Source organism: Pseudobacillus wudalianchiensis, from assembly GCF_001685015.1.
In the GTDB taxonomy this organism is placed as follows: domain Bacteria; phylum Bacillota; class Bacilli; order Bacillales; family Domibacillaceae; genus Pseudobacillus; species Pseudobacillus wudalianchiensis.
Genome location: NZ_MAYT01000032.1, coordinates 115,343 through 173,013, shown reverse-complemented (window position 1 = coordinate 173,013; position 57,671 = coordinate 115,343). Strand labels below are relative to the sequence as shown.

Genomic DNA, 57,671 nt, shown 5'->3' with positions numbered 1-57,671 from the left:
CTTGCATGGGTTGTTTCATAGCCTTGTTTTGTTTGAGAGCCATGTATAAAAGCATGCTTTGTTCAAAAGATTGGGTATCGATAGAGAGAATTTCGTTTAATTGGTTCAGGCGGTATAAGAGAGTATTGCGATGAACAAATAACTTTCTGGCTGCTCTGCTAACATTCAAGCCTTGTTCACAGTAGACAAGAAAACTTTCAACAAGTACTGGTGCATTCGAATGAGACAGGAGCTTTTCAACATAATCAGCAAGTGTTTCAGCAAAGGCCGGTTTGATTTCCTGGATGAGTGCATTTAATAAAATAGTCCAATCGTCAAAAGCGTAAACTCCGGATGCACTTTTTTTATTTTGCTTGCCCGTTGATAATGTTTGTAACGCTTGCTGATACGATCGACTAACCCCTGCAAAGCCTTCATAGCTTTTTCCGTAAGCGATCGAGACATAACTAGGAGCATTCTGGTTTTGAAGAAACTTCTTCAGAGCTCGCAGCGCTTGTTCACATTGACGTCTAGCTTTCGACAGATCATAGTGATCGATATACTTTAGCACAATCCACTGCCCTGGGTTAATCGGACTAATAATATCCTGAGCGTGATCCTCGAGATAGTTGCTAATAATCTGAAACAAATCATATTGTGAAATCCTTACTGCTTTTTTCTCTCTTTTTGCTGTTTGCAGTGCTTCTATATCAATCAAAATGCACATGCGGGGCCGGTCAAAATGAAAGCCTGACATCTCACAATAATTTTGAAGTGTTCCTTCATTGTCCCATTCCTTAAAGTGAATGAGATGCTGGATAAACAGCTCTGTTGTTTTCATTTGAAGGTAGAACGTTTCTGTCCGAAAAGACTCTTGGAGCAGCATCTCTACATGAGTCCTGACAAACTCTACATACTTCCCCACTTCATCAGGTTCCCCAATGATTCCTAGTACGCCAATAATTTGCTGCTGAAAGCGTATGGGTGTAGCCACACCAGGCAATACATTTTCCCTGCCTGCTACATTTTCTTTCGTAAAAATAACAGATCGCCCAGCTTTGGTTACTTCTTCTGTCACAACATGATAAGAACCTAACCTGTCCACATTGTTACAGCCAATGATCGTCCCTTTTGCATCCGTAATACTCATCGAAACATCTAAGGCAGCTGATGCTTTTTCTACAATTGATTGGGCAATTTGTTCAAAAAATTTCATTGCTTCACCTCGGTCGTCACTTCACTTCAACATATTATTCTCAATATTCAGACTAATTCACCTAGTTATTTTACCATATTTTTGTATAATTTGCACATTGTATGAAAGCGCTTACTGAATATAATGAGAAATAATTCAAAAAGTGCTGGTTTGGCACAAAGGAGGTTCTTATATGAATCAAGCAGATATTATTATTGTAGGCGGCGGAGTGATGGGTTCGAGTACCGCTTACTCTTTGCGTAACATTGGTTTTGAAGGCGACATCAAAGTGTTTGAAAAAGACCCTATTTATGAGTTTTCCTCTACCCCCCGCAGTGCAGGCGGTATCCGGCAGCTATTTACGACAGCCATTAACATCAAATTAAGCCGTTTTAGCCTGCAGAAGTACCAGACTTTTCCGAAAGACATGGCGATAGATGGCGAACCAGCAAAAATTGATTTCCAGCAAAGAGGCTACTTATTTCTAGCCAAAAAAGAAATGCTTCCAGCCATTGAAAGTCAAAGACGGCTTCAAAACGAGCTTGGTGTACCTTCTCAATTGCTTTCTGCCAGCGAACTTCATTCGATTATACCGGAATTGCAAATAAAGGATCTGGCAGGCGGGCTTTATTGCGCTGAAGATGGTTATCTGGATGCTTACTCCGTCATGCAGACCTATAAGAAAAATGCGCAAAAGCTTGGTGTTGATTATGTTTCCAAAGAAGTGGATACCTTTTTAACAGAAAACGGCCGAATCGCAGGGGTTCGCTTACTCGATGGAGAAGAATGCAAAGCACCGATCGTCATTAATTGTGCCGGAGCCTGGGGAGCGATACTGAGTGAGAAAATCGGACTTTCCTTGCCAGTCATCCCTTTAAAAAGACAGATATTCCAATTTGATCCGGCCGTTCCACTAAAAAAACCCCTGCCGTTGACGATTGATCCAACCGGCGTATACTTCCGCCATGAAGGAGACCGTGTCATTACAGGCTATTCGGAAGATGTAAAACCAGGAATTGACTTTTCCTGGAAACGATCTTATTTTGAAGAACTTTGGCCTGTTCTTGCCCACCGTGTTCCAAACTTCGAAAGCGTCAAACTCGAAACCGGCTGGGCAGGCTTATATGACTTTAACACTGAGGATCAAAATGCCATTATCGGGGAGCATCCTGATATGAAAGGTTATTATGTAGCTCTTGGATTTAGCGGGCATGGTATGCAGCAGGCCCCCGGCGTTGGACTCGGATTGGCAGAACTTATTTACAAAGGGGCATATGAAACGCTTGATTTAGCTCCGCTTCGTGTAGAAAGATTTGCGGAAAATGATTTAGTGTTAGAGCACGCTATTGTGTAATTGACCATCTGGATAAAGGAGTGAATCTCTTGCTACTACTAAACGAAAAACACATGCAGCAAGCTGCCAGCATGGCAGACATCATGGAGGCAGTGAAAACAGCTTATGAGATTTATGACAAGGAGCAGTTTCAAATGGATGCCAGAACACACCTGTCTCATAACGAAAATACACTTTTGCTCATGCCTTGCTATGCCAATCAATCATTCGGCACTAAAATCGTCAGTGTATTTCCGCATAATCGCTCCTCCCCTGTTACACAAGGAATGATGATCCTAACTGACGGGAATAACGGTACAACAAAAGCTTTACTAAACGGCACCTATTTAACTGGTCTCCGCACAGGAGCCCTAGGAGGGTTGGCTGCCCGTTATTTAGCCCCAGACGATGCCCGCTCTATCGGATTAATCGGTACCGGTGTACAAGGCTTTTACCAGTTAGCAGCCATATGCCTGGAATACCCTATTCAAGACATCTATTTGTTTAATCGGACACCCGAAAAGGCCATAGCCTTTTCGGAAAAGATAAAATCTCACATTTCACCCCATGTCAACATTCATATTAAACATCAACCTCATGAAATCATTAGCCGGGCTGACGTGATCGTCACTGCTACTACCGCTCATACACCCGTTCTGCCAAATGATCCAGATTTATATAATGGCAAGCTAGTGATCGGTGTTGGTTCGTTTCAGTCAAACATGCGTGAGCTTCCTGAAGAACTTTTCAAAAAAGCGGATCATCTTTTTATTGATACGCTTGATGCTATCCAAGAGTCGGGAGACGTAATTGATCCATTGAAAAGCCGCTGGCTAACAGAGTCACAAGTGATTCCATTCTCGAGTGTCGTCACAGGCAAAGTAACTCCTCCATTAAGCACCGAGAAACCAATCATCTTTAAATCAACTGGCATGGCTTTGTTTGATGTAATTGCCGCTTCCGTCATCTATGAAAAAGCTGTCGAGCAAGGAATCGGTCTAAAAGTAGAGCTATAAAAAACCATTAAAAACTCTGAAAGGACTGAAGAGATATGCATACGATCATAATGGTTGAATTCATTCTTTATTGCTTGCTTATGCTTGGTGCCGGCTACTTATTTAGCCGCAAGGAAATGGACCATGCTTCCTTTCTTCTTGGCGGCAAAAAGCTGCCAGGCTGGGCGCTCGCTTTCTCAGAAAGAGCGACTGGAGAGTCAGCCTGGCTCCTCCTCGGCTATACCGGCTTTGTATTTGCTACTGGCCTTTCCGGTATATGGGTAGCTGTCGGAATCTCCTTAGGAATCGTGTTCTCCTGGCTATTTCTAGCCGAACGATTTATGAAGGAAGCGGAAGAACATCAGGTCATGACCTTGCCCGGTTATTTAGCCAAACGTTTCGGAAGCCACGGAAAAATCATTCTCTGGATGTCTACCATTTTGATCGTCAGCTTTATGATGTTTTATTTCGGTGCACAAATTGCCGGTGCCGGTAAAACTCTATTTACTGTTTTTCATATCAATCCTACTGTAGGTGCTCTTCTTAGTCTGGCGATCGTTATTCTCCTCTCTTATCTCGGTGGATTCACAGCCGTTGTATGGACGGATATGATTCAAAGCCTTATGATGCTTGTCACTCTCGTTGTGCTGCCAATCGTCGCCCTTTTCCATATTCACGCAAACGATTTGTCTATCAGTGCAGCCTTAACCGCTGCCGGACCAACGATGGACTCGTGGACAGGCGGAGCCATCGGATTTGCTCTCGGTCTTCTGCTCTTTAATAATTTCGCCTGGTTCTTTGGTTTTCTCGGCGGCCAGCCCCAGCTTAGCGCCCGCTTTATGGCTTTGAAAAATAAAAAAGAAGCTAAGACAGCCAGCCGAGTTGCTATCATTTGGACCATTCTTGCGTATAGCGGTGCTTTTATGATCGGCTTGACCGCTCTCACTTTATATCAAGGACAGAATTTTGCCGATGTAGAAACGATTTTACCCTTTATGGTGTTAGACCTATTCCCACCATGGATAGCTGGCATTTTACTCTCAGGAATCCTAGCAGCGATTATCTCCACCGCTGACTCTCAGCTCCTTGTTATTACAAGTTCCGTCAGTGAAGATATCGTAAACAACGCACTTGGCAAGAAAATGACAGAGAAGCAGCTCGTCATGGTGTCAAGACTAGCGATTATCGGAGCCGGGCTACTTGGACTGCTCATTGCGTTAACATCTAAATCTCTTGTCTATCTCGTTGTCAGCTGGGCATGGGCAGGAGTCGGCTGTACGCTATCGCCCGCTATTATTCTCACTTTCTTCTGGAAGCGTTATTCCGGAATCGGCGTTATCGCCACGATCCTTGCTGGATTTATCAGCACGATTGTTTGGATTTCGACGCCGCTCGAAGCGATCATTTCTTCCCGCTTTACGACCTTCTTTATCGCCGCTTTCTTTGGAGTTATTTTCAGCTTGCTTTTCCCTGCCAAGGAAAGTACCGCTGATGTAAAAAAATTAAAAGAAGACGACGTGTCAACCAAGAGCATTAGCTAATCATGGATAAAAAAACGGATTGAAAGTCGATCGTCCTAGACTTTCAATCCGTTTTTTCTTTACATCCCATTAAGGGACCCATACAGCAATATGTTTTCGCAGCACTTGGAGAGTAAGCGGCACTTCCCCTCCAATGTCACCGTCTATATTAGCTTTTAAAGGCTCTTTGGAGGATATTGTTACCGGATTGGCACGAAAATAAAGGACATCCGGATCTTCTTTTAAATCGCCTTTTATTAGATTAGCAGCAATCCGCACAAGCCGCGGCAAAGAAGTGTCTTTTATAATGAAACAGTGGAGCTTCCCATCATCTACTTCTGCGTTAGGCGCCATACGTTCAAAACCGCCGACAGAGTTCGTTAAAGCAGCAAGAAACAACAAGGCTCTCCCTGTCCACTCTCGTTCCGCACCCCTGACTGTTAGATCGATCGGATGTTTATGGACAAGTGTTTTAGCTCCTTCTAAAAAATAAGCAAACGAGCCAAGAGCTGTTTTTTGTTTAGCTGATACTTCTGCTGTCGATTCAGCCATATCTCCGAGTGCTGTGATATTTAAAAAGTAACGATCATTGACCTTGCCGATATCTGCTTTTTGAAGCCTTCCCTGTCCAATAATCGTAATGGCTTCTTCGGGCTCGAGCGGGACATTCAAGGCTCTGGCAAAATCATTCACTGTGCCAAGCGGGACAATGCCGAGTGATGGCCTTTGCTCTTTTTCTGCCAGGCCGTTAACCACTTCATTAACAGTCCCATCTCCCCCTATGGAAATAACCGTTTCATATCCACGGGCACAAGCTGCTGCTGCCCATGCTGCTGCGTCTCCTTCTTTAGCCGTTAACTTCGCTTCAGTTTGATAGCCGCTGTACGTAAGCTGCTGCTCGACCCTTTTCACATATATTTCTGCCTCTTCCTTGCCTGAAGAGGGATTAGCGATAATCATTGCTTTTTTCACTCGGCTTTTCCTCCATTCGCTCCGTCTTCCTTATCTGCGACTTTCGCTGGTGATAAAAGAACGCAGTTCCCATCTCCTCATTTAACAACTGTTCCATTTGTTCTAAATCCGCTCTCGTTACGACCGGATCTTTCTCTGACCAGTTAACGATGTAAACAAAATAAAACTGATTAATTGTACGAAAAATAACGTTAGAATGAGGAAATTTATCAAAAATAGCTTTAATGTTGTACCGCCGGGAATACGTCCATTTCTTCAGCCTCATAAGCAGTCCACCCACTATTAGATTAATACCCTTTATATATACCCTTTTCCTTACTTTTTCAACAGAGAAGATCAGCAAATTCTTTTAAGCTCTTCTCGACAAAACTACTGATCAATCAACAAAACTAGTGAAAGGAATTCAGAAGTCTATATGGAAAGAGTTAATAACAGTCTATTGTCCCGGAAACAGCCGCTTGAGGAAGGTCACACCACTATTTAACGGAGGGATGGAAATGGAACAGGCTTATTTCAGCTCAGAAGTAGCCAAAAGCCTTGGGGTCGGCGCGAGTACGCTGCGAAAATATTCATCAGCATTAGAAGCTGCCGGTTATCGCTTCGACAGAGGGTTAAATAACTCCCGCGTCTTTTATCAAAAGGATATTATTGCCGTCCAGCGTCTGCTGAAACTTATACAAGAACAAAATATGACACTTGAAGCAGCGATTGAGCTGGCAATGAAAATGGAACCTGAAAAGAAGGAAGAACCGGTGAAACCCATACAGGCACCAGTTGAAAACCATGAATTATATGAACGGATCGCCCGCCTCGAGCAACAGCAGGAGACGTTAATTGCAGTAAATAAGGAGCTCGTCAAAGAACTTGCCCAGCACCAGAGATGGATGCAGGAAAAATTAGAGCATCAAGAAATAGCCATTCGTGATCGCCTGCTGCTAAACAGCCTGCAGCCTCCAGCAATCAAAAGAGAACCGCCTAAATATCGAATTCCCTCTTTGTTTTCATTTTTTAGAGGGAAAAAGAATGAAGCCACTTTTAATTAGGTGGCTTTAGGCCGTTGGCAAACGTTCACTTTCTTCATTGCTCGCCTGCCTGCGGTGCTCATGACCCTGATGATCACTCCGCTTCGCGCCTCAAAAGGCAAATGCTTTCAATCAGCCTAATCGTATATAGAGTAGAATTTCTCTATAATCTTCAGCCGCCTTTCCATTAGGCGTCTTTAATTTTGTTTTGCAGGAGTTTTGACATTTGTGTAGAATTAGGTTCAACATTATGTTTGAAAGGGAGCCTTTATAGAATGAAAAAAGCAGTCTTTTTTGATTTAGATGACACACTTTTAAATGATCGCAAAAGCATTCAGACCGCCTTTGATGTAACGTGCGGTGACTTGGAACAGAAATACGGAGTGAATAAGGATACGATTGAATCTTCTGTTAGACAAGCGGCAAGAGATCAATATCAAACATATTCTTTTTACCCAGTCACGCTTCACCTTGGCATTAATCCGTTTGAGGGGCTTTGGGGAGATTTCGGGGACGTACATCACTGGCAGCTGCGCCAGATGGGAAAAGATATTAGCGATTATCAATTAAACACATGGAAAAATGGCTTAGAGTCCGTCGGCATTCAGGGAGCAGAAGAATGGGCAAGAGAGCGGTTCCGGGAAGTGCGCCGCTATTCCCCCTTCTTATATGATGATACAATCGAAGTCCTTGATAAACTGAAAGAAAATGATTTCCGTCTTTTGCTTTTAACGAATGGCGCTCCATCGCTCCAATTGGAAAAGTTAACGATGACCCCAGAACTTGTGCCTTATTTTGAGCATATCGTTATTTCTGGAAACTTTGGATTCGGAAAACCCGATCCTTCTATTTTTGTCCATGCGCTTAAGCTAATGGATGTGTCACCTGAAGACGCGATCATGATCGGTGATAACTTAGGAACAGATATTCTTGGCGCCACTCGCGTTGGCATGGATTCAATCCTCATTGACCATGGCGATGATAGAAAAGTAGAAGGCGCCAAGCCGACTTATACAGTCCGTACACTTAGTGAAGTGGCCGACACTCTCCAAAAATTAGCAAGTGTCTAATAGGTTTTCTTCTTCTCAAAAAGGGAATAGTATAGCAGATCCCTTTTATACATATCAGGGGGAGAAGGAAAAGGAGAGAGAAACATGACCAGCCATTTAAAACAAAATGCGCAGGAAAACCAAATGCCTCAGGCTTCTAAATTAGAGATAAAAGTATTCGATGAACAAGGAAACTTTCCATTTAAAGAAAAAGATTTGTCATCTAAACGTGTATATGAAATTCATGATGAAACATTGCGAACACCGCTTGAGAAAGCAGAAGTATTTGAACAGCTGCTCAAGGTGCCTAATCAATGTGAACTTTGGATTGTACCAGTTACAACCGAAACTTCCGCTTTAACGAAGTCTCTTAAAGAAGAAAGAACGAGTGCTTTGTTCGATTTACTCGCTTCCATTAAAGATAAAATGCAATTCGACCAAACATTTCTGATCGTCGATGACTCGGTTGCTCCAACGATATGTGACCAGTTAAAAGAACTCGGCTATACCTTTACAGAAAAGACAGAGGAAGAATTGCAGCAAGTACAAGTAGAATTTTAAGAAGGCTATTCTCAATAACCTAGGCTAGTTAAAAACATTTGTCTTTCGAGGCGCGATACCCGACGAGGGGCGGAGTGACCACCACGGTCATGAGCAACGAAGGAAGCAAGCGTTTGCTAACAGCCTAAAGTGCCGGGCTTTTGCCCGGCACTTTCTATTTCTCTTGTAATATATACGCTAAAGAAGGCGCAAACGAAAAAGGCCAATCACGTTGAAAGGAGTTCATTATTTGAGAGTGCTGCGGCTTCATGCCTACTACCTCAACTTGGGCTCCGTTCATATATTTAAGCATCTTAAACAGCTCAAGCAGCTTGTTTACCCCTTCTTTTTCTATTTTTCCAACAGCCGTAAAATCTACGGCAATGCGGCTATATTCGCCTTCATAAGCCGACCGCAATGCCTGGCCCATGATCGCTTCAATTTTATCCTTTGTAATATCACCGAAGAGGGGAATAAAAGCCAATCCTGCAGACAAGGTAATAAAGGGACCAGAAAGCTCTCGTAAACGGACTAACGTTTTTTCTAGTTCATCTTTTTTCTCAAGTAATTCAAAGTTCGTTGAAGACAGCCGCTCTTGCAGAGCTAAAAGGCGATCCTCCAGCTGTCCATTCCTCTGTTCTTTTGAAAGCAGCACGATATGCCCTGTAGCTTGTTCATCCCATGACAAATGAAGATCAAATAGCTGTATGGGATTTATTTTTGTTTTTAAATTGGCTTCGACTGTAAGAGACTCGTCCTGCTCAAACATAAACTTTCTTACCTTCTCCTTGCTCGCCTCATCCACTAAAGCTAAAACATTGCCTTCCTGCATGCTAAAAAGCTCAGCGGCTGTTTCTGAATAAGCTAAAATGCTGCCTGTTTTGTCGATTTGAATATAAGGGACTGGGAATGGCTGATTACAAGGCAGCATTAGACTCCCCCTCTACCTTCACATTCTCCAGCCACAGATGAGCAGCATGCAAATCATCAAAAATGATCGTACTTTCTGAACAATATGGCTTTAAATCGTACATTCCTGCCAGCCTTCCACCAAGCATAATTGACGGGCGGGCAGATAAATTAGCAAATTGCTGAACATACTCTCGCAAAAGCGGAAGATGATAGACAATGGCAATCGATAAGCCAACGACGTGCGGCTGCCATTTCTCAGCCGCTTTCAAAGCTGAATCCAACGGCAAGTCAGGCCCAAAAAAACGCACGCTCCAGCCTGACTCAACAAACAAGCTGCTGACCATTTTCAATCCAAGATAATGACGCTCCCCTTCCGGACACAAAAACATCGCTTTCTTAGCCGCTGAAGACCGTTCTTCTTGCCAAGGGAATAATCTCGATAAGACAAAATCACAGGTGCCGGTAGCCAAATGTTCATCAGCAACGGTAATTTCATTGTTCTCCCACAACTTCCCTATATACTTCATAGCCGGCGTGAAAAACTGGTCAAATATCTCTAACGTAGTCATCTGTTGCTTATATTTAATAAAGTCTATGGATGCCAGTGCATTGCCTTCTAGTAAATAATCGGCAAACTCTCGTACTTCCTCGTTCATTCCCCACCTACCTCTCTAGCAGTTAACAACCTAATTCATTGCTGCAACGCTAACACAGCTTCATCTAAATAAAGAAGACCTCTTCCGTTTTCTTCTCCTCCATTTTCCATTAACAGCTGCTGAATAATCGTAAAATTATCAATCAAATGCTGGCTATTCATGCCATGCTTCGTTAAGATGCCGTTCAGCCAAATGGCATAATCAATAAAGAATTGTTTGTTGTCTAACAGCAAAGCTGTTTCCAATTGTTTAATATGATGCTCGTTATCTTCTAAACATTTCGCCTTCCCCTTCTCTCCAAAACGAGAAAGAAGAGCAGGTTCACGCTTATAAATTTCAGCCGTTGCTTTTTCAGCTAATGACACTTTCCAATCCTGCTTCATGTTGCCACCACTTGAAACTGGCGAACTGTTGGAATAACGGCTGATAATTCTTTATCCGGATAATTTTTTTCTAGCTCATGAATTTTTTTAAATTCTTCACTTCGGACCCATGCTAAATAAGAGGATTTTGATTCAAAAGCCAATTGAACCGTTAACTCACCAGGCTTTTTATCATTTTGCAATAACAAAAAATGTTGAAACCCCTCTGCTTTATCTACTAAACGTGAACGATTTTGATAAATTGAAATCACTTCTTCTGCCTGGTTATCCCTCACAGAGAATGTGGAGTGAACTACATACACAGCAAATCCCCCTTTTTCCATATATACTACTCTATCATTACCACTTCCTGTTAATCTATCATCTTGTTCTAGAAAGCAAAAAAAGCGGTACTTGTCTCCAGTACCGCCTACCCATGTTATTAATTTATCCTTTCTGCATTTGAATGAATCACTTTTGATTGGCTGGCGGACAAAATGGCTGGATTCGTCAACACTTCGATCACCGCTGGACGCCCGCTCGCTTTTGCCTTTTCTAAAGCTGGCAAAAAATCTTCATTCTTCGTTACTTGCTCTCCATAGCAGCCGAATAATTTGGCTAGTTCGGCGAAATTGGCATTGGACAGTTCTGTTGCCACGACTCGGCCCGGAAAATGCTTTTCCTGATGGGCCCGGATCGTTCCATACATATTATTGTTCACCACAATGGCTATTACAGGAACATTGAAACGAGCAGCTGTTTCGAGTTCTTGCATCGTCATCATGAAGCCGCCGTCTCCAGAAAAAGAAACGACCATTTTATCAGGCTGGGCTATTTTAGCCCCAATGGCAGCTGGCAACCCGTACCCCATTGCTCCCGATGTCGGGCCGATGTACGTATTTTGATGATCGAAGCGGTAATAACGGGAGAGCCAGCCGAAAAAATTGCCGGCATCACTCGTTAAAATAGCGTCTTGTGGAAATGCTTGCACAATGTCATAAAGCATACCGTCCATATCAACATATTGGTCTGCGTAATCTTTTGGCGCAGAGGAAAAAGAAAGATACGCTGCATGCAAATTCACAACTGCCCGCTCTCTTTCTTCATCTTTTACGGGAACAGCCCCCTCTATTGCCTTTTGTAAAAACTGTTTCACATCTGCCGTTATACCAAGAATAGGAGAATATACTTTACCAATGCTATCTGGTGAAATATCAACCTGAATAAGCTTTGTCTGCTCTCCAAGCAGCGTATAGTCCTGTGTCGTCACTTGCGAAAAGCGGGTGCCTAATGCAATGACGAGATCGGCCTGCTTAATGTAGTCAAGCAGCCCTTTATCTGAACCGAAACCTAACGAGCCAGCATAATGAGAGTGGCTATTCGGAAAAGCATCAAACCTCCGGAAAGCTGTCACAACGGGAACATTCATCGTTTCAGCGAAGCGGACGAGTAAATCAGCTGATTTCGTTCGTGTCACGCCTCCTCCAGCAATGATAATAGGCCGCTCCGCTGTTCGAATTTTTTCAAGTGCTGTGCGGACAGCTGCATCTGACGGCACAGGTACTGATTCCTGCTGCACATGCTGCTCGATATATTCAGCCGTATCCGCGAGCATATCATGAGGAAGCGATACAACGACTGGTCCTGGCCGGCCGGATCTCGCTATATAAAATGCCCGATGAAGCAACTCAGGAATACGTTCAACAGATTCGATTTCTACTGCCCATTTACATAAGTGGCTGAAAAAAGCAGTAAAGTCTACCTCTTGGAAAGCCTCCTTCCCTTTAAACGGCCGCTCTACTTGACCGATTAAAGCAACCAGCGGTGTGGAGTCCTGCATGGCGGTATGCAGGCCAATGGAAAGATTAGCCGCTCCCGGTCCTCGTGTCGCCATGCAAACCCCTGTCCCGCCTGATGCCTTTGCATAAGCTTCTGCCATGAAAGAAGCGCCTCCCTCATGACGGGTGGAAATCAGTTGAATAGAGGGATGCTCATAAAGAGCATCAATCACTCCTAGATAGCTTTCGCCTGGTACACAAAATGCTTTTCTTATTCCCTCCTTCTCCATTACTTTTACGATTGCCTGACCACCGGATAAATTCACCATTTTCATTCCCTGCCTTCTCTTTAAAATTCTAAATAGTTCGTCTATTCACAACAGAAAATATGATATAATCTGGTCAATATTCTATTTTTGATCACCAAGCATTTTTACCAATAAGGGGTGCTGTCAGTGAAAATTTTAGAGCATATCGCTCAAGACATCGCGGAAAAAACAAGTGCTGTTTTAGGTTATCCCATCAGCATCACAGACAATGAAGGGTATATTATCGGGTCCACTGATAAGGAAAGATTAGGACTCTTCCACCGTCCTTCCCTTGATGTTATTAGAAAAAAAGGATTAATTAATTGCCGCAATGAAGGAATTGGACCAATCCTTCCTGGCGTCTCTGTGCCTATTATGATTAACAACAAAGCGGTTGGCGTACTGGGCATTGTCGGAGAACCTGCAGAAGTTGAAAAATACGTTCACCTTGTGAAAAACCAGGTGGAAATGATGTGCCAGGATGCTTTCCATAAAGAAATGAAAGAGCTAGAGTCTAAAATGGTCGAAGTGTTTATTCAGCAAATTATCCATTATGAGACGGATGAGCAAGATGAACGGATGATTCAATATGCCAAAACTCTCGGTTATAATCAAAACCTCTGCCGGACCTGTATTTTAATAGATATTCATCGTCCTATACATACACAAGCGGTCTCCAACGAACTTCAGGATCCTTATTCACTCCCCTACTTTCAACGGGACCTCTTGGATTATCTTTATTTAATTTTTCGTGATTCCGAAGAAGATATTGTTTCCTTTATTAATATTGAGCAGCTGCTCATTGTAAAACCTACTGCTGCCGAACAAAGCTACAAGGCTCTCGTTTCCTCTTTAGAGCAGAAGCTTCTTAAGCTAAATAACTTTTTGGAGACAAAATATCATTTGTCTGCTTCCATCGCCATCGGTGACATTCAAAAGGGGATTAGCGGCATTGCGGACTCTTTTCGGAATGCTGAAAAAGCGATGATTCTCGGGAGAAAAAAGGCTGCCGAATCAGGCATTTTTATTTACAATGAAAAGCAGACAACTTTCCAGCTGTTGCCGAAAGACATTACACCTGACCTCCAAAGAAAACTCCTGAACATGATTCAGCCGCTCACTGAGCTGGATAATTACGATATACTAGCTGCAACTTTTTTAACATACTGCCAATACAATTTAAATTTAAGCGAAGCAGCCCGCAACATGTTTATTCACCGCAATACGATTATTTACCGATTAGAAAAAATCAGCGAAGCAACCGCAATCGATACAGGCAGCTTTCAAGATTGCATGCTGCTTTACATGGCTATTCGCTGTTACGAAGAAGTAAATGAACAGCCCGCTCGCACGACCTAGTCATGTCTTTGTGAAAAAACAAGCAGAAATGCAATCGCGCTTTTATGCGAGGCACTCCTGCTTGTTTTTTGTGTAGTCTAGGAAAAATTAATAGTTATCAATTTGGGCACGTTGAATCTTGCCGCTATAATCTACATAAACAGACTTCCATTCCGTATAAACATCTAATGAAGCAACACCTGAATCACGATGGCCGTTTCCAGTTCCTTTTGTTCCTCCGAATGGAAGATGGATTTCGGCCCCTGTTGTTCCGGCATTGATGTATACAATACCTGTATCCAAATCTCTCATCGCTTGGAACGCACGATTTATGTCACCCGTGAAAATGGAGCTTGATAAACCGAATTCTACGCTGTTATTCACTTCAATCGCTTCTTCTAAGCTTTCCACCGGGATAATGGAAACGACCGGACCGAAGATTTCTTCCTGGGCAATTCTCATATCAGATTTTACATCTGTAAATAAAGTTGGCGCATAGAAGTTTCCTTTATCCAAACCATTCTCAGTGAGGATCTCGCCGCCTTTTAACAATTTGGCTCCTTCGTCCTTGCCGATTTTCACATATTCATGAATTCTCTCAAGAGATGCACGGTTGATAACAGGCCCTACATCCACGGATTCATCAAGCCCGTCACCGACTTTCAATGTTTCCATGCGTTTCAGCAGCTTTTGCTCCAGCTCTGCTTTTACCGACTCATGAACAATAATACGGCTGCAGGCTGTACATCTTTGTCCGCTCGTTCCAAATGCACTCCAGATGATCCCATCTACCGCAAGATCAATATCCGCATCTTCAAGTACAGTGACAGCATTTTTTCCGCCCATCTCAAGGGATGTACGTTTTAAGAGCTCACCGGCACGGCCATTAATCTGCTTGCCGACTTCATTAGAGCCCGTAAATGAAACGATATCAATATCCGGATGCTCTACAATGGCATTTCCTACTTCGCTTCCAGAGCCATAGACAAGATTTAAGAGTCCTTTTGGCAGCCCAGCTTCCTCGTAAATTTTCACAAATTCCCCAGCTAAAAATGGCGTTTCAGACGCCGGCTTCCAGACAACAGCATTTCCAGTGACAAGCGCCGGCAGTGACTTCCAGGAAGCGATCGCGATTGGGAAGTTCCAAGGCGTAATTAATCCCGCAATTCCAACCGGAACGCGAACGCTCATCGCAAATTTATTACGAAGCTCAGACGGAACCGTGTCGCCAAACATACGGCGGCCTTCACCCGCCATATAGAATGCCATGTCAATCGCTTCCTGCACTTCTCCTCTTGCTTCCGCAATCACTTTGCCCATTTCCGTTGTTAACACTTGAGCTAAATCCTCTTTGCGCTCTTTTAATAAATCAGCCACTTTATATAATAGATCAGCACGCTCAGGAGCTGGAACAAGGCGCCATTTCTTTTGTGCTTCTTTTGCCGCTTGGACTGCTTTATCGACATCCGCTTTTGTAGAAGCGACGACTTCGCCCAGTACTTCGCCGTTTACTGGATTCGTGTTTTGTGTGTATTTTCCGGATTCAGACTCTACCCATTCACCGTTAATAAAGTTTAAATATCTTTTCACTGCTGTCTCTTTTTGAGCTGCGTCTTTTACTGTTTGATTACTCATAAAATGATCTCTCCCCTTAATTTGTGATAATGGTAAGCTCTTTTTTCATGCGATGAATCGCTTCTGTCAATCGGTCAGTCGGCACAGACAACGAAAGGCGGAAATAGCCTTCGCCATGTGTTCCAAACGCATCACCCGGCGTGATAATCACGCCTGTTTTTTCTAGGACACGGTTGGCAAATTCGGCTGATGTGTAGCCATCTGGCACGGGTGCCCAAATAAAGAACGTGCCGCGTGTTTCCTCTGTCTTGACGCCGATTGCTTTCAAAGCCGTCGTCATCGATTTCATCCGTTCAGCGTACACTTCATTGTTTGCCTTCACACACCCCTGGCTGCCCGTTAAAGCATAAGCGGCCGCTTTCTGGATCGGAGTAAATTGGCCAGTATCTGTATTGCTTTTATAGATAGACAACGCTTTAATGACTTCTTTATTGCCCACCACATAGCCAATCCGCCAGCCCGTCATGCTGTACGTTTTTGATAAGGAGCCAAACTCCACAGCGACTTTTTTTGCTCCGTCCACTTGTAAAATACTCGGTGCCCGATAATCGCCGAAGGTCACCATATTGTAAGCAGCATCATGAGCAATGACGATTTGGTGCTTTTCTGCAAACGCAACCGCTTGACGAAAAAAATTTGTGTCAACCGTCGCAGCGGTTGGATTACCCGGATAATTTAAAAACATCAGCTTAGCTTGATTAGCAATCGTTTCAGGAATATTCTGAAACTGAGGTTCAAAATTATATTCCTGCAGGAGCGGCATCGTATATAATTGCCCGCCTGCAAGAGAAATTGCCATACGATATGGCGGATAGCCGGGGTCCGGCGCAAGCACAACTTCTCCCGGATCAATCACTGTCGGCACTAAATGGGCGAGTCCCTCTTTTGAACCAATCAAAGCCAGCACTTCTGTTTCCGGGTCTACATCCACGTTAAATTCCCGCTTGTAAAATTCAGCTACTGCCTTTCTAAAATCGAGGCAGCCAATGAAACTGGGATACTTAAAGTTTTCCGGATAGGCAAGCTCTTCCGCCAACTTATCTGTAATATGCTGCGGAGTCGGCAGATCCGGATCTCCTATCCCTAAATCAATCACATCTACTCCCGCTTCTTGCATCATCCTTTTCTTTTTATTGAATTCAGCAAACATGTACGGCGGAATTTGGGCAATTCTTTGCGATTGATAGCGCATGAAAATGGATCACCATCCCTTCCATTCTTCTTGCTGTCTTAGCAAAGTTTTTTGTATCTTTACTCTATCTTCTTTTACATTTATAAACTATGGTCTTTTTGTACAAAAATGCCCAAAAAATAAAGGGGAAAATCCGTACACTTTCCACAAAAGAATGATGTACAGATTTTATAATCGAAAAATAGGTTTTTATTAGCCAAAACCGGGGATTTATTATCCAAATCTACCTGATTACGAGCGAAACTTTTTTTCCGATCAGCCGTATAGAGAGACAAACTATACAAAGGACTGAAAAACGATGTCTCAAACATCCCCTAAAAAGAAAAAAAGACGCATCCGTGAAGGAGCGTCTGAACTATTTGAGTTTTTATTTGAAGAGCTTCTATTTCAAATTATTTTATGGCCGTTTCGGATTTTGTGGATGTTTATCCGGTTCCTTTTTCGTTCCATTGGCGATTTAATTCCTTAACTCCTAATGGACAAGCCTGTTTTGGAAAGCATAAATGACAGCTTGTGTCCGATCGTTCACCTCAAGCTTCGATAAGATATTGCTCACATGGGTCTTCACTGTTTTTAAAGAGATGTACAGTTCATCGGCAATTTCCTGGTTCGATTTTCCTTGGGCGATCAGCAGCAGCACTTCCCGTTCCCTTTCCGTTAATTCTTCGTGAAGGGGAACCGTTTGGCCTTGGCGCATGCGCTTCATCATTTTACCAGTTACTTCTGGCTCTAGTACCGGTTCCCCTTCGTATGTTTTGCGGATGGCCTCTGCGATGGCACTGGCTTTTGAGGTTTTTAAAATGTAACTCACTGCTCCTGCTTCTAATGCCGGGTACACCTTCTCATCGTCAAGAAAGCTTGTCACAATAATAATTTTGGCTTCAGGCCACTTTTCAACAATTCGTTTAGTTGCTTCAATTCCGTCCATTTTTGGCATAACTAGATCCATCAAAATAATATCGGGCTTTAGTTCGAGGGCAGCCGACACTGCTTTTTCCCCATCCTCCGCTTCGGCTTCTACCTGAATATCCGGCTGGGCCATTAAATAGGCAGACACGCCAATGCGCACCATTTCATGATCATCTACAAGAAGAACTCTTATCATTCGTTCATTTCCACCTTTTCTTCTGATTTTTCGGTTTGTGTCTGATCTGGGTGCTGCTGTGAGAGCGGTACTTTGACTTCGAGCTTCGTTCCCTGAGCCGGTAATGAAACGATTTTTAATGTTCCGCCAATTTCAATGGCGCGCTCGTGCATATTTTGCAGGCCATAAGAGCCCATCTTTGTCTGTTCCGGATCAAAGCCGACTCCATCATCACTAATCCGTAAAATGACAAAACCATTTCTCCATACGTTCAGCACGTCTAGTCGGCTGGCCTTAGCATGGCGCAGCGTATTAGAAATCGATTCTTGCACAATTCGGAAAAGGTGGTCCTCCATTGCCCGGTCCATGCTAATGTCTTCTGTCGTCCAGTGAATAGCCAAGGGTACTTTTTGTGTCAATTCAACGAGAAGATCATCAATCCCCTCTTTTAGAGACTTTCCATTCAATGGAACCGGCCGCAAATGCAAAAGCAGCGCCCGCATTTCTAATTGGGACTGCTGGATCATTTCTTCTACCATGGCCAGCTGTTTCGTTTCCATTGATGGCGCGGAATCACGGTTCTCGTTAATAGCTGACATCATCATGGAGGCTGCGAATAGCTGTTGCGAAACCGAATCATGCAATTCTCTCGCAAGCCGCTGTCTTTCCTGCGAAACCATCTCCTGAATGAGCGTTTCCTGGCTTTCCGCCTTTTCTCTGGCAAGACGGCGGGCTGCTTGCTTCTGTTCGGCAACAACACGCTCAAGCTGCTGAAACTTTTGTTCAATATTTGAAAAATCAGCGGACAGCATATTGCGATCTTTCTCTTCCGCCTCTTTTCCAGAAATAAGCGAATCAAGCCGTTGATCGAGTGTTTTTAAAGACATCCATTGGCCCCATCCGTACAATGCACCAAACAAGAAAGCGGTGCCGACCGCCACCGCCGCTATAAACACCGCAAGCGGAAGGTCAAACAGCCTCTGCTCGAAGTAGTCCCTCCATGTCGGGTGTGGAAAGCTCATTTCAAAGGCGGCAATGAGAACGCCGCTTACAAAAAGAACAGCTAAAAAAACCTGCCGAATTTGCTTCGCAAAAATGTTCATACCCGATTCACCTCCACATCGCCGATCACAGTGGAAATGAGAAGAACAATTGTTGTTTCTGCACCTTCCTGCTCATTATAATGTTCATCTTCGAAATATAACGTATCATTCCAAAGAGGAACGGGGAAACGTTGAAACAAATGAGCGTTACCTACAATGGTCGAAAAGCGAATGCGCACGGGAATTTCATACGGAATGTCGACCTTTACTTTCCCAATCATCTGTCTAATGGAGATAATAGCGGTTCCTTTCGGCAAAACAGTATTGCTCACATCGACCGTAATATCGCCGAGCGCTCCTTGAATATGAATGTCTTTCCATTCATATGAATGCTCTGGGGTAGACTGAACAGAGAATAATTTATTTTTTAAAAAAGAATGCTTAATGGATTCACCCGGCTCCATCGGCATAGAATTAACCGTGTCTACTGATGCGGTGAAACGTGTCGGTTCTTTCTTTGATTGGAAAAAGCGATACAACATATAAATCAAAGCGGCTAAAACAAGCATTCGTAAACTCATCATGCTTAGAATCATCATGACGGATAAAAAGACTCCAAACCAAAATAACAGCTTGCCAAACCAGCTAGCATTCCATTTTCTTCCGAAATAAATCATAGCTACTCCGAAGAAGAGGGAAAACACAAAATCACTATGAAAAAATGTCGCCTCAATTAAAATAATGATGAGGGCAGCAAGTAAAAATACGGTAAACATATCGGTTCTTTTAAATGGTGACATTCTTTTTCCTCCTTCCTCGATCCAGCGATGCAGCAATGTAAAAACAAACCCGTCATGACGGGTTTGTTTCACTCTCTTCAATTGTTAATCATAGCATGTTTTAGGCCTGCTGTGTGTTCTTTTCTTCCCGGTAAAATTGGCGCTCCAGCTCAGCAAGACGAGCATCCATTAATGATGTTTCGTACTTCTTATTCACTTTTCCTTCCAATTCATCAATATACTGCTCCAGCTCTTCAAATCGGCCAAATGGATGATCATTTAAGTCTTCATTTAACACTTTGCTCATGCTGTAATGCGCTCGCGCTGCATTTTCACGGCCCATTAACTCAAGGCGGCGAACATTCATATCTTTCAGCTTATGTTTCATTTCTTCGGTCTTGCTTTCAAGCTTTATAATTTGCTCATCGACGATTGTGATGGAGTGCTGCAAACGAGCAGCTCGCTCTTTATACACCTCTGCTTCTCGCATAGCGAATTCCTCCAGCTGCTCTTCTCCCGCCTCAGCCGCAAGCTGAGCTTGCTTTAAACGCTTATCCCGCATGCGAACGGCATCCTGGCATTCACGTTCAAACTCCTTTTTCAATAATTGCTGCCGCTCTAGCAGCTTGATGGTTTTGTCTGTTTCCTTTTGAGCTTCCCGTAAATATTGATTCAACATCGCAATTGGATTTTTTTGCTCCTTCTGTTCTACTATATCGAACAGCTCTGCCTCGATCGTCCGTTTAATTTTTGTGAAAATTCCTGTCATCTCAATCTCTCCTCACCGATTTATTTTTTTAATTGGCTCCATTGTCTTTCAAAATTCATGAATGGATCTTCTTCTCTTGCGACGCCCACAAAGCTTTCATCATCTTCCTGCCATTTTTTATAAACCATATACAGAACTCCTAAAGCGGCAACGCCAAGCAGAGCTGGCACGTTGCCGACTGTTGCTAAAAATGCGATGATCCCTGCTGCCCCCCAAAAGAACTTGATTCCTTTCGTAGAAGCTTGTTTGTACTGCTTCCATGCTACATACATAATGGCTGCACATGCGACAAGGCCAAGTACCGGTCCTGCGCTGGCAACGGCTACGACAGCTGCAAGCCCTCCGATACAAAATAACATCACCTTTTTCATTTGTATTTCCTCCCTTCGATATCTTGATTTCATCTTACCTCGCTTTCACCTTTCCTATAACGAGCCTGAGATGGAACTTTCCCTCATCCTTAAGACCGAGGAAATAGAAAAGCGAAAGGTGCTTGCTCAGCACGATAGCGGATTGGAGCTCTCGACAAGAAGTCGCTTTTCAGACTTCGACAGAGAGAGCGAAATCAGCTTACGTGCTAGCGCCTGCAGCTAGACAGAGAAAGGCGGAGCCGACTGCTCTGGAGCGGCAGGCATATGACAAGACAGCAAAAAAGCGTCCGAGCTAGTACTTCGGACGCTTTAGAATTACTTTTTATGCATTTTAAATTGGAGATACAGCTCGTTATAGTAAGCCAACATATCGGCTCCCAAGTTTTCATATACCTCAAGATGCTCTGTTTGTTCAGGGCTTGGATAGAAACGTTTATCGTTCACCACATCTTTCGGCATATGCTCAAGCGCCTTTTGGTTCGGTGTTGAATAGCCTACATACTCTGCATTTCGCGCTGCTATTTTCGGATCAAGCATAAAGTTAATGAATTGATGGGCGGCTTTCAGGTTTTTAGCTGTTTTCGGAATGACCATATTATCAAACCAGAGATTCGATCCTTCCTCTGGTACTACGTATTCGAGGTTATCCTTTTCCCACATAATTTCTGACGCCGTTCCTGACCAGACAACCCCCACAGCTGCTTCATCATTTTCCATCAACAGACGGATTTCATCACCGATGATTGCTTTGATATTAGGAGTCAATTCGTCAAGCTTTCTCTTTGCTTCTAGTAAATGCTCCTTGTTCTTGTCGTTCAATGAGTAATGAAGGGAGTTTAAGCCCATTCCCATTACTTCACGGGCTCCATCAACAAGCAAAATATTGTTGCGCAGCTCTGGGCTCCAGAGATCATTCCACGCTTTAATTTCTTTGCCCTTCATTAGGTCTTTGTTATAAATAATACCGACTGTTCCCCAAAAATAAGGGATCGAGTATTTATTGTGCGGATCAAACGGAAGATCCATGAACCGTTTGTCGATATATTTCAAATTCGGCAGCTTTGAATGGTCAAGCGGCAAAAGCTGATTAGCTTTTTTCATCTTATCAATCGCATACTCAGAAGGCACAGCGATGTCATAAGCCGTACCGCCTTGCTCAATTTTTGTCATCATCGCTTCGTTCGAATCAAATGTTTCATAGATCACTTTTACGCCGGTCTCTTTCTCAAATTGACCGATCAGTTCAGGGTCAATATAATCTCCCCAGTTATAGATCGTTAATGTATTTCCCGCTGTTTTCCTGTCTGATCCATTCAATTCGGAAACTGCATACATGAGTAAAAAGGCGACCACAAATACAGCGATGAATGCACGGGTTAATTTATTCATTTCCGCACCCCCGCTTCAGCTGCCCGGCTGTTCCGCTGCATAATGAAGTAGTAGCCGGCCACCAGTATAATTGTAAATAGGAATAACAATGTAGATAACGCATTAATGTTTAAAGAAATACCACGGCGAGCCAATGAGTAAATCTCTACTGACAATGTACTAAAGCCGTTACCCGTTACAAAAAAGGTTACCGCAAAATCATCAAGTGAATACGTCAAGGCCATAAAAAAGCCGGCAAAAATCCCTGGTGAAATATAAGGAAGAATGACTTTCGATAACACATCCCATGGACTCGCCCCTAAATCACGGGCCGCATCGATCAAAGACATGCTCATCTCTTCTAACTTCGGGAGTACCATAATCACGACAATCGGAATGGAAAAAGCAATATGCGATAATAGCACGGATGTAAACCCTAATTTAATGCCAGCCATGGTAAACAAAATCAAAAATGAGGCACCGATAATAACGTCAGGGCTCACAATTAACACGTTATTTAACGATAAAAGCGCTTGTTTAGTTGTCTTTTTTCTCATGTATACAATGGATAAGGCACCGATCACACCAATCATCGTTGCAATAGCGGCCGATAAAAGGGCCACAATGATCGTATTTAATACGATAATCAATAATCTTTTATCACCAAACAGCTCCTTATACCAATCGAGCGTAAAGCCTTCGAAGTTATTCATCGTACCGCCGCTGTTAAAGGAATAAAACATTAAATAAAAAATGGGAGCGTATAAAACGATAAAGATAAAAGCCAAATAGACTTTTGGCCAAATGGACTTCTTTTTCATTTTATTGAATCCCCCGCTTTCTCGTTCCGGTCACAATCATAATGACAAACATCGTAATAATCAAAAACACAGCAATGGCTGATCCCATTCCCCAATCCTGTGTCACTAGAAAATGCTGTTCAATCGCTGTGCCGAGCGTGATTACCCGGTTACCGGCAATCAGGCGGGTAATCATAAATAGAGACAATGCTGGAATGAACACAGCCTGCACGCCTGACTTCACACCGCTTAACGTAAGCGGAAAGACCACCTTCCGAAATGTCGTCCACGCAGAAGCTCCCAAGTCGCGTGAAGCATCTATTAAAGCTGGGTTCAGTTTATCGAGTGCATTAAAAATAGGCAGCAGCATAAATGGAATGAAAATATAAACGGAAACAAACACAAAGCTAAAATCAGTAAACAAGATTTGCTGTGCCCCGATGCCGACCACTTCTAAGAAGTTATTCGCTGCTCCATACGTACTAAAAATGCCAAGAAAAGCATATGCCTTCAACAATAAATTAATCCATGAAGGCAAAATAACAAGCAACAGCAGCAGCTGCTTATATTTCGTTTTCGTAATAAAGTAAGCGGCAGGATAAGCAATCAACAGGCAGAAGACTGTGATTAAAAAGGCATACCAGAAAGAACTGGCGATCATTTTCATGTAAACAAACGTAAATAATTTCTCGTAATTGGCGAAAGTAAAGTTTCCATGTAAATCAAAGAAAGAATAATAGACAACAAGCAGAATAGGCGTAACGACGAAAAGACCAATCCAAAGTACGTACGGCAGCAAGTAAAACAGACGCGTCTTACTGTTCATGTCTGGCCTCTTGATAGGATTCCAACCGCTTGTCGAATTCTTCTTCTGTTTCACCGAGACGCATGACATGAATCGCTTCCGGTTCAAAATTAAGTCCAATTTCTTCGCCTACTATTGCTTTCTTCGTGGAGTGAACGAGCCACTCGTTCTTTGCCTCGTCATAACAGAGCATTTCATAGTGAACGCCACGGAAAAGCTGGGAATCTACTTTCACCTGAATCTTGCCCTTATCCCATGAAGTAATCTCCAAATCTTCCGGACGGATGACCACTTCCACCGATTCATTCGGATTCAGCCCCTGATCGACACACTCAAATACCTTCCCTGCAAATTCTACTTCAAAGTCTTTGATCATTTTACCGGGAACGATGTTGGATTCACCAATAAAATCCGCGACAAAGCGATTAATTGGCTCATCATAAATATCTGTTGGCGTACCGCTTTGCTCGATTCGGCCTTCATGGAGAACAAATATTTCGTCCGACATAGCGAGCGCCTCTTCCTGATCATGCGTAACGAAAATAAAGGTAATACCGAGACGCTTCTGCAAATCACGAAGCTCATATTGCATTTCAGTTCGCAGCTTTAAATCTAACGCAGACAATGGTTCATCCAGCAAAATCACTTCCGGCTCATTCACAATCGCCCGAGCAATCGCCACCCGCTGACGCTGCCCGCCGGACATTTCGGTAATTTCTCTATTTTCGTAGCCGCTTAAGTTTACGAAACGAAGGGCTTCTTTCACCCGGCGGTCCACTTCCGCTTGTTTCACTTTTTTAATCCGCAATCCAAAAGCGACATTCTCATACACATTTAAGTGTGGAAAAAGAGCATAATCCTGAAAGACTGTGTTCACCTGCCGCTTATTCGCAGGCACTTGATTGATTCTTTTTCCATTAAAGTAAATGTCTCCTTCTGATGCTTCTGTAAAGCCGGCAATCAGCCTCAGAATCGTTGTCTTGCCACAGCCCGAAGGCCCAAGCAGTGTATAAAACTTTCCTCGCTCAATTTCAAAGCTCACATGATCTAGTACCACCGTGTCGCTATCGTAGCGCTTCGTCACATTATCAAAGCGAATGATGACTTCCTTTTCCATAATGCCCTCCCTTTTCTCCTATAAATAGGATTTAGTCACTGTCAAAATGAGTTCAGACGGACCATCAAAATCATTCATAATTTGATGGTCTTCGGATGATTGAAAATAAATGGCTTCCCCTGCTTTAGCTATGTATTCCTGCTTGCCAAGCAGCACCTTAATCCGTCCGTGTAATACGTAACCGAATGTTTCAGCTAATGACGGCTCAAATCTTTTAAATTGACCGCCTTTTTGCAGACTAAGCTTAACTGGTTCCATTTCTTTCTCATTTGATTCCGGAACAAGCCACTGAATCTCGTATCCCTTTTCCTCATCGATGTAATCTGTTTGGTCTTCCTCTCCATAGACGACCTTCTGTTCTCGTTTCTCATCATCAAAAAAGTCTTTCGGAGAACAACCTAGCACTTCCAGCAAGTGAAAAAATGTCTCTATTGAAGGAGAGCTTAAATCCCGTTCCAGCTGGGAAATGTATCCTTTGCTTAAACCTGTCCTTTCGCCAAGCTCCTCTTGCGTTAACCCCTTTTTTAATCGCAGATTTTTAATTTTCTTTCCGATTTCCATCCTCTTAATCCTCGATTTGTTTATATTTAGTAAACTTCTAGTAAACAAAGTTTATTTTTATGAAACTATAAGTTTACAATCAGTTTATCATTATAATATATACTCGAGAAATCTCAAGTAGAAGTTTATCTTTTTAGTGAACTTGACAGCTAAAAGAAAATATTGTAAAATGAATGATATTCAGTCATTATTATCGGGGGATTCAATATGCGGGTGAAAAGTGATGGGAAGTATAATAAGATTCTTCAAGCGGCGATCGAGGTCATTTCTGAAAAGGGGTTAGATCAAACTTCAATTACAGACATTGTGAAACGGGCGGGAGTGGCCCAAGGAACCTTTTATTTGTATTTTCCCTCCAAAAAAGATTTAATCCCTGCTATTGCAGAGGATTTACTTAGCTTGACGCTGGAGAAAATTAAAAGCGAAACAAAACATAAAAGCGAATTTTGGGAAATCATTCAAACCCTGATTGATGAAACGTTTGAATTAACCCAGTCCTATAAAGATGTTATTATTTTGTGTTACTCTGGCCTTGCCATCGTGCATTCAATGGAAAAATGGGAAACAATTTATACTCCATACTACGATTGGTTAGAAGATGTGTTGTGCGCAGCCGTCAGCAAGGGAGAGATCATTCCGGACATTGATATTAACTGGACCGCCCGGCTCATTATTAACTTGATTGAAAATGCTGCTGAACGCTTTTATATTGCTGAAGAAGAAAGAGATTTAGCTGCTTGTAAAGAAACAACCTTTTCTTTTTTACAGCGATCACTTTCCCGCTAAATAATAGAGACGCTTCCTGAAGCGTTTCAATTTTAATTAAAAAATGAATGACATTCATTCATAACTGAGGTGCTTACATTGAGTTGGTTTATCGTATTAATTGCAGGTGTATTAGAAGTCGTTTGGGCTACAGGTTTGAAGCATGCCGATTCTCTAACGGATTGGGCAGTCGTCACAGTGCTGATTGCGACCAGCTTCCTTCTGCTCATTCGTTCATATAAAACGATCCCGCTGGCAGCTGCCTACACTGTTTTCGTCGGCATCGGTACCGCTGGAACATATTTTATGGGAATTTATTTAGGAGAACCTTTCTCCCTCATTCAGTTAGTATTTGTTGCTTTGCTGCTTTCCGGAGTAGCCGGCATGAAATTATCTACATCTACAAGGGAAGACCAAAGCAGAGGTGACTATCAATGAGTTGGGTCTTTTTAGTTCTAGCTGGTTTTGAGGAAGTCATTGCGACGATTGCCATGAAATATGTGAACGGCACAAAAAGGAAATGGCCGATCGCTGTCATGGTCATCGGCTTTATCTTCTCCTTCTATTGCTTATCAAGAGCGATGACAGAGCTTTCTGCAGGAATTGCCTACGCCGTCTGGACTGGTATCGGCACTGTCGGTATTACGCTCGTCAGCATTATCTGGTTTAAAGAAAAACTCAATAAATTTCAATTTGTTTCACTTTTATTTATTGTGCTAGGCGTGGCCGGATTGAAATTTACTTCTTAAAAAACGATCCTCCTGCATGGAGGGTCGTTTTTTCAGTCATGACAGCGGCTTTATCATGAAAGATCAGTGATACTCCGTAAAGTAGATTCATTTATCTAAAATAAAAATTATTTTATCTAGGATTGTCCCATTCTCTCCTAAATAAAAAATCCCCGGTGCTCAGACCGGGGATTTTCTCTTTTATTGTACAGCTACTTTAGCTAATACTTCTTTGAATGTATTAATAACTGTGTCTACTTCTTCGTAGCTGATTGTCAATGGCGGCTCGATACGAATAGTTTTAGAGTTAACTAGTGTACCAGCTACAAGGATGCCATGGTCAAACATACCTTTTGATACTTCATAGCCGATTTCATCTTTATGGAACTCAATACCGATCATTAAGCCTTGGCCACGGATTTCTAATACTTTATCTCCATGCTCAGCTGCTGCTTCTTTCAAGCCTTTCAAGAAGTACTCGCCAACTTCAGCTGCTCTTTCTGGAAGGTTTTCTTCGATTAATACACCAATTGTTGCGATCGCTGCCGCACATGCAAGTGGGTTACCACCGAATGTTGTTGTATGCATGAATGGATTGTCGAATAAATTTTTGAATACTTTTTCGTTTGCAACGACTGCTCCAGCTGGCATTACACCGCCGCCGAACGCTTTTGCAAGACAGATAATGTCTGGCGTTACTTCATATAACTCAGCCGCGAACATTTTTCCTGTACGGCCCATACCTGTTTGCACTTCGTCAAAGATCAAGACAACATCGTACTCATCACACAATTCTCTTACTTGTTTCAAGTAACCTACTGGAGGAATAATGATACCGCCCTCACCTTGAATTGGTTCTAAGATTACCGCGCCTACATCTTCGCCGACAAGGGCACAAGATTCAAATGTTTTTCTCATCATGTCGATATCGCCGTATGGCACATGACGGAATCCAGGGATAAGCGGAAGGAACGGCTTACGGAATACTCCTTTAGCAGTACCGGAAAGCGATCCTAAGCTTTTTCCGTGGAAAGAGCGTGTTGTTGAAATGATCGTAGAGCGATCACTGTACATTTTTGCTAATTTTAATGCGGCTTCCACACTTTCTGTTCCACTGTTTGTGAAGAAAGAGTATTGCAGATCGCCAGGTGTAATGTCTGCTAAAATTTTAGCAAGCATCGCACGAAGCGGATCAAGCAAATCTTGGCTGTGAAGCGCTTGACGGTTTAATTGATCCGTTACAGCTTTTACTACTTTTGGATGGCGGTGGCCGACGTTGTAAATACCGAAGCCGCCAAGACAGTCAATGTATTGTTTGCCGTTAATGTCAGTAAAGCAAGAACCGCCATCAGACCATTCAACTGCTGCGAATTGTCCGCCTTCTGTTACTGTTTTACGGTAAGAAAGGAAGCCTGGGTTTACGTGGTCACGGAAGTTATCCACTGTTTCTTTCGTTACCCATTGTGCTTCTTCTGCTGTTACCTCTTGTTTTTCGATTATATCAAGTACTTGCTTAATATACTCGTTAACTTGTGCCATCTGCTCGTTGTTTTTCACTTCTGTTTTTGTACTCATTTATATCTCCACTCCTGCAGTTTGATTAGTTTTTAAACCAGCCTACTGGTTCTACTTCTAAGTTGATGTTGATTTGTTTGATTTCTTGGAATTCATCCAATCCGTACGTTCCTAAGCTGCGGCCAATACCACTTTGCTTATAACCGCCCCATGGAGCTTCGTTATACGTTGGATGGTAAGAGTTAATCCATGTAATACCTGCACGCAATTTCTTAATTACGCGAAGTGCTTTTGCTCCATCAATCGTGAAGACTGCTCCTGCTAGACCATAATCTGTATCGTTCGCCAAGCGGATTGCTTCTGCTTCATCTTTGAATTTTTGAATCGCTACAACCGGACCAAAGATTTCTTCTTGAACGATTCTCATCTCTTGTGTTGTATCGGCAAACGCTGTTGGTGCTACGAAGAAGCCTTTATCCATTCCGTTCTCTGTTAAACGCTCTCCGCCGAATAACAAGCGAGCTCCTTCTTCTTTACCGATTTCAATATAGCTTAATACCTTTTCCATGTGCTGCTGGCTTACAAGTGGTCCCATTTCTGTTTCTGGGTCTGCTCCGTTGCCCACTTGAATTTGTTTCGCGCGCTCTGTGAAACGCTCAATGAATTTATCGTAGATGCTTTCTTCTACAAGAATTCTTGAACCAGCTGAACATACTTGGCCTGATCCGCAATAAATACCGAACAATGCGTAATCTACTGCCACTTCAAAATCAGCATCAGCAAAGATGATATTTGGTGATTTCCCGCCAAGTTCCAAGGAAACTTTCTTCATCGTATCAGCAGCTGTTTTCATGATGTGTTTTCCTGTTTTTGTACCGCCAGTGAAAGACACCATGTCTACATCTTTGTGAGAAGCAATTTCGTTTCCAACAACAGGACCCGCACCGTGTACCATGTTGATAACGCCTTTTGGCACGCCTGCTTCTTCAATAATTTCAATTAATTTTGTCGGTGTAACCGGTGTTACTTCAGAAGGTTTGAAAACCACTGTGTTCCCTGCAGCTAGTGCTGGTGCAATTTTCCAAACACTCATAAGCATTGGGAAGTTCCAAGGAACAATTAATCCGCACACGCCAGCTGGTTCTCTCACAACCATCGCTTGCATTGGATCTGCTACATGGTACGTTTCACCGTCCGGCTGAGTGATCATGCCTGCGTAATAACGGAAACAAGCAGCCGCATCTCCCATATCGAATCCTGCTTCGCGAAGCGGCTTACCATTGTTCATTGTTTCCAAGGCTGCTAATTCTTCAGCTTTTTCATCAATTTTATCTGCGATCTTTAATAAGTATGCAGCACGTTCAACCGTCGGAAGATCTGACCAGACACCGCTTTCAAATGCTTCCTTAGCAGCGGCAATAGCTGCTCTAGCATCCTCAACTGTACCTTCAGCCGCGTAAGCAATTACCTCGCCAGTAGCTGGATTGAATACTTCACGTGTTTTATTGTCACTGGAGTTTGTCCATTCCCCATTAATGTACATTTTCAAATCAAGAGTTTTTACTGCTTGCATTTCTAACATGCTTTTCATCCTCCTATTCTCCGTTTGCTTTATATAATGCAATTAACGTGCCAAGTTGAAATTTTTAAAATATTTCTCAAAAATGCGTGTTAACAGGCTTTTTTTATAAGGAAAAAATTAGGTTATTCATTATTTTTATGCTAATTTGCATAATGTATGAATTAGTGAATAAACGATCTATTTATTCACATTTTAGACACTTTTTACTTTATACAAAAAAAGCTGCTCAAAAGTCACGATAGATGGACTTTTAAACAGCTTAATATTAGTAGAGAGAAGTTTCATTTTCAGTTTTTCTGCTTCCCATAATCTTTTGGTATTTCCGGCTGACAGATGATTGACTGACGCCGAGCGCTTTTGCCGCTTTTGTTGTTGTTTTATATTGCTTCATCGCCAATACGATCAGCTGCTCCTCCACATCCTCAAGCGCTTCCTGCAACGGCACAACTCTCGTAATAATAGGACGTGCCTTCTTAAAGTCATAACCGAGTGATAAAAACTGGCTGACAAACTCCGCATCAATCGCCTGGTCATCGGCCGACACAACGAGCCGCTCAATGATGTTTTGCAGCTCCCGAACATTTCCTGGCCAAGAATAAAACTCAAGCACATTCACCGCATCAGGTGTTAAATAAAAGCTTTTGTTATACTTATCATTTAACTGCTGAAGGAAATGAAAAGCGAGGACTGAAATATCTTCTATCCGTTCTCTTAACGGAGGAATATGAAGCGGTATAACATTTAGCCGGTAAAACAAATCCTCTCGGAAGGTTCCTTGCTCTACCATTTGCTCGAGCTTTTTATTCGTCGCGGCGATAATTTGCACATCTACTTTCTCTGCGACAGTACTGCCGACTGGAATGACCTCCTGTTCCTGCAGCACACGCAGCAGCTTCACTTGCAAATGGAGCGGCATTTCACCGATCTCATCTAGGAAAAGCACACCCTGGTCAGCCATTTTAAAATAGCCGTCCTTTCCTTCTTTATCCGCCCCGGTGAAAGCTCCCTTCTTATAGCCAAACAGTTCACTTTCAAGCAGATTTTCTGGGATTGCCCCGCAATTCAATTTTAAAAACGGCTTGTTTGAGCGCCGGCCAAGCTGATGGATCGCTTGGGCAATAACTTCTTTCCCGACCCCTGACTCACCTGTTATGAGCACGGTAGAAGAAAATTCAGCAATCTTCTGTACCTGGAGAATAATCTTTTCCATTTTAGGACTACGATACATGAGTTTTTTCAGCGTACGGTCCTGATTTTTGAAAGTATCTAACTCTTTTTTATACTTTTCCGAAATTTTCTTCATTTCCTTTAGTTCATCTTTTAAGCGCGATGTTTCTGTAATGTCCCGAGAAGCAATAATAATACGGTCAATCTCTCCCTTTTCGTTGAAAACAGGATTGCCGACTGCGAGTACCTTTCTGCCGCTTCTTGCTTCTTGAACAATGGATACTTTTTTCTTTTTTTCCATCACTAGTCTTGTGACAGACGGACTGAACAAGCCTTTCTTCTCTAATTCAAGAACGCTTTTTCCAATCATGTCTTTTAAATCGGTATCCCAAAATCCACTAATTACAGTTTCACTATAGCGTATGAGCTCGCCTTTACTATTCACAACGAGCAGCTCATCATAAATAGTAGATAAAATCGCATTTAAATCCGTATTGAGGTTTTTAATATCTTCAATCTCCATTGCCATATCTTCAATGGTCGGAATATCTTGAACAACAATCAGCATTCCCTCAATCTTCTGATCCTGCGTCGAGATCGGACAATAATCCAGCAAAACACCCATCTCATCTGTCAACTGGACTTGGTTTAACACAGTTTTCCCTGTCTCAAAGACGCTTTCAATATGCTCCTTGTCAAAGATAGACTCAGCAGGCTTATTCATGACCTTTTCCGCAGTGGACTTAATCATCTTCAAACCAGCGTCATTGCAGTTAATGATCTTCTTTTCCCTGTCTACTACAAACATGCCCATCGGAATAGAGGTGAGCAAGGTTTTAAATAAATTAACGCCCTGTTCCTCTTGTCTAAACAACTCCGCCAACAATTCTTCTCGTTTTAAATAACCGATTGGAGTTCCTTCTTCATCATTAATAATCGTTAACGGTTCACCAATCACTTGGAAAATAACAGGCAATGAAATGATTTTATTCACATGGTACACTTGGTCAATCGGAATGGACTGAGACAACAGCGTTTGGAAGGTTACTTGTCCTTTGTGTGCTAGACGGTTACTCTTTAAATGAACGTAAGAAGTAAGCTTGCCATGTTCACTCATAAATATAAACGGTTCTTTGATTGTACTGATGTCTATGAAGCTGCCATCCTCTTGATCCTCTACTGCAATAGAAACAATCGGATTTAATTTATTTTCATCAATCGTAAACATTTTCGATCCCCCTCTTAGCTGTCCCCTTTCTATTATTTTAGCAAACTTTTTACAGAATAATAGAAAAAGAAGATGGAAACACCATCTTCCTCCATTTACTTATTTATCAATCACAAGCACTCACAACTAATTCTTCTTTCACGTAAGCGAGTACCATGCCAGGAATGACGTTGTCTCCTTCTTGGACTTCAAGCGACTGAATTTCTCCGCTGACACCCACTTTAACCGGAAGCAATTCTCCGTTGTCGTTCTTAATCATAAATAGCGGCTCCCATTCATAGATTCTTACGCGTTCCTTCACGAGAACTTGCTGAACTACTCCGTTATACGGACTTGTAATCAATTCTTCAAACAATGGTACTCATCTCCTTTTCCTCATATAAGTGGGACAACCGCTTTTTACAACATTTACCCGCCCTGGATCAAATCAGCTGCTGCTCCGCTGGCATCATTTTTCCCATTTGTTCTGCCTTCTGCCAATGACTTCCCGATCATTTGCCTTCTATGCCGAAACGGAGCCGTCCTGATTCGACCACCTCACCCCTTAAACTTTTGGCGGCTGTCTAATTAATTAAGGTTAATCCAACCGCGCAATCCAGAGGCTTCAGCAATTTTGCGAATACCTTCTACATAAGCAGCAGTCTTCATATTTATGCCAAATTGTTCAGCAGTATTCTGAACATTTAAGAAGCTAGCATGGATTTTTTCTTTCAATCTTTCTTCTACTAATTCTTTTGTCCAATAGTAGCCTTGGTTGTTTTGGCACCATTCAAAGTAAGAAACAATCACGCCGCCCGAATTAGCAAGAATATCAGGAACGACTAGAACTCCGCGTTCATCAAGCATTTGAATCGCATCTCTCGTTGTTGGACCATTAGCAGCTTCAACGACAAATTTACATTTCAGTCTATCAGCATTTTCCGTTGTAATCACTCCGCCTACTGCTGCTGGAATGAGTACGTCACACTCCTGTTCAATCAGCGCTTCATTTGTAATGACATTCTCGAACTGGGCCGTAACGATACCGTATGAATCACGGCGGCTAAGCAAGTCTGGAATATTAAGTCCTTCAGGATCATAAATAGCCCCGAGAGCATCTGAAATGCCGACTACCTTTACTCCTAATTCATGTAAGTAGTAAGCAAGGTAACCGCCAACATTTCCGAATCCTTGTACAATGACTTTCATTCCTTCAAGCGGCATACCCTTTAATTCACTGACCATTTGCAGCGTGTAGAGAACGCCTTTCGAAGTCGCTGTTTCACGCCCTTCTGATCCCCCTAGTACAAGCGGCTTTCCAGTGATAAAGCCTGGTGAATCAAACTCTCTAATATGGTCATACTCATCTAGCATCCAAGCCATAATCTGTGAATTCGTATACATATCAGGTGCCGGGATATCCTTTGTTGGCCCAACAAGCTGGCTCACCGCCCGAACATATCCACGGCTTAAGCGCTCAAGCTCATTCATGCTCATGCTCCGTGGCTCACAAATAATGCCGCCTTTCGCTCCGCCATAAGGAAGACCGGTAATGCCGCATTTTAAACTCATCCAACCAGCTAATGCTTTTACTTCGTCTGCTGTTACGTCCGGATGAAAACGGATGCCTCCCTTTGTTGGTCCGTTCGCATCATTATGCTGAGCACGGTAGCCTTTGAAGACTTGTGTCTGGCCATTATCCATTTTGACAGGGATATTCACCTCTAAAAATCTCATCGGCTCCTTTAAAAAGTCATATACTTCTTCAGAGTAACCAAGAATATCTACCGCTTCTTTTAAAATCAATTTAAATTCTTCTTGCGGATTATCTTTAGGATGTTGTCCTGTTGTTTTCTTAGCCTCTGCTGTCTGTACGTTCGTACTCAATTTATAACACCTCATTTTTATTTGTTACCTATTAAGAAGCAAGTTCCGTGCCAAAGCTTCAAAAAACTAAAAATCTCATTCTCGCTATACTAGATGGGCTTTTGAAGGCTTTGTCATTTCCATTATCCACGCCCTTTTTATGCTTAATTGCATAGCCTATTATTTTACGCATAAAAGGATTTATTGGTCTAAGAAATAAAAAAAACCAGGACTAGCTAGCGCACCCATTTGCTAGCCGTCCCGGTTTCACCCTTTATATTTTATAGTTCATGCACTTCTTCCATATGCATTTGCGGAACAGGAGAACGGAACCAGTTCGTGATGTACATTAAGTACAGCATTCCAACAACAGACCAAATGATTCCAAGGATAAGAGAATGGATATTTAAGTGTACCCACAATACCATAACAATGCTCGCGCCAACAACAGGGAATACTAAATAGTTAATAAAGTCTTTGATTGTCCGATATCTCTTCATTTTAATGACATAATGCGAAATAACCGCTAAGTTAACGAATGTAAAGGCAATGAGTGCCCCGAAATTAATTAAAGAAGTAGCTGTTTCTAAGTCTAGGAAAATCGCGATCAATGAAATGAAACCTACTAAGACAACATTTAACGCTGGTGTCCGCCATTTCGGGTGAATGTATCCGAAGAACTTCGAAGGAATAACATTATCTCGCCCCATTACATATAACAGACGCGACACACTCGTGTGAGAAGCAAGTCCTGATGCAAGCGTTCCTGTGAGTGTTCCCGCCAGGAAGAATGCCTGAAACAACTTGCCGCCTACATATAAAGCGATTTCAGGAGAAGCCGCCTCTGGATCGGAAAAACGCGATACATCCGGGAAAAACATTTGCGTAAAATAAGATACTGTAATAAAAAGCACGCCACCGACAAGCGCTGTTAAGAAAATAGCTCTTGGAATGGTTTTAACAGCATTAGGTGTTTCTTCTGATAGTGTCGTAACCGCATCGAACCCAAGGAAAGAAAAACATAAAACGGTCGCTCCTGCTACTAACGGGCCGATAGACATGCCATCTTCCGCAAATGGAACGAATGAAAAGACAGTTCCTGCTCCTTCCCCACTGTTAAGCCCTTTCACAACAAGTACGACGAAAACAACGATCACTAAAAACTGAAAAAGAACAAGAAAATTATTAAAATTAGCTGCAAGATTTACGCTAAATAAATTTGCAATCGTCACAAGGACTACAAAGCCAACAACCCAAATCCAGCCAGGCACTTCAGGAAACAATGCGGATAAGTAGATTTTTGTTAAAAGCGCATTGACCATTGGCAAAAATAGATAATCAAGCAACGCGGCCCAACCGACAAAAAACCCCAACTTCTTACTAATTGTTTTTTGTGTATACGTATAAGCAGAGCCGGCCACCGGATAAACTCTAACCATTTTCCCGTAACTGGCAGCTGTAAACAACATTCCAACTAAAGCGATAACGTAGGAAGCCGGCACATGTCCGCCTGTCTCCTCCGATACAATTCCAAACGTATCAAATGCCACCATAGGCGTCATATAGCCGACCCCTAACATGACAATTGCCCATAAGCTTAAAGATCTCTTTAATTGAACCGTTTCTTGCATATATCATTCCTCCTGTTTGTAACCGCTTAAAATGTCAATTATTAAAATATTCATTCAAGTTTCGTGCCAAAATTACAAAAAAGAACAAAAAGCACCCATATTTTTTTCAAAAAATAACAATAAACGGTTTAAAACAGGCTTAATTATTTTTTTACTATTATAGAATAAACAAGAATTTGGGATTAAAATGTAACAAGAGGATGATCAATACATTTTTCTTAGAGAAATAATTTATTTTTTATTCAGTAGTGCATAAATAATTCTGTTCCACATACAATCATTTTTTCTATATAACAAAAAAGAGAATGCGGCTATATTCCGCATTCTCTTTTTCACTTATTTATTTTATTTAAATTTCAGCAAATCTTCCGCGTTGGCGTAAAAGTTCACGGTTTAACTCAGGATTCACTTCGAATGCAGCGCGGCCATGTAACCAGAACAAGTTGTTCAACATAACAAGATCTCCAACTGGAAGTTTTAACTCTATAACACTTTGATCATTTTCCATAGAATCAGAAAGCTCTTTCAAGTATTTTGCTTCATCGATTGTATCTGGATAAACGAACTGGTCGATATAGCAAATGCAAGGCTTATTGTTGTCATTAAAGAATGTAGCACGTTGTACTTCCTGGCTAACATTTTTACTGTTTGGTGCTTTATACGTGAATTTATGAGTCGCAAGCGGGTGAGTTGAAAACTTCTCAAGCTCTTTCCAATCGTCCAAGTGAAGCAAACGGGACTCGCCGCCTACTGCATTTTCCTCTTTCATTTTCATCATTAACAACCAATCAGTTGGCTCATCAACGAATGTTCCATCTGTATGAAGCGTGAACAAGCGGTACGCTTGACGAAGGTATGAGTCACTATTGTCAGTATGAGCAACCGTAAATCTTGCATAGTATTTCCCTGTCATAGAGTCAAAATTTGGTGTCCCCACAATATGAGTTAGAGCTGTAGAGAAAATAACATAGTCATCTGTATCAAGTGTTTCTTCTTGAAGACCAATTGTAAAACCGCCTGTTTCGCGATCATGAACGATGCCTCTTAAAATGTCTTGGAACTCTTTTCCTGTTAATTGAAGCAAGTAATCAGCAAGGATTAGTCTTGCGTAAGGCGTATACTCTAAATGCTGAACAGAAACTTTTTCTTCTTTTATTTTCGCCAAAAATTCTCTGATCACTTTAGGATCCAATTCAATATGGTATAAGCGATCGCTTTGCGGATGAGATTTCACCTCATAAGCTGCTGTTTTTTGGATAAATTTTCTACCTTGTTTTTCTAGAGTACTCATTCATAATTCCTCCTATATATTTCGTGATAATGGTGTTGTCTGGGCGGAAAAATAAAAAAGCCAGTTTACTCCCTTTGTGTCCAAGGATAGTAAACTGGCTAATAATTACTTCATTGCTCCATGGAAATGGAGTCACAGTAAATATTTCAGTTTGTTATTTTATTTTCCAACTCAAACATTCGTTCTATAATAGTATTCGCGTTTATTGAAAAGGCTGTTTTCATAAGGCGAATATTTAATTCTAGGTTACTTTTATTATACGCAGCCTTCACATAATTGTCAATATATTTGTTTGTTTATTTTGAATTTTTCGCTACTTGCTGATAATGCAGGTGCAGATCGTTCAACGCTGCAGCGAGTGCATTAGCGGCTTTTCCTTTGTAGTAGTGCTGAAGCTGTTTGAGTGGTTCGTCAATTCCGTCCTTCAAACTAACACCTTTTAACAGCTGTCCGATAAATTCTCTGCCATGTTCAGTTGCCAGCGTACAGGAAGCTTCAATGATCACTCCATACTTGGTGTCTACTTCTGCGGTGATCGTTAATGTGTCAAACACACTCTTCGCCGCCATTCCTTGCGGCAGACGTGCGTGTCCTGCGATAAACATTACTCTTGAGTTAATCATAAAAAATTCCCCTTTCCGCTTACGAGCTAATTGCGCTTGTTAAATGGTGCTGTTCAGCAATCTGGCTGACAATTTCTTTTCCAATTTCAATCGAAGCCGTTGCCGCTGGTGATGGCGCATTACAAACATGAATGCTGTTTTCTCCATTGATCATATGGAAGTCATCAACGAAGCCGCCGTCTGTTTTAACAGCCTGAGCGCGTACACCTGCTGGTCCTGGCACTAAGTCTTCTGATTGAATTTCTGGAATTAACTCCTGGAGACTTGCTACGAATTTCGCCTTGCTGACAGAACGAGCCATCTCTTCCAGTCCTTCTCCCATGAACTTGCTGGCAAGCTTCCAGAATCCCGGATAGCCCATTACTTCCGCAAAATCTTTTAAATTAAAGTCGGATAATTTGTATCCTTCCCGCTTAAAGCTGAGAACAGCATTTGGTCCGGCATCTACTTCTCCACCAATCATGCGTGTAAAGTGAACACCGAGGAAAGGAAACTTTGGATTTGGAACTGGGTAAATCAAGTTTTTGACTAAATGTCTTTTTTCAGGGATGAGCTTATAGTACTCCCCGCGGAACGGAATGATTTTGACATCTGTCTTATAACCCGCAAGCTTCGTAACCCGGTCACTGTGCAGTCCGGCACAGTTGATTAAAAATCTTGCTTTAAATGAACCTTTATTCGTTTCAATTGTAATGCCATCATTTGATTCATGAATATTTTCAACTTTTGTGTTAAGACGAATGTCTGCACCTTTTTCTTGCACAATCTCAGCAAACTTTTCCGTTACTTGCTTGTAGTTCACGATACCGGCAGCCGCTACTTTAATCGCTGCTTTTCCGTTTACATGCGGTTCAATCTCTTTTAATTCTTCTTTGCTGATTTTTGTTACATCCAACTGATTTTCCAAACCGCGCTTATAGAGGTTATCTAAAAGTGGAAGTTCTTCATCTTTCGTTGCGACGATTACTTTCCCGCAAATATCATGCTCAATATCATACTGCTTACAAAACTCAGTCATAGATTTGCTGCCTTGGCGAGCAAAGCGAGCTTTATAGCTTCCCGGCTTGTAGTAAATACCTGAATGAATAACCCCACTATTGTGACCAGTTTGATGGGCTGCTAATTCAGCTTCTTTCTCCACTAAAAGAACCTTTGCATTTGGATAACGTTCATATAAAGCTTTTGCGGTAGACAATCCAACGATTCCACCGCCGACGATAGCGAAGTCGTACATGGTATCTTCCCCTTTATTATTGTCTATTTTTAATGTTTGGATGACTTCTCATCGGCCGACTCTAAATCAGCCATGTAGGAAATCAAATTATTTTTTGTTCGTAAAAGATGGTATTCTACTGCAGCCCGAAGCTCAGCAGGATCATTTCTGACAGCCGCTTCATAAATAAACCGATGTTCTCGTTGCGTTTCTGAGTAGTAGTCTGCAAGCAAACTAGGGGCAATTGGAGAGATCCCCAGGTTTTCCACCGCTTTTGTTAATCTGGACCACGGACACCCTTTTCGCAGCAATTTATGAAAGTTCTCATTTAAAGCAATATAGGTGTCATTCGTTTCATCTGTCAGTTGCAGGGCTTCCATTTTTTCTACTGTTTCCCTCAATTCCCGCTTATCCTCTTCTGTTAAAAAAGGAAGGGATTTTTCAACAGCTAGCCCTTCTAAATAAGACCTTAAATGATAAATTTCTTCAATGTCTTCTTTTGTAATTGGAGTGACGATTGCTCCCTTATGCGGAACAAGCTTCACCAGTCCCTCAGTTTGAAGTTGGGCCAGCGCTTCCCGGATCGGCATCCGGCTAACATTTAATGTATTCGCCCAATCTTCCTGGATCAGCCTCTCTCCCTTCTTAAATGTTCCATTTAAAATGGCCTGTCTTAAGTTTTTTGTTACATAACTAACGACAGTTGTTTTGTCCTTCGAGGGCTGAAATTTCATAAATGGACCCCCTGATTAAAAATTAACCTCATCCACATTGGATATTGGATACAAAAAATTTATCATAGAAATTATAGAATTGCAAGAATATTTTATAAATGCTTTTAATACAAGGAAACAAAGAGATAAATAATAGCCACCTCCTAAAGAGAGGTGACTGTTTTAAGCAATATTGGATACAATTATTTAGATTCATTTTTTAAAGCAGCTAATTTCCTTTGAGCTTTTCTTTCTTGAGCAGCTAACATTGGACAGTCTTTACATTTTCCACAACCCGTTTTTTTACACATGTTTCTTTTCCCTCCTCGAATTTTTATGATGGAAAGTGAAACGGAAAAAAGCCAGCAATATCCCTATAACAGAAGATATTACTGGCTTAATCTGCGCCCTTGTCTCCTTTTCTTGAGACTAAAGCAGATTTGACAGTTTCTACGTATATTACAGCAGAATGGCCATTTCACTTGATCATAAAGAGGAAGTCTTTATAGAAGTGACTTTCCATGCCCGCTTACTATTCATTTAATACCCTTATCTTACAGGTGATTAACTTTTCTGTCAATTAATTTTTTATTCACCTGAAGAAACAGCAGCGGCCGCTCCAGCTGAAATAGCCGCAGTCATGGCCGCCTGCTGGGCCTGCAGCAGTGCTTCAATCGAGACCGCCAAGCTTGTGGAAGCCGCTGTATCGCTAGTTGTTTTTTGTCGCACGATGATCTGCCCTGCAATTAATAAGCCCATATCTTTATACCATTTAAAGAGCTTTTCTTGATTGAATACCTCCGTTAGGACGAATATTTCTCCGATTAGCCTTTCAGGTGAATCGACTAATACAAGCAATCCTATTAACGGATAGTGAAGACCCTTCACTTTCAATCCTGAGCTGCGAAGTGCTTCAAACCAACGAATGGCTCGTTCAACGATCCTTTCTCTATCATGATTGGCACTTTGTGCAAGAATGTGAGATAACAATTGCAAGTCGTTTCCTTTTCGAAACGGCCCTTTACTTAATTCTGTATAATAAAACTCAATTTTCTCTATCAATTCACTCTGCTCTTGCTGGGCCAGCAAAACAGACAGCGGATAGTCGTCATGGGAAGTTAAAAAATAATGGTGTTTTTTCATTTTTTCATAAACTTCCTTTGCCTGCACGGCAACTTTTTTTCGTTCCTCGCCAGCTTCCACCGTTGCGATTAAGGTAATAGCCGTAATATAAGTAAATATCGTTTTCCGAAACCCCGTCTCGACCAGCAGTTGATAACTTTTCTGCATGTCCTCAAATCCCTTATACGGATCATCAAACCCTGTTATCAATAGAGCCGTAACTGAATAGTTAAAGGAGCCTTTCAATCCTGAAAACCAGCCTGAATTTGCCTTTAGATGATCAGACAGCTGCAAAAACTCTTTTGCCGAAAATGACCGTCCTGCCGCTGCATACTGGGCAATGATGGACAATAGCTGGCGCTTATCAACTCCCCAGCTTACCGCATTCACCAACTGCTCATACTCTCTAGCAAACTCACTTGCCAGTTGTTTAGCTTTTTCCCTATCCACCACTGATCTCCCTCCCCTTTGCTTTCTTTTATAAAGGTTCTAGATACGATTGTTAATTTGCGCTCTGATCCATGTTGCCTTTTAACGAAGCTTTATGAAAAAGCAGAAAGCTTCACGAGACTTTGTATACCACCAGGCCGATTGCAAGCGTTTGTCTTTCGAGCCGCAAAACCTGGCGAGGAGCAGAGTGACCATCAGGGTCATGAGCACCGCAGGCAGGCGAGCAACGATGAAAGCGAACGCTTGTCAACAGCCTGAAGTGGGGGATAAGCTTTCCACGAACACCTTTGCTAATTCCTCACCTGACATTGTTCGTTGGCCGCCGCCTTGAATAAAGTGAGGCTGACCGCCGCCCTTGCCTTCGATAAGCGGAAAAATGGAGGCCGCCGCTTTCTTCAAATCCACCTCATTGACTTCTTTTCCGCGGGCCGCTGTTAGCTGGAGCTTGTCTTCTTGTTCAGCCACAAAAATCACAACAACAGCCATGTTAGATTCAGTTGTCAGCCGAGCGAGCTTTTGCAGCTCCTGTATGGACCGGTTTTGAAACACCTTCACGATGAGCTTGTATCCTTCTTTATGTACCGCTTTTTGCAGCAACGTATTGGCTTCGTGCGCAAGCAATTGCTCCTGCATCTCATCGAGTGCGATTTGCAGAACCTTTTTCTCCTCTAGCAGCTGACTCGCCGCCTCTATCATCTTTTCCTGAGGACTGTTGAGCAGACGGGAAAGCTCTCGAATCACTGTTTGCTTTTCTCCAAGCTGCTTTAATACCCGGCCGCCGCAGACAAATTCCAGACGAGCCTGTTTGCGCTGCCGCTCCCACTTCAGAAGCTTAATCGCCATAACTTCCCCTGTATGGCGGGGGTGGGTTCCTCCACAGCCGTTATAATCAAATTCTGGAATAATCACAAGCCGAATATCACCTGTCACTGCCAGTTCCTTTCTCAACGGGTAGCGGGAAGCCTCTTCTAACGTCACCCATTCCGTTTCGATCGGACGATTTTCCAAAATAATATCATTAGCTTTTTCTTCTGCCTGCTGAAGGATCTCGTCAGTTAAGGAGTCGGTATCTAAATCGATCGTTACCGTTTTTTCTCCTAAATGAAAACTTGTCGTACGGAGTCCAAACAACTCTTCAAACGCAGCGGATAAAATATGCTGACCTGCATGTTGCTGCATATGGTCATAACGGCGGTTCCAATCGATCCGGCCGTTTACTTTTTCATCCTCCATCTCTCTCTCAAGATAATGGCGGATCACTCCATCCATGATTTGTACATCTATTACACGCACTCCGTTAAGCGTCCCTGTGTCATACGGCTGACCGCCGCCTTCCGGATAAAAAGCCGTTCTATCCAAAACGACAAACTTCCGTCCTTCTTCATCCATCCCTTTTTCCACTACGTGGGCAGTGAAAGTCTGAATATCGGCATCCTCATAAAACAGCTTCTCTGTCACTTCACTCACCTCGTTATCACGCTCTCTTTCCTCTACTATAACAAAAGAAATACAAAAAAAGCCATTTGCTAGTCAAACTAGCAAATGGCTTTTTAACACTTTAAAGCAGCGGGATCGCCCCTAATTAGTTAACGCCTTTCATCATTCCATGAATTTTTGGCGAAACAAAATAAAGGATTAATCCGAGAATGATGGAAATACCGCCGATAACGCCGAAGTAAATGATCTCTGTTTCCGGGGCGTAAAAGCGGACGATTTGCGCATTGATTGCTTGCGCGGAAGCATTCGTTAAGAACCATAAGCTCATCGTTTGTGCCGTAAAAGCAGATGGAGCGAGCTTTGTTGTGGCTGAAAGACCAACAGGAGACAAACACAGCTCACCAAGCACAACGAGGAAGAAACTTAGCACAAGCCACATTGGGTTCACGAGTGTTTCCGTTCCATTTACGTACGCAGGTACGATCATAACAATAAAGGACAAACCGGCAAATAATAAACCGAGCGAGAATTTTCGCGGAGTCGTCGGCTGACGGTTGCCAAGCTTTACCCACAACCAAGCAAAAACAGGAGCAAGCGCTACAATAAACAACGGGTTCAATGATTGGAACCAGGAAGATTGTAATTCCATTCCTGCAAAACTTAATTGGGTACGTTCATCGGCATATCTTGCCAAGATAATAGAGCCCTGTTCCTGAATCGCCCAGAACATCATCGCTGCAATAAAGAGCGGAATGTAGGCAAGCAGGCGAGAACGCTCCACTTCGGTTGTTTTAGAGCTGCGGTACATCACAAGGAAGTAAACAGCTGGAATCACAATACCCAAAATACTAACCATGAAAATAAAACGGTCGATTGTCAATAAGCCTGTTGAAATACTAACAGCACCTAAAATCACAATTAAAAGAGCGCCAATACCAAGACGGCTGAAGACTTTCTTCTTTTCCTCACCAGTTAACGGATTTGGTACATAAGTTCCTGCTAAACCAAGGTTTTTCTTCTTCGTTATCATAAACACAATAAGACCAAGCAGCATTCCGACGGCGGCCAAACTGAAGCCAAGATGGAAGTTATATTGCTGACCGACTGTTCCGACAATTAACGGTGCAATAAGGGCTCCCGCATTGATCCCCATGTAAAAGATACTAAATCCAGAATCACGGCGCGGATCTTCATCGGAATAAAGGTCGCCGACAATACTTGATACGTTTGGCTTTAAAAGACCCGTACCGATAACAATTAATGCCATAGAGATAAATAATGCGCTTACACCAGCAGGTAAGGCAAGAACGATATGACCAAGCATGATGAGCACACCGCCATAGAATACCGTCTTAGACGTTCCAAGCAGTCTGTCTGCCAGCCAGCCCCCAATAATCCCTGACATATAAACGAGTGAACCATAAATGGCCATGATTGAAGCAGCCGTTCCTTGATCAAGGCCCAGACCGCCTTTTGTTACTTCGTAATACATATAATAAAGCAAGATCGCTCTCATTCCGTAGTATGAAAAGCGCTCCCAAAACTCTGTGAAAAATAGTGTAAACAACCCTTTAGGTTGACCAAAAAACCCTTTCTGCGGCACACTTTGGACAATTTTTCGCTTCTGATGACTGTCCAATTAAAACTCCCCTCTCTACCCATTTAATTTTCCTGTATTATCAAAAAATTCAATAGGTATAAATTATTTAAGAAAAATTAAACTACTTTATGATAATCTGATTTAACTTAAACTGTCAATCGAATAAAGTTATTTCGAAATAATAACAATCTTCTCTTTTTTTAAACATTTAACAAAAAAAGCATGACCTAAGCTTCAGCTTGGTCATGCTCGGTCTTTATATTATTTTGTCATACCCTGAAAAATATCAGTTAAAACCGGGATAATTTGTTTTTTACGTGATACGACGCCTTCAAGGACGATCGTTCTATCGTCAGAAATTGGGGCGTTGTATGCTTTCTCTACTACTGCTGCTTCTTTTCCGGCTACAATCGCAACAGAATTGCTGTTTAAGATGTCAGTAATGACGAACAAAAATAAATCAAGATTTTTCTCTGCAATTTTATTCTCTAAGACTTTTTCAATTTCTTCTTTGCGCGCCAATACATCTAATACATCAATGGCATTTACCTGTGCCACTTCCACTTGAAAATCTCCCATAGCAAATACTTTAGAATCAAGCGTTGCTAACTCTTCTGTTGATTTGCTTCTTAAATCCGCACCCGCTTTTAACATCGCTAATCCGTATTCTTCTGCATCAACACCTGCAATGCTTGCTAGTTCTTGTGCAGCTTTTACATCTTCTTCTGTGCAAGTTGGAGATTTGAATAAGAGTGAGTCAGAAATAATCGCTGATAACATTAATCCAGCGATGTCTTTTTGAACAGCGACACCATTTTCCTTGTACATTTTATTCAAAATAGTGGCTGTACAGCCTACTGGCTCTGCACGATAGTAAAGCGGATCACTTGTTTCGAAGTTTGCAATACGGTGATGATCGATAACTTCAAGGACGCGTACTTCGTTAATATCGTCTACACTTTGCTGACGCTCATTATGGTCCACTAAAATAACATGCGCCGCTTCTGGTGCCGCTTTGCTAATGAGACGCGGAAGCTCAGCATTAAATTGCTTTAGGGCATATTCTGTTTCGCCGTTCAACTCGCCAAGACGAACAGGCTCAACATCTACTCCAAGCTCTTTTTTCAAGGCAGCATACGCAATAGCAGAACAAATTGAGTCTGTGTCGGGGTTTTTGTGGCCAAAAATAAGTACTTTACTCATTATTTAACTCCTCACTTATCTAAATAATAGGCAGCGGCACTCGAGAAGTCCCGCTTTCACTTCACGTCCCTATTTTAACGCAAATCCGCTAAAATTTCTCGTCAACTTTCTAAATTTTATTAATTTTATTGTTTTAGTCGGATTAATAACAGCTATTTCCTGCTTCTAGAAATTACTCAACGCTTTTATTCAAAATAAAAAAGGCTGTACGAGACAGCCTTTAGTAAGCTATTTTCTCATATTCTCCTGATCCTTTAGACGATTTTGCTGATCCGGCTGGCGGGCTTGATTTTTAAATTCGTTTTCATGCTGTTCTTTCTGTTTTTTCTTTTCCTGTTCGTTGAGGTAGTTGCGTTCATTATTAAACATCTGCTTCTCCTCCTCTCATGTTCTATAAAATCCTTTTCCCCGATTCTTTTAATTAAAACTCTTTTTCTTATTCGACAAATTTCTTAGTATTTCTAACGAAGCTTTTACTACAATAAAGGAAACTGTTAAAAAGAGGGTGAGATGATGGCTCAAATAGAGCGAAGTAAAACAGCGGCAAAGCGGCCGTTATGGGGGCTTTACTTTTCTCTTCCTGTTTTATCATGGGCGCTTTACGACTTTGCGAATACGATTTTCTCCTCGAATATTATAACGATCTTTTTTCCTTTTTATCTCCAAGAAACCATCGGCGGCAATGAGCAGCTTAATCAAATTGCCAGTACGTTTATCTCTTATGCCAATGCGGCTGCTAGTTTATTGCTCGTGTTATTTTCCCCGCTCTTCGGCGTTCTCATTGACCGGACTGGTAAAAAGAAACGCTACATTATTCCTTTTACGCTTATCTGTGTGGCCTGCACCATATTCATGGGGCTTGCCGCTTCCACTGATTTTCAAAAAGATATATTCGGCTTGCCTGCTTCCCTTATGCTCGTTGTTCTTTTATTTGTGGCGGCGAAGTTTTTCTATCATTCCAGCTTAATCTTTTATGATACGATGCTCGCCGACTTAGGAACGAAAGAAGAAATTCCGCTGTTATCTGGTTTTGGGGTGGCTGTCGGCTATATTGGCACGCTGGCAGGACTTGCCGTTTATCCATTCATCGGAGATGGCCAGTTCCATCAGGCATTTATTCCAACAGCTATTTTGTTTCTTATTTTTTCCCTGCCGCTCATGCTTACGGGCCACGAAGCGAAGTTATCTCCTGTTGTTGAGAAAAAATCTTTTATTAGCGGCTATCATGAAGTCATCGCTACTTTTAAAGAAATGAAAGCTCACCGGATGATCTTTCTGTTTATGATTGTCTATTTTTTCTTAAACGATGCTATTGCGACAGCGATTGCGATGATGGCCGTTTATGCCAAGGCAATTGTTGGCTTTTCTTCAGGCCAGTTTATTCTGCTTTATCTCGTCTCAACAATCGCGAGCATTATCGGATCTTTTCTATTCGGCTACATTACAAAAGCACTTGGAGCAAAAAAAGCTGTCAACGTCGTCGGGATTATCCTGCTGATTGCTTTATTTATTGGTACATTCGCTGTAAATGAAGCGATGTTCTGGGCTGCCGGCAGTCTGTTTGGTGTTTCTCTCGGAGCCGTTTGGGTCACCTCTAGAACCTTTATTATTGAAAACACTCCCGAGGAAAAAAGAGGCCAATTTTTCGGTTTATTTGCCTTTTCCGGCAAAATCTCTGCTATGGTCGGCCCGTTTCTATACGGTACGATCACCCTTCTTCTCGCTGATTACGGCAACATTGCGAGCCGCACAGCATTGGGCTCCTTAATGATGCTCGTTTTGATCGGCCTCATCGTTCATCGTCGTATTCGTATATAAAGTAAGGGCACTATCGGGACTTCTTAAATAGCTGCCGAGCTTGTCCATGTCCTCGTGGATAAGTTCGAGCAGCTGACGATTATAAAAAATGGAAGCCGGGTGAAAGGTCGGAAAGATTAAATATTCCTTTTCCGTCCATGTATACTCACTGCTCTCCATGTCCTTCAGCCGTCTGACAGGCTGCTTAATAAAACGGCCATGTACTTCTGTCACTCTCATTTCTGGTCCGCACAAACGTTTTAAGCCAATGTTGCCAAGGGCAACAATGACAGGAGCCTTGACGTGTTCAATCTCGTAATCGAGCAAAGGAGCATGGGCCAGCATTTCTGCTGAAGATGGGGCACGGTTGTATTTTCTTCTGATCATTTCACCGCTTCTTGTTCGTTTTTCTCCCCACTTATAAGGCCGGCTTCTGACTGCACTCGTTATGTACACTTCTTCTCTGGAAACACCAGCCCTTTCCAAAAACTTCATTAATTCCGTCCCAGCCCTGCCGCTAAAGGGAATGCCATTATGGATCTCTGTTTCTCCTGGCGCTTCTCCAACGAGCATCAGTTTTGGCCGTTCGGGTCCCATTCCATATACAAACCCTTCCACTGGGTAAGGGGAAATTCTTTGTTTGCCGATCTCAGCAAGCCATTCTGGTATTTGCATTGTGTATTTCTCCTTTCCGGCTCATTATGGACTCCTTCAGAAGCAGAGAATGGAAAAAATCCCGTTCGACGATCGATATCTGCCTTGCCATTCAGCCTCTTCTCTTTATGATTAATATATACCCATCCGTTGTCCGCCTACTCAAAAATTCTTTTAACCTTCCTTTCTGTGTCTACTCTAAATAAATTCGAAAGGTTTGTCCCTGGCTTATCAGCTCATGGGTATCTCCATCCAGCACATCGTCGGTTGAAAACTGTACTGTGTCCGCTTGTTTAGGCAGCTTTTTCAGCAGCAGACCAATTTCCCCCTCTCTTGTTTCTCCTTTACGGTAGTCGATCCTAGAAAAACTGCTCTCTCCTACAAATGTATCGTCACTCGCGATGAAGTTTCTGCCTGGTACAAAAAATAATTCTTCTCCAAACTGAACATCAAGAAAGCTGAAAAACTGAACTTCCTTTTCATACTTATTCGTCACGTTATAAGCAATCTCTATATAATACGCAGCTTCTTCAACGTTCCAACCTGATCGGTCCACTGCTTCATTAAGCTCTTCCCAATCAGCATATTTATTGCCTTCTCTCAGCAATTCATTTTTCGTTTTATTATTAAAATAACTTAAGTACTCTTTTTCCTCGTTCATAATATCTGTCATTTTAATTAGCTTCACTTCTTTCACATAAATCTGCATACGATCGACAATATATTCTTTTTCTACCTTGAAACGATCAATTAATTCAAGAGTAGCCCAATCTTTCACTCTCACTTTCTGACCAGACTCTTGTAAAAGGTCACTTCCCCCGCTTTCTACTGTTTCCACCTTTTTCTCTTTTTCTTTCCGCGGAGATTCTTCTGCCCGCTCTTTTTTAGCATTCGGTAAATAAAATGACAGTGACATCACACTAAGCAACAGAATCATCCCAAAAATTAACCATGTGGACCATCTCTTTTTCTTATTCAATAGCTGAACCCCTATCTGTGAAAGATAAAAACTACTTTCAGCATACTTGAAACGCATTGATTTTTTAATCTCTGTTTTTATCCACAGTAAAACAGCCGCTGGAGTACTCCTTGCGGCTGAAATAGATTTAAACTATTTTAGATGTTGGTATATCTTGCCGAGCTTTCATGCGGGCGAGAAACTGCTGGGTGAGAACGAGAGCGAGTACACCTAAACCAATAATATCTGTCCATATGCCCGGAATGATCAAAGTAATCGAACCGGCAAAGCACAGAGCAGCAAGTGGCAGCGGCAAGTCAGCAATTAAATATCTTTCAAGTGCTGCGCTCAATCCAAGAATTCCAATAATGGCTGTAATCGTCACCCAAATCACTTCAAGCGGACTGGTGACGTCCTGCATTAAAATAACCGGCGAGAAGACAAAAATATAAGGAATGATAAACCCCGATAGGGCAAGCCTTAATGCTTCAAATCCCGTTTTATTCGGACTCGCACCAGCAATGCCAGCCCCCGCAAACGCAGCTAAAGCAACCGGTGGCGTTACATTCGCTAAAATACCGAAATAAAAGACGAACATATGAGTAACAAACGGTGCAACACCAAGCTCAAGTAAAGCTGGGGCAGCCATTGTTGCTGTAATAATATAGGTCGGAATCGATGGAAGCCCCATCCCCATAATAATACAGGCGATCATTGTAAAGATGAGCGTCAGGAACATTTCTCCTTGTCCAAGCACAAGAATAGATTGAGTTAATTTTGGACCTAATCCTGTCAGCGTGCTGACTCCAACGATCAAGCCGACCATCGCACAGGACATAGCAACCCCAAGCGCCGAGCGAACCCCATCTTCCATTGCGCCTAATATCTCTTTCAATCCCATCCGTGTTTCTTTATTGAACCAGCTGACCACGACAGAAAGAACGATGGCATAAAAAGCAGCATATAGCGGCGTTTTTCCCGCTATGAGCATCCCGATCAATACAACAATAGGAATCAATAAGTGACCGCCCTTTTTAAATACTTGCCATAAGTTCGGAAGCTCTTCTTTTGACATGCCGCGAAGGCCTAACTTTTTTGCCCGGAAATGAACGATACAAATGATGCCAAGGTAGTAAAGAAAAGCTGGCAAGATCGCCGCAAGCGCAATCTGATTGTACGGCATGCCCAGCGTTTCAGCCATGATGAATGCCGTTGCTCCCATAACCGGCGGGATGATTTGCCCGCCAACAGAGGCAGTTGCTTCTACCGCACCAGCAAACTCTGGTTTATAACCGACACGCTTCATGAGCGGAATCGTAAAAGCCCCTGTCGTCACGACGTTCGCCAGCGCACTGCCGTTGATAGAGCCTAACAATCCACTTGAAACAACAGCTACCTTTGCTGGACCGCCAGACGTATGTCCCGCTACACTAAGTGAAATGTCAGTGAAGAACTGGCCCATCCCTGAGCGGTTTAAAAAAGCCCCAAATAAAATAAAGAGAATAATATAAGACGCAGAGACGGAAATCGCGATACCGTAAATCCCTTCGGTTGATAAATACATATACGTCACGATGTCTTCTAGATCTTTTCCGGAGTGTCTGAATAAATTAGGGAAATACTGGCCGAAAAAGGCATAGACGAGAAATAGGACCGTTAAAATCGTTAAAGCATTCCCTGCCACACGCCGTCCACCCTCGATTACCACCGCGATGGTCAGCAGCCCAAAGGCGATATCCATTCCGCTTGGCATATAAATCGACATTCTCTCCGCAATGCCTTGATAATCAAGGATCATATAGCCGCCTGTGGCGAGCGCGGCCATCATCCAGACAATATCAATAGGTGTTACTTTATTAGATCCTCTTTTATAAAAAGCAGGGTATAAAATGAACACGAGCGCTGCAATGACAGCTGTATGCAGCGAGCGGTGGCGCAGTGCATCGAGCGGGCCAAAATAAGCCGTATATAAATGATAACCAGCAAGGCCAACACTTAAGGCAAAAATAGCCCAGCGCCAAAAACCATGATCGATTTTCCGAAAGCGTGATTCACTATCATACTTTTGCAGAATGTCTTCCTGTCCTTCTATTGTCTCAGGAATTTCCTTTATTGCATTTGCCATTTACGTTTCCCTCCCTTGTTTCTTTATTGCAAAGCACCTTGCTCTTTAAAATATCTTTCCGCACCTGGATGCAGTGGCAATGGCAGCTTTTCCGCTGCTTTTTCAAGCTCAATATGCTTAGCCGAACTGTGTGCATTTTGAAGTTGATCGAGATTTTCAAATAACGTTTTCGTCAATAAATATACTTCTTCATCCGGTAAATCCTTGTAAGTGATTAATAGATTGTTTACTTTTACCGTTTCTCTGTCTTTTTTCACACCTTTATACGTATTAGCTGGAATACTGCCTACTTCAAAGGCTGGATATTTCTTTTGAAGACTTTTTGTGATTTCTTTCGGCACGGGAATGATTTCTACTTCATCCGTAGCAGCCAGCTCCATAATACCGGAGTTCGGATAGCCCGAAGAGAGAAAGGCGACATCTGTCGTTCCGTTTTTAATGCCCTCAATTCCTTCTGAAAAAGACAAGAAGTCTGCATTCACGTCATCATAAGTAATGCCGGCCTCTTCTAAAATTCGCTTCGCCATAATTTCGGTACCGCTTCCAAGAGCGCCCACTGCAAGGTCCTTTCCTTTTAAATCCTTCAGTGTCTTGATCCCAAGCTTTTTAGGAGCAACGATTTGCATATAATTTGGATAAAGCGATGCGACCGCTCGAACGTTAGAAAGCGCTCCCACTTTAGCGAAGTTTCCTTCTCCCAGATATGCATCTGTTACGGTATCAGCCATTGCAAAGCCAAGTTCCGCTTTTTTTCTAGAAAGTTTAGCTGTATTTTCAGCCGAAGCCCCTGTTGTCTGTGCACTTGTCTGAGCACCAAGCTCCTCTCCGTAAATTTTGGCAAGTGCATTGCCAAGCTGAAAATAAATCCCGGAAGTTCCCCCTGTTAAAATCGTGACCGGCTGTCCTGCCAAAGGACCGGCGGCCTTTCCTTCTGCCTCCCCGCTTTCTAGAGAAGCAGAATTGCTGCAGGCAGACATAACAATAAGAATGATCGTTAAACATAAAATAAGTGCTGCACGTTGCTTCATTTCCTCACCTCTTTATCTTTTCTGCTCTTTATAATGCAACATTCATACCATTTTTAAAATTCAGTAAAATGAAGCATTGGTTTTTGAAAGCGGCAAAAAATGCCGGTTAGGAACGGCAAATTATTCCTAACCGGCATTTTTTTCTGTTAACTATTTTCTTCTCTGTAAATTTGAAGCTTATTACGGAGACTCCTTTCACTGATGCCGAGCACTTTGGCCGTCTCTTTTCTGCTTCCTTCGCAGTGCTTCAACACAGCTTCGATCATCATTTTTTCTGCTTCCTTCATAGTGGCGCCAATTGGAACAGGAACAATAGCGGCTGAAGAATGAGATGCTGGTGTTACCAGGCTATTTTCAGAACGGACACTGATCGGCAAATCCTCTTCTACAATCACTCTTCCTTTTGCCATAGCTACGGCATACTCAAGAATGTTGCTTAACTGCCGAACGTTTCCGGGATAATCATAAGCTAACAGACGATCCCATGCCTCTTGTGAAAGGGAGGGAAGCGGACGCTGCATCTCTTCCGCATACTTTTTGAGAAAGTACGGAATCAATGCTCGTAAGTCTTCTTTTCTTTCACTTAACAGCGGCAGTTCGATCGGTATGACATTCAGACGGAAGAATAGATCTTCCCGGAATAATCCTTCGGCCACCATTTTGGATAGGTTTTTATTCGTAGCGCTAATAATCCGGACATTTACTTTCTTTACTTCCGTAGAACCAAGTGGCGTGAATTCTTTTTCCTGCAGCACACGAAGCATTTTAGCCTGCAGCGAGGCCGGCATATCGCCAATCTCGTCTAAAAATAATGTACCGCCATTTGCCGCTGCCACTTTCCCCTCTTGATTGCCGACCGCTCCAGTAAACGCCCCTTTGGCGTATCCAAACAGCTCACTCTCTAGCAAAGCTTCAGGTATAGCAGCACAATTGACAGACACAAACGGTCCATCCTTTCTCTTTCCTTGTCTATGCAGGGCACGGGCAACTAATTCTTTTCCCGTCCCGCTTTCCCCAAAGATTAACACGCTGGAATCAATGTCTTTAACACGCTCAATGATGGAAAAAACATTTCTCATGGCCGGGCTTTCACCGATCATTTGATCATACCCTTTGATTTTTTCAATCGTTTCGTTTAATTCCCGGATTTTACTGTACAGCGTCTGGTGTTCCAGCGCTTTCTTAATCAGCAGATCCAGCTCCTCGATATCAAGTGGTTTTGTAATGTAATGGTAGGCTCCCCGTTTAATAGCCTCAACCGACGACTCGATTGTACCGTAAGCTGTCATCATGATAACCGATGTTTGTGGATACATGCTTTTTACTTCAGCCAGTACGTCTAGCCCATCTGATCCGCCGAGCCTCCAGTCTAAGAGCATGACGTGCACCTGCTTTTCTTGCAGCACTTTTATCGCTTCTTCGACTTTTGTAACGGCCATCACTTCATAATCGTTTTCAAGGGCAAATCGCAATGAGGATCCGATGGCCGGCTCGTCATCTAAAATTAACACAACAGGCTTCATTTTTCTCCCCCCTTTCCTTCTATGCAACGGGCAGTGTGACGGTAAAAGTGGTGCCCTTTTCTTTCTCCGTCTCTACTCGCATATCACCGTTATTTTCTTTCACCCATTGGTAGCATAGAGCCAATCCAAGGCCTACCCCGTGTGGCTTTGTCGTATAAAAAGGCTCAAAAATATGAGAAACGCTCTCCTTATCCATGCCAATGCCCGAATCCATCACCTGAATGGCTCCCGCTTTTCCCTGCGGTTCAGCCTTAATCGTTAAATGCTTCTGCGGCTCCTCCTCCATAGCATCCAATGCATTCAGCAGCAAATTCAGCATCACTTGCTTTAACTGATCGGGATCGCAAATAATGTCTAGCTTTTCATCTATGTCTAATTCCAAGTGAATATGATTCTTCTTAAGCGTTGGCTCAATAATAGCTGTTACGGAATTGATAAAGGCAGCGACCCGAATCCTTTGTTTTTGCGGATGCCTTGGACGGGCATAATCGAGCAGCGATTCCACTATCGTGTTCATTCTTTTCAATGCTTCTGGCACATATTTTACCAGCTCCTGCCGAAATGCCGGATCTTCATATTTCTTTGGCAAAAGATCGACAAATGTTTTCATTGAAGTGAGCGGATTACGAATCTCGTGAGCGACTCCTGCTACAAGCTGTCCGAGCGCCCGCATCTTCTCCTGATTTGCCAGCTTCTCCTCTAGCATCTTCGCTTCTGAGCGATCAGCCAGTGTCAATAAGCATCCATTCTTTTTCCCGTTTTCTTCGTACAAGGGAATCAGGCGGCACAAAATAAACCGTCTCTCTCTATTTAATTCCAATTCTACTTCCTCTGAAAATATCTGCTTGTCCCTATTATCCTCGAAATCCTCGTAATGGCGAACAATATCAGCAATATGCGGCTGTCTAATAACGTCCTCTATCTCTACCTGTTTCCTATCTTTCAGGCCAAGCATCATTTTGGCTCGCTCATTGATGCTCGTTAGTTTTAGAGAATCATCAAATGTTAAAATACCATAATACATATGATGAATGATTTGTGTCTTAAAGGCATGAGCCTCCGATATAGCACGCTGCTGAATCTCTAATTGATCATTCGCCTCCGCGAGAGCCGTTGTCCGCTTGGCGACCTCTTTCTGTAACCGCTTGTTCCATAAATATGTGAAAATCAGAACCGCTACCGCACAGCCTATGAGAATAGTAAGAACAATAATCCAGTTACGCATTTCCTTTAACCGGCCATCAGGATACAGCCCAAACCATTGTGAGTATAAAAGTTGATAATCCCCATTCGTCTGCATTTTCGCTAGTGAATCATTAATAAGCGATAACAGCTTTGTTTCTCCTGGGCGAACCGCTACGGCAAAATCGGAAGGGATGCCAATATGTTCAAGAACCTGATAATTTGCTTGCTCGCCTGACTGTTTTAAATAAAACTCCGCCGTCCATTTATTTGTCAAAAAAGCATCTGCTCTTTTCATTAATAAGAAATGAAACGCATCTCTTGGGTTAAGCGCCAGTTGAAATTCTACCCGCCTTACGTTTAACAACAAATCAAATGCAGCTGGCTCTTCCTGCATGACAATCGTTTTCTCACGTAAATCTGTTAAGTTCTTGATATCCTCTGTCGCTTCCTTCGGTACAACGAGAACATCAGCCATTGTAAAATAGGATTCTGAGAACTGAAAACGCTCGCTTTGTTCAGCAGAATACTTCATCCCCATGACAGCATCGACTTTCCCCGCTTTCAGCGCCTGTTCCGCTTCGTAAAAATTCATCGGATAAAACTGAAACTCTACCCCTTCCTCCTCAGAAATAGAACGAAACAGCTCTACACTAAAGCCTGTGAATTTTCCACTTTTATTCACATAAGAAAAAGGCGGAAGGTGCTTTTCTCCTGCAATTCGATATACCTTTTTCTCTTCCCGGCTATTCATTTGATAGGAAGGGCTATTGATGAAGCTTGCTGAAGCTGAGCTTGGAATATGGCTAGCCACTGCCGCCAAACATAGGATAAACAGAGTGATTCGAGTGATGAAGGACATATTGTACAATGGCTCCTTTTTGAGAATCTTGACAATATTGTATCACACACGCAAATTTGTAAAATTCAACATAAGGGGTTATTAAACTCAAAAAAAACAGCCGGCTTACACACAGCAGCCAGCTATCATTCGCTTATACTTTTATTCTTTTTGGCCAAACAAAAAAACTCATCGCAATCAAAAAATCTATTCCTAAGACGAGTGACCATATTCTTGTGATTCCGCTCAGCGCTTCTGTTCGTGAAGGATCCGCAATGAAAAAGATCATCCCTGCTAATAGAACGCCGCCAATCAAATAAGCTGCTGCATGCCGAAGCCAGCCAGAGAAATAACGTTTGGCATAGTCCACCCCATATCTTCTTGGAGGCTTTGATCCTTGTTTTACTATATAATACAAAAACCTCTCATCTGCCCATTGAATCATACTTTTCCCGAAAGCAATAGAAACACCAATGTAGACGGCCGCCAGTGCATGAGCTTGAGTAGCCGTTGCTCCGCTGGCTAAGTCAACTCCTGTGACTACCATTAAAATGAAATCAATCAACGGGGTTAAAGCTAAAAGCCAAAGTCCGAGCTTCTTTCGTTTACATATATATCGCGCTGTCAGTCCTGAAATAATAGCTGCCCAAAATGCAATCTCGCACGCTGCAATCAGCCAAACCATCACGTCCATAAAGCATCCCCTTTTTTAATACAAACGTATTATTTAAAGCGATTGTATCACCTCCTCTTTGTTAATACAACTGTATTATAAAATTGCTTCTATCTTTTTCTCCTGCTAAGATAAAGTTATGCCAAAATTAGTTGATCACGATAAACGAAAAAAACATATTGCTGAAGCCACATGGCGGGTCATCCTCGAACAAGGAATGGAAGGAGCGACGGTACGAAATATCGCTAAAGAAGCCGGAATTTCTCTAGGCGCCTTGCGTTATTATTTTTCTACACAGGATGACTTGCTCGTCTATGCCATGGAGCTTGTCAAAGAACAAGCAGAAGCAAGAATTAACCAAATTGTAGTAGAAGATTTGCCGCCGAAAGAAACGATTGTAAAGATCTTGATGGAGCTTGTTCCGGCTACTGAGGAAACGATGGCAGAAATGGAAGTTTGGTTTGCCTTTATCGCTTATAGCCGCCATAAAGAAGCGGGGTTTGACGCTCGACAAGACGGAATTTTGCATGGGATTAGCCATATGATTCACTATCTGTATAAAACGAAGCTCCTAAAAGAAGGACTTGATGTTGACCTGGAAACAGAAAAGCTGTATGCGCTTGTTGATGGTTTAGCTCTTCATGCTATGCTCGATCCTAATCGTATAAACCGGCAAAGGCTTCTTGGTGTCCTAACAAGCCATATTGACTCAATTTGCAAAGAATAATGGGGGTTGTATAGATGCAGAAGGAACACGGCAAATTATTCATTCAAGAACTGGATATCAAAGCCCTTGAGACAGCTCAAAAAGTATGGAGCATCCAAATACCCGCTTATAAAGCGGAGGCTGAGCTTATTCAATACTGGAATCTCCCTCCTCTTAAAGAAACAGCAGCCTCACTGCAGCAATGCGGAGAAACCTTCTATGGCGGATTCATCCAAGATGAGCTCGCTGGAGTCATTTCTTTTAAAATGACAAAAGAGGAGCTCGATATTCATCGTCTAATGGTACATCCTCAGTTCTTTAGGAAAGGAATTGCCCGGGCTCTCGTTCGGCATATTGAGCAATTAGCAGGGGGTGACAAAAAGATCATCGTATCTACCGGTACCAATAATCGTCCAGCTGTTCAATTCTATAAGCAGTGCGGATTTAAAGAAGTGAAAAAAATCATAACTGCCGAAGGACTCTCTCTTACCTTCTTTGCTAAAGAAAAAGGACAGTTTTGAAAGCTATGCTTTCAAAACTGTCCTTTTCTTATAAGGCAACGCCTGTTCCTGTACCGCCTTCACGCTT

Annotated in this window: 58 protein-coding genes (2 of these 58 running past the window's edge); 15 read left to right on the top strand and 43 right to left on the bottom strand. The window is 42.4% G+C overall.

Features of this window, described 5'->3' with window-relative positions; genetic code table 11:
* Positions 1–1,195, bottom strand: partial view of a CdaR family transcriptional regulator gene (locus A8F95_RS21260; protein WP_065412377.1) — the 5' portion only. Its footprint begins 8 nt before the window's first position; 1,195 of the gene's 1,203 nt are visible here — the first part of the coding sequence; its start codon is at positions 1,193–1,195; its stop codon lies beyond the left edge, outside the window.
* A gap of 172 nt (positions 1,196–1,367) precedes the next feature.
* On the opposite strand from A8F95_RS21260, the gene A8F95_RS21255 reads away from it, so the two are divergent.
* The 3 genes from A8F95_RS21255 to A8F95_RS21245 are packed head-to-tail and all read left to right on the top strand — an operon-like array spanning position 1,368 to position 5,043.
* Positions 1,368–2,528: an NAD(P)/FAD-dependent oxidoreductase gene (locus A8F95_RS21255; RefSeq protein ID WP_065412376.1), complete on the top strand. Its 1,161-nt coding sequence runs from the start codon at positions 1,368–1,370 to the stop codon at positions 2,526–2,528.
* 29 nt (positions 2,529–2,557) lie between these two features.
* Positions 2,558–3,523: an ornithine cyclodeaminase family protein gene (locus A8F95_RS21250; protein ID WP_065412375.1), complete on the top strand. Its 966-nt coding sequence runs from the start codon at positions 2,558–2,560 to the stop codon at positions 3,521–3,523.
* Between the two features lie 35 nt (positions 3,524–3,558).
* Positions 3,559–5,043, top strand: coding sequence for a sodium/proline symporter (locus A8F95_RS21245; protein ID WP_065412374.1), 1,485 nt, complete (start codon positions 3,559–3,561; stop codon positions 5,041–5,043).
* 69 nt (positions 5,044–5,112) lie between these two features.
* Here A8F95_RS21245 and A8F95_RS21240 read toward each other — a convergent pair whose 3' ends face one another.
* Complete coding sequence (locus A8F95_RS21240; protein ID WP_065412373.1) at positions 5,113–5,994, bottom strand: YegS/Rv2252/BmrU family lipid kinase; 882 nt, start codon at positions 5,992–5,994, stop codon at positions 5,113–5,115.
* Complete coding sequence (locus tag A8F95_RS21235) at positions 5,969–6,259, bottom strand: hypothetical protein (RefSeq protein WP_065412372.1); 291 nt, start codon at positions 6,257–6,259, stop codon at positions 5,969–5,971. The genes A8F95_RS21240 and A8F95_RS21235 overlap by 26 nt, the downstream gene beginning before the upstream one ends.
* Positions 6,260–6,491: 232 nt before the next feature.
* Here A8F95_RS21235 and A8F95_RS21230 point away from each other — a divergent pair, with 232 nt between their 5' ends.
* The 3 genes from A8F95_RS21230 (at position 6,492) to A8F95_RS21220 (ending at position 8,626) form a co-directional block, all read left to right on the top strand.
* Positions 6,492–7,037 (top strand): MerR family transcriptional regulator, encoded by a 546-nt coding sequence (locus A8F95_RS21230; protein WP_065412371.1) that lies wholly within the window; start codon positions 6,492–6,494, stop codon positions 7,035–7,037.
* Between the two features lie 254 nt (positions 7,038–7,291).
* The gene (locus A8F95_RS21225; RefSeq protein ID WP_065412370.1) at positions 7,292–8,086 is read left to right on the top strand and encodes an HAD family hydrolase; all 795 of its coding nucleotides are present in this window, start codon (positions 7,292–7,294) and stop codon (positions 8,084–8,086) included.
* 84 nt (positions 8,087–8,170) lie between these two features.
* Entirely contained in the window at positions 8,171–8,626 is a 456-nt protein-coding gene (locus tag A8F95_RS21220) for a hypothetical protein (RefSeq protein WP_065412369.1), read from the top strand.
* Between the two features lie 154 nt (positions 8,627–8,780).
* On the opposite strand, the gene A8F95_RS21215 is transcribed toward A8F95_RS21220, so the two are convergent.
* The 5 genes from A8F95_RS21215 to A8F95_RS21195 all read right to left on the bottom strand — a co-directional run bounded on the left by A8F95_RS21215 (position 8,781) and on the right by A8F95_RS21195 (position 12,648).
* Complete coding sequence (locus A8F95_RS21215) at positions 8,781–9,536, bottom strand: STAS domain-containing protein (protein ID WP_065412368.1); 756 nt, start codon at positions 9,534–9,536, stop codon at positions 8,781–8,783.
* Positions 9,523–10,173: a cobalamin B12-binding domain-containing protein gene (locus A8F95_RS21210; protein ID WP_065412367.1), complete on the bottom strand. Its 651-nt coding sequence runs from the start codon at positions 10,171–10,173 to the stop codon at positions 9,523–9,525. Before A8F95_RS21210 ends, A8F95_RS21215 begins: the two co-directional genes overlap by 14 nt.
* Positions 10,174–10,208: 35 nt before the next feature.
* Positions 10,209–10,556, bottom strand: a complete 348-nt coding sequence (locus tag A8F95_RS21205) for a hypothetical protein (RefSeq protein ID WP_065412366.1) — start codon at positions 10,554–10,556, stop codon at positions 10,209–10,211.
* On the bottom strand, positions 10,553–10,858 hold the full coding sequence (locus tag A8F95_RS21200; protein ID WP_065412410.1) for an antibiotic biosynthesis monooxygenase family protein: 306 nt from the start codon (positions 10,856–10,858) through the stop codon (positions 10,553–10,555). Before A8F95_RS21200 ends, A8F95_RS21205 begins: the two co-directional genes overlap by 4 nt.
* Before the next feature lie 119 nt (positions 10,859–10,977).
* A complete protein-coding gene (locus A8F95_RS21195) occupies positions 10,978–12,648 on the bottom strand; it encodes a thiamine pyrophosphate-dependent enzyme (RefSeq protein ID WP_065412365.1) in 1,671 nt (556 codons plus the stop codon).
* Between the two features lie 120 nt (positions 12,649–12,768).
* Between A8F95_RS21195 and A8F95_RS21190 the strand changes: the two genes are divergently transcribed.
* Complete coding sequence (locus tag A8F95_RS21190; protein WP_065412364.1) at positions 12,769–13,980, top strand: CdaR family transcriptional regulator; 1,212 nt, start codon at positions 12,769–12,771, stop codon at positions 13,978–13,980.
* Between the two features lie 87 nt (positions 13,981–14,067).
* Here the strand turns inward: A8F95_RS21190 and A8F95_RS21185 are convergent, their stop codons facing one another.
* Together A8F95_RS21185 and A8F95_RS21180 are read right to left on the bottom strand one after the other, a co-directional pair.
* Positions 14,068–15,549 carry an aldehyde dehydrogenase family protein gene (locus tag A8F95_RS21185; RefSeq protein ID WP_077247488.1) on the bottom strand — a complete coding sequence of 494 codons (1,482 nt, stop codon included), beginning with the start codon at positions 15,547–15,549 and terminating at the stop codon, positions 14,068–14,070.
* Between the two features lie 61 nt (positions 15,550–15,610).
* A complete protein-coding gene (locus tag A8F95_RS21180) occupies positions 15,611–16,786 on the bottom strand; it encodes an LL-diaminopimelate aminotransferase (protein ID WP_065412362.1) in 1,176 nt (391 codons plus the stop codon).
* A 298-nt stretch (positions 16,787–17,084) separates the two neighbouring features.
* On the opposite strand from A8F95_RS21180, the gene A8F95_RS22795 reads away from it, so the two are divergent.
* Positions 17,085–17,255, top strand: a complete 171-nt coding sequence (locus A8F95_RS22795; protein ID WP_176713786.1) for a hypothetical protein — start codon at positions 17,085–17,087, stop codon at positions 17,253–17,255.
* Between the two features lie 3 nt (positions 17,256–17,258).
* On the opposite strand, the gene A8F95_RS21175 is transcribed toward A8F95_RS22795, so the two are convergent.
* From A8F95_RS21175 to A8F95_RS21155, 5 genes are all read right to left on the bottom strand, one after another.
* A complete protein-coding gene (locus A8F95_RS21175; protein ID WP_065412361.1) occupies positions 17,259–17,891 on the bottom strand; it encodes a response regulator transcription factor in 633 nt (210 codons plus the stop codon).
* Complete coding sequence (locus tag A8F95_RS21170; protein ID WP_065412360.1) at positions 17,888–18,973, bottom strand: sensor histidine kinase; 1,086 nt, start codon at positions 18,971–18,973, stop codon at positions 17,888–17,890. Before A8F95_RS21170 ends, A8F95_RS21175 begins: the two co-directional genes overlap by 4 nt.
* On the bottom strand, positions 18,970–19,713 hold the full coding sequence (gene liaF, locus A8F95_RS21165) for a cell wall-active antibiotics response protein LiaF (RefSeq protein ID WP_065412359.1): 744 nt from the start codon (positions 19,711–19,713) through the stop codon (positions 18,970–18,972). The genes A8F95_RS21170 and liaF overlap by 4 nt, the downstream gene beginning before the upstream one ends.
* 100 nt (positions 19,714–19,813) lie before the next feature.
* Positions 19,814–20,461, bottom strand: a complete 648-nt coding sequence (locus A8F95_RS21160) for a PspA/IM30 family protein (RefSeq protein ID WP_065412358.1) — start codon at positions 20,459–20,461, stop codon at positions 19,814–19,816.
* Between the two features lie 20 nt (positions 20,462–20,481).
* On the bottom strand, positions 20,482–20,832 hold the full coding sequence (locus A8F95_RS21155) for a lmo0954 family membrane protein (protein WP_065412357.1): 351 nt from the start codon (positions 20,830–20,832) through the stop codon (positions 20,482–20,484).
* Positions 20,833–20,954: 122 nt separating this feature from the next.
* On the opposite strand from A8F95_RS21155, the gene A8F95_RS22790 reads away from it, so the two are divergent.
* Positions 20,955–21,128 carry a hypothetical protein gene (locus A8F95_RS22790; RefSeq protein WP_176713785.1) on the top strand — a complete coding sequence of 58 codons (174 nt, stop codon included), beginning with the start codon at positions 20,955–20,957 and terminating at the stop codon, positions 21,126–21,128.
* A gap of 19 nt (positions 21,129–21,147) precedes the next feature.
* Here A8F95_RS22790 and A8F95_RS21150 read toward each other — a convergent pair whose 3' ends face one another.
* From A8F95_RS21150 to A8F95_RS21130, 5 genes are read right to left on the bottom strand one after another with little or no spacing between them, the layout of a single operon-like run.
* Positions 21,148–22,221: an ABC transporter substrate-binding protein gene (locus tag A8F95_RS21150; protein ID WP_065412356.1), complete on the bottom strand. Its 1,074-nt coding sequence runs from the start codon at positions 22,219–22,221 to the stop codon at positions 21,148–21,150.
* Complete coding sequence (locus tag A8F95_RS21145) at positions 22,218–23,021, bottom strand: ABC transporter permease (RefSeq protein WP_065412355.1); 804 nt, start codon at positions 23,019–23,021, stop codon at positions 22,218–22,220. Before A8F95_RS21145 ends, A8F95_RS21150 begins: the two co-directional genes overlap by 4 nt.
* Before the next feature lies 1 nt (position 23,022).
* The gene (locus A8F95_RS21140; RefSeq protein ID WP_065412354.1) at positions 23,023–23,826 is read right to left on the bottom strand and encodes an ABC transporter permease; all 804 of its coding nucleotides are present in this window, start codon (positions 23,824–23,826) and stop codon (positions 23,023–23,025) included.
* Positions 23,816–24,922 (bottom strand): ABC transporter ATP-binding protein, encoded by a 1,107-nt coding sequence (locus A8F95_RS21135; RefSeq protein ID WP_065412353.1) that lies wholly within the window; start codon positions 24,920–24,922, stop codon positions 23,816–23,818. The genes A8F95_RS21140 and A8F95_RS21135 overlap by 11 nt, the downstream gene beginning before the upstream one ends.
* Before the next feature lie 18 nt (positions 24,923–24,940).
* Complete coding sequence (locus A8F95_RS21130) at positions 24,941–25,483, bottom strand: helix-turn-helix domain-containing protein (protein ID WP_065412352.1); 543 nt, start codon at positions 25,481–25,483, stop codon at positions 24,941–24,943.
* 207 nt (positions 25,484–25,690) lie between these two features.
* Here A8F95_RS21130 and A8F95_RS21125 point away from each other — a divergent pair, with 207 nt between their 5' ends.
* The 3 genes from A8F95_RS21125 (at position 25,691) to A8F95_RS21115 (ending at position 26,997) form a co-directional block, all read left to right on the top strand.
* Positions 25,691–26,269 carry a TetR/AcrR family transcriptional regulator gene (locus A8F95_RS21125; protein ID WP_065412351.1) on the top strand — a complete coding sequence of 193 codons (579 nt, stop codon included), beginning with the start codon at positions 25,691–25,693 and terminating at the stop codon, positions 26,267–26,269.
* Between the two features lie 78 nt (positions 26,270–26,347).
* Positions 26,348–26,686 carry a DMT family transporter gene (locus A8F95_RS21120; protein ID WP_049659640.1) on the top strand — a complete coding sequence of 113 codons (339 nt, stop codon included), beginning with the start codon at positions 26,348–26,350 and terminating at the stop codon, positions 26,684–26,686.
* The gene (locus A8F95_RS21115) at positions 26,683–26,997 is read left to right on the top strand and encodes a DMT family transporter (protein ID WP_065412350.1); all 315 of its coding nucleotides are present in this window, start codon (positions 26,683–26,685) and stop codon (positions 26,995–26,997) included. Before A8F95_RS21120 ends, A8F95_RS21115 begins: the two co-directional genes overlap by 4 nt.
* Positions 26,998–27,177: 180 nt before the next feature.
* On the opposite strand, the gene A8F95_RS21110 is transcribed toward A8F95_RS21115, so the two are convergent.
* The 15 genes from A8F95_RS21110 to A8F95_RS22785 form a co-directional block, all read right to left on the bottom strand.
* On the bottom strand, positions 27,178–28,551 hold the full coding sequence (locus A8F95_RS21110) for a putrescine aminotransferase (RefSeq protein WP_065412349.1): 1,374 nt from the start codon (positions 28,549–28,551) through the stop codon (positions 27,178–27,180).
* 25 nt (positions 28,552–28,576) lie between these two features.
* A complete protein-coding gene (locus A8F95_RS21105) occupies positions 28,577–30,064 on the bottom strand; it encodes an aldehyde dehydrogenase family protein (protein ID WP_425415046.1) in 1,488 nt (495 codons plus the stop codon).
* Between the two features lie 274 nt (positions 30,065–30,338).
* Positions 30,339–32,468, bottom strand: a complete 2,130-nt coding sequence (locus A8F95_RS21100) for a sigma 54-interacting transcriptional regulator (RefSeq protein WP_065412347.1) — start codon at positions 32,466–32,468, stop codon at positions 30,339–30,341.
* Between the two features lie 106 nt (positions 32,469–32,574).
* Positions 32,575–32,823 carry a biotin/lipoyl attachment domain-containing protein gene (locus A8F95_RS21095; RefSeq protein WP_065412346.1) on the bottom strand — a complete coding sequence of 83 codons (249 nt, stop codon included), beginning with the start codon at positions 32,821–32,823 and terminating at the stop codon, positions 32,575–32,577.
* A gap of 212 nt (positions 32,824–33,035) precedes the next feature.
* Complete coding sequence (locus tag A8F95_RS21090; RefSeq protein WP_425415044.1) at positions 33,036–34,334, bottom strand: Glu/Leu/Phe/Val family dehydrogenase; 1,299 nt, start codon at positions 34,332–34,334, stop codon at positions 33,036–33,038.
* Between the two features lie 260 nt (positions 34,335–34,594).
* On the bottom strand, positions 34,595–35,944 hold the full coding sequence (locus A8F95_RS21085) for an APC family permease (RefSeq protein WP_065412344.1): 1,350 nt from the start codon (positions 35,942–35,944) through the stop codon (positions 34,595–34,597).
* 349 nt (positions 35,945–36,293) lie between these two features.
* A complete protein-coding gene (glaH, locus tag A8F95_RS21080) occupies positions 36,294–37,235 on the bottom strand; it encodes a glutarate dioxygenase GlaH (protein WP_065412343.1) in 942 nt (313 codons plus the stop codon).
* A 296-nt stretch (positions 37,236–37,531) separates the two neighbouring features.
* Positions 37,532–37,858: a DUF3870 domain-containing protein gene (locus A8F95_RS21075; protein ID WP_049659626.1), complete on the bottom strand. Its 327-nt coding sequence runs from the start codon at positions 37,856–37,858 to the stop codon at positions 37,532–37,534.
* A gap of 19 nt (positions 37,859–37,877) precedes the next feature.
* The gene (gene lhgO / locus A8F95_RS21070) at positions 37,878–39,092 is read right to left on the bottom strand and encodes an L-2-hydroxyglutarate oxidase (protein ID WP_065412342.1); all 1,215 of its coding nucleotides are present in this window, start codon (positions 39,090–39,092) and stop codon (positions 37,878–37,880) included.
* A gap of 29 nt (positions 39,093–39,121) precedes the next feature.
* The gene (locus tag A8F95_RS21065; RefSeq protein ID WP_049659623.1) at positions 39,122–39,805 is read right to left on the bottom strand and encodes a GntR family transcriptional regulator; all 684 of its coding nucleotides are present in this window, start codon (positions 39,803–39,805) and stop codon (positions 39,122–39,124) included.
* A gap of 567 nt (positions 39,806–40,372) precedes the next feature.
* A complete protein-coding gene (locus A8F95_RS21060) occupies positions 40,373–41,356 on the bottom strand; it encodes a DUF4003 family protein (protein ID WP_176713784.1) in 984 nt (327 codons plus the stop codon).
* Positions 41,357–41,602: 246 nt separating this feature from the next.
* On the bottom strand, positions 41,603–42,853 hold the full coding sequence (locus tag A8F95_RS21055) for an alanyl-tRNA editing protein (protein WP_342669975.1): 1,251 nt from the start codon (positions 42,851–42,853) through the stop codon (positions 41,603–41,605).
* An 85-nt stretch (positions 42,854–42,938) separates the two neighbouring features.
* A complete protein-coding gene (locus A8F95_RS21050; protein ID WP_065412339.1) occupies positions 42,939–44,432 on the bottom strand; it encodes a peptide MFS transporter in 1,494 nt (497 codons plus the stop codon).
* A gap of 222 nt (positions 44,433–44,654) precedes the next feature.
* Positions 44,655–45,596, bottom strand: coding sequence for a manganese-dependent inorganic pyrophosphatase (locus A8F95_RS21045; RefSeq protein WP_065412338.1), 942 nt, complete (start codon positions 45,594–45,596; stop codon positions 44,655–44,657).
* Between the two features lie 228 nt (positions 45,597–45,824).
* Positions 45,825–45,965, bottom strand: a complete 141-nt coding sequence (locus A8F95_RS22785; protein ID WP_176713783.1) for a hypothetical protein — start codon at positions 45,963–45,965, stop codon at positions 45,825–45,827.
* 144 nt (positions 45,966–46,109) lie between these two features.
* Between A8F95_RS22785 and A8F95_RS21040 the strand changes: the two genes are divergently transcribed.
* Entirely contained in the window at positions 46,110–47,414 is a 1,305-nt protein-coding gene (locus A8F95_RS21040) for an MFS transporter (protein ID WP_095407503.1), read from the top strand.
* Here the strand turns inward: A8F95_RS21040 and A8F95_RS21035 are convergent.
* From A8F95_RS21035 to A8F95_RS21005, 7 genes are all read right to left on the bottom strand, one after another.
* Positions 47,361–48,068, bottom strand: a complete 708-nt coding sequence (locus A8F95_RS21035) for a uracil-DNA glycosylase (protein WP_077247484.1) — start codon at positions 48,066–48,068, stop codon at positions 47,361–47,363. The genes A8F95_RS21040 and A8F95_RS21035 overlap by 54 nt on opposite strands.
* Positions 48,069–48,240: 172 nt before the next feature.
* Positions 48,241–49,026, bottom strand: coding sequence for a hypothetical protein (locus A8F95_RS21030; protein ID WP_065412336.1), 786 nt, complete (start codon positions 49,024–49,026; stop codon positions 48,241–48,243).
* Between the two features lie 127 nt (positions 49,027–49,153).
* Entirely contained in the window at positions 49,154–51,130 is a 1,977-nt protein-coding gene (locus tag A8F95_RS21025) for a TRAP transporter permease (RefSeq protein ID WP_065412335.1), read from the bottom strand.
* A gap of 23 nt (positions 51,131–51,153) precedes the next feature.
* Complete coding sequence (locus tag A8F95_RS21020) at positions 51,154–52,158, bottom strand: TAXI family TRAP transporter solute-binding subunit (RefSeq protein WP_065412334.1); 1,005 nt, start codon at positions 52,156–52,158, stop codon at positions 51,154–51,156.
* Between the two features lie 146 nt (positions 52,159–52,304).
* Positions 52,305–53,681 (bottom strand): sigma-54-dependent transcriptional regulator, encoded by a 1,377-nt coding sequence (locus A8F95_RS21015; protein ID WP_065412333.1) that lies wholly within the window; start codon positions 53,679–53,681, stop codon positions 52,305–52,307.
* 19 nt (positions 53,682–53,700) lie between these two features.
* Complete coding sequence (locus tag A8F95_RS21010) at positions 53,701–55,725, bottom strand: transporter substrate-binding domain-containing protein (RefSeq protein ID WP_065412332.1); 2,025 nt, start codon at positions 55,723–55,725, stop codon at positions 53,701–53,703.
* Positions 55,726–55,858: 133 nt separating this feature from the next.
* The gene (locus A8F95_RS21005; RefSeq protein ID WP_065412331.1) at positions 55,859–56,398 is read right to left on the bottom strand and encodes a hypothetical protein; all 540 of its coding nucleotides are present in this window, start codon (positions 56,396–56,398) and stop codon (positions 55,859–55,861) included.
* 118 nt (positions 56,399–56,516) lie between these two features.
* Here A8F95_RS21005 and A8F95_RS21000 point away from each other — a divergent pair, with 118 nt between their 5' ends.
* Both A8F95_RS21000 and A8F95_RS20995 read left to right on the top strand, forming a co-directional pair.
* Positions 56,517–57,104: a TetR/AcrR family transcriptional regulator gene (locus A8F95_RS21000; RefSeq protein ID WP_065412330.1), complete on the top strand. Its 588-nt coding sequence runs from the start codon at positions 56,517–56,519 to the stop codon at positions 57,102–57,104.
* A gap of 14 nt (positions 57,105–57,118) precedes the next feature.
* Positions 57,119–57,604 (top strand): GNAT family N-acetyltransferase, encoded by a 486-nt coding sequence (locus A8F95_RS20995; protein ID WP_065412329.1) that lies wholly within the window; start codon positions 57,119–57,121, stop codon positions 57,602–57,604.
* 28 nt (positions 57,605–57,632) lie between these two features.
* Here A8F95_RS20995 and A8F95_RS22780 read toward each other — a convergent pair whose 3' ends face one another.
* Positions 57,633–57,671, bottom strand: the final stretch of a protein-coding gene (locus tag A8F95_RS22780; RefSeq protein ID WP_077247483.1) for a TcaA second domain-containing protein. It continues 1,101 nt past the right edge of the window; 39 of the gene's 1,140 nt are visible here — the last part of the coding sequence; its start codon lies beyond the right edge, outside the window — the gene reads right to left on this strand; the stop codon is at positions 57,633–57,635.

Excerpts from the sequence above, each read along its gene's own strand:
- A8F95_RS21245 (WP_065412374.1), top strand. The coding sequence starts at position 3,559 with ATGCATACGATCATAATGGTTGAATTCATTCTTTATTGCTTGCTTATG.
- A8F95_RS21155 (WP_065412357.1), bottom strand. The coding sequence starts at position 20,832 with ATGAAAAAGGTGATGTTATTTTGTATCGGAGGGCTTGCAGCTGTCGTA.
- A8F95_RS21255 (WP_065412376.1), top strand. The coding sequence starts at position 1,368 with ATGAATCAAGCAGATATTATTATTGTAGGCGGCGGAGTGATGGGTTCG.
- A8F95_RS21140 (WP_065412354.1), bottom strand. The coding sequence starts at position 23,826 with ATGAACAGTAAGACGCGTCTGTTTTACTTGCTGCCGTACGTACTTTGG.
- A8F95_RS21220 (WP_065412369.1), top strand. The coding sequence starts at position 8,171 with ATGACCAGCCATTTAAAACAAAATGCGCAGGAAAACCAAATGCCTCAG.
- A8F95_RS21160 (WP_065412358.1), bottom strand. The coding sequence starts at position 20,461 with ATGACAGGAATTTTCACAAAAATTAAACGGACGATCGAGGCAGAGCTG.
- A8F95_RS21235 (WP_065412372.1), bottom strand. The coding sequence starts at position 6,259 with ATGAGGCTGAAGAAATGGACGTATTCCCGGCGGTACAACATTAAAGCT.
- glaH (WP_065412343.1), bottom strand. The coding sequence starts at position 37,235 with ATGAGTACTCTAGAAAAACAAGGTAGAAAATTTATCCAAAAAACAGCA.
- A8F95_RS21045 (WP_065412338.1), bottom strand. The coding sequence starts at position 45,596 with ATGAGTAAAGTACTTATTTTTGGCCACAAAAACCCCGACACAGACTCA.
- A8F95_RS21210 (WP_065412367.1), bottom strand. The coding sequence starts at position 10,173 with ATGAACGAGGAAGTACGAGAGTTTGCCGATTATTTACTAGAAGGCAAT.
- A8F95_RS21000 (WP_065412330.1), top strand. The coding sequence starts at position 56,517 with ATGCCAAAATTAGTTGATCACGATAAACGAAAAAAACATATTGCTGAA.
- A8F95_RS21170 (WP_065412360.1), bottom strand. The coding sequence starts at position 18,973 with ATGAACATTTTTGCGAAGCAAATTCGGCAGGTTTTTTTAGCTGTTCTT.
- A8F95_RS21105 (WP_425415046.1), bottom strand. The coding sequence starts at position 30,064 with ATGCAAGCAGTAAAAACTCTTGATTTGAAAATGTACATTAATGGGGAA.
- A8F95_RS21115 (WP_065412350.1), top strand. The coding sequence starts at position 26,683 with ATGAGTTGGGTCTTTTTAGTTCTAGCTGGTTTTGAGGAAGTCATTGCG.
- A8F95_RS21135 (WP_065412353.1), bottom strand. The coding sequence starts at position 24,922 with ATGGAAAAGGAAGTCATCATTCGCTTTGATAATGTGACGAAGCGCTAC.
- A8F95_RS22795 (WP_176713786.1), top strand. The coding sequence starts at position 17,085 with ATGTCTCAAACATCCCCTAAAAAGAAAAAAAGACGCATCCGTGAAGGA.
- A8F95_RS21215 (WP_065412368.1), bottom strand. The coding sequence starts at position 9,536 with ATGCTGCCTTGTAATCAGCCATTCCCAGTCCCTTATATTCAAATCGAC.
- A8F95_RS21125 (WP_065412351.1), top strand. The coding sequence starts at position 25,691 with ATGCGGGTGAAAAGTGATGGGAAGTATAATAAGATTCTTCAAGCGGCG.
- A8F95_RS21180 (WP_065412362.1), bottom strand. The coding sequence starts at position 16,786 with ATGCGCTATCAATCGCAAAGAATTGCCCAAATTCCGCCGTACATGTTT.
- A8F95_RS21040 (WP_095407503.1), top strand. The coding sequence starts at position 46,110 with ATGGCTCAAATAGAGCGAAGTAAAACAGCGGCAAAGCGGCCGTTATGG.
- lhgO (WP_065412342.1), bottom strand. The coding sequence starts at position 39,092 with ATGTACGACTTCGCTATCGTCGGCGGTGGAATCGTTGGATTGTCTACC.
- A8F95_RS21145 (WP_065412355.1), bottom strand. The coding sequence starts at position 23,021 with ATGAAAAAGAAGTCCATTTGGCCAAAAGTCTATTTGGCTTTTATCTTT.
- A8F95_RS21065 (WP_049659623.1), bottom strand. The coding sequence starts at position 39,805 with ATGAAATTTCAGCCCTCGAAGGACAAAACAACTGTCGTTAGTTATGTA.
- A8F95_RS21110 (WP_065412349.1), bottom strand. The coding sequence starts at position 28,551 with ATGAGTACAAAAACAGAAGTGAAAAACAACGAGCAGATGGCACAAGTT.
- A8F95_RS21150 (WP_065412356.1), bottom strand. The coding sequence starts at position 22,221 with ATGAATAAATTAACCCGTGCATTCATCGCTGTATTTGTGGTCGCCTTT.
- A8F95_RS21225 (WP_065412370.1), top strand. The coding sequence starts at position 7,292 with ATGAAAAAAGCAGTCTTTTTTGATTTAGATGACACACTTTTAAATGAT.
- A8F95_RS21130 (WP_065412352.1), bottom strand. The coding sequence starts at position 25,483 with ATGGAAATCGGAAAGAAAATTAAAAATCTGCGATTAAAAAAGGGGTTA.
- A8F95_RS20995 (WP_065412329.1), top strand. The coding sequence starts at position 57,119 with ATGCAGAAGGAACACGGCAAATTATTCATTCAAGAACTGGATATCAAA.
- liaF (WP_065412359.1), bottom strand. The coding sequence starts at position 19,713 with ATGTCACCATTTAAAAGAACCGATATGTTTACCGTATTTTTACTTGCT.
- A8F95_RS21205 (WP_065412366.1), bottom strand. The coding sequence starts at position 10,556 with ATGAAGCAGGATTGGAAAGTGTCATTAGCTGAAAAAGCAACGGCTGAA.
- A8F95_RS21175 (WP_065412361.1), bottom strand. The coding sequence starts at position 17,891 with ATGATAAGAGTTCTTCTTGTAGATGATCATGAAATGGTGCGCATTGGC.
- A8F95_RS21100 (WP_065412347.1), bottom strand. The coding sequence starts at position 32,468 with ATGTTTACGATTGATGAAAATAAATTAAATCCGATTGTTTCTATTGCA.
- A8F95_RS21230 (WP_065412371.1), top strand. The coding sequence starts at position 6,492 with ATGGAACAGGCTTATTTCAGCTCAGAAGTAGCCAAAAGCCTTGGGGTC.
- A8F95_RS21005 (WP_065412331.1), bottom strand. The coding sequence starts at position 56,398 with ATGGACGTGATGGTTTGGCTGATTGCAGCGTGCGAGATTGCATTTTGG.
- A8F95_RS21020 (WP_065412334.1), bottom strand. The coding sequence starts at position 52,158 with ATGAAGCAACGTGCAGCACTTATTTTATGTTTAACGATCATTCTTATT.
- A8F95_RS21085 (WP_065412344.1), bottom strand. The coding sequence starts at position 35,944 with ATGCAAGAAACGGTTCAATTAAAGAGATCTTTAAGCTTATGGGCAATT.
- A8F95_RS21025 (WP_065412335.1), bottom strand. The coding sequence starts at position 51,130 with ATGGCAAATGCAATAAAGGAAATTCCTGAGACAATAGAAGGACAGGAA.
- A8F95_RS21075 (WP_049659626.1), bottom strand. The coding sequence starts at position 37,858 with ATGATTAACTCAAGAGTAATGTTTATCGCAGGACACGCACGTCTGCCG.
- A8F95_RS21015 (WP_065412333.1), bottom strand. The coding sequence starts at position 53,681 with ATGAAGCCTGTTGTGTTAATTTTAGATGACGAGCCGGCCATCGGATCC.
- A8F95_RS21035 (WP_077247484.1), bottom strand. The coding sequence starts at position 48,068 with ATGCAAATACCAGAATGGCTTGCTGAGATCGGCAAACAAAGAATTTCC.
- A8F95_RS21010 (WP_065412332.1), bottom strand. The coding sequence starts at position 55,725 with ATGTCCTTCATCACTCGAATCACTCTGTTTATCCTATGTTTGGCGGCA.
- A8F95_RS21195 (WP_065412365.1), bottom strand. The coding sequence starts at position 12,648 with ATGAAAATGGTGAATTTATCCGGTGGTCAGGCAATCGTAAAAGTAATG.
- A8F95_RS22785 (WP_176713783.1), bottom strand. The coding sequence starts at position 45,965 with ATGTTTAATAATGAACGCAACTACCTCAACGAACAGGAAAAGAAAAAA.